The organism is Paraliobacillus sp. JSM ZJ581, from assembly GCF_044383835.1.
In the GTDB taxonomy this organism is placed as follows: Bacteria; Bacillota; Bacilli; order Bacillales; family Amphibacillaceae; genus Paraliobacillus.
In genome coordinates this window covers 57,672-115,342 of record NZ_JBISEP010000008.1, presented here as the reverse complement: position 1 = coordinate 115,342, position 57,671 = coordinate 57,672, and the positions used below count along the sequence as shown (strand labels likewise).

Sequence of the window (57,671 nt, the reverse complement as noted above, 5' to 3'; positions counted from 1 at the left end):
AGGCAAATTCTCCGGATCGTTTCATCCAATCCACTCATGTCACAGGTGAGGGTGAAATCGCCCGAAAAAGTAGTCACACAATCAATCAACGACGTTGGGAAATAGAAGGAACTTTTCGGATACTAAAGAGTGAAATGCGGACACGTCCCATTTTCCTCCAGAAAGATGAACGGATCAAAGCTCACTTCCTGGTATGTTTTCTCTCGTTATTGATCTATCGATTGCTGGAGAAGAAAATCGATGAAGCCGATACATGTTGTAAGATTATCCAAGCGTTACGGGAGATGAGGATGCTGGAATGTATGAATGAAGGTTATATTCCAACCTATACCTGCTCGGATTTGACCGACAGATTGCATGACGCTTTCGGCTTCCGAACAGATACAGAAATAGTCACGATTAAAAAGCTGAAAAAAATTTTAAAAGAGACAAAAAGATATAAATAGTACTCACTTTTGAACATGAAAAAACCAAAAGAAAGCCCATGATATAGGCATTCCTGTGGTTTTTGGTGTCAAACTTGAGCGTCCTAATAAACCGTTAGAGCAAGGCTTATCTATATAGACAAAAGGAGGAAGGAAAATGAAAGAGTATTATCTATATGAAATTGAAGCAAATGGCAACCCTATTTATGAGTCGGGAGAATGGGAAACCTTATCACAGGTAACAAAAGATAAAGCATTATCTTCAGATGAACTTCCAGTTGCTTACGGAGAGATTCGTGAAGGGGTGTATATTGAGTTGTTTTAATTTATGTCGAATTTTGTGACTTAAATAGTTCAATTATATCACATTTATAAATGGTCAAAATTGTTAACATAGTGGTGAAACCTCATATTATAGCAAATTGCTTTAATGCAATTTGCGAGAAGGGAGGACGGAGTAGAATCTAGAGATAGCTATAGTTATTCTATAACTCTAGCTATAGCCATGACCTACAACAATGGAAAAGGGCTAACAAGACTCTACTAAAGATACTCAAAATGGAGGGAATAACTACTATGTTGAAAAAAGTTATATCATTTGTCACTATTTTTGCGATAGCTATGTTACCTATGGTTGCTTCAGCTCAAACAGTTAGTAATGAAAAGAAAAGCGAAGTTTCACCTGAAGAAGTGAAAGCTATGGCCTCTGAATTAGAATACATCTTTACTAAAATTGCTGTAATAGACGAGTCGACAGGCAAATATGTTATTGATGAGAAAGAGCTAAATAATTCCTCTTTTAGTGAAAAAGAAAAGTCTGGTATTAAAAGTGCTGTTAGTTATATGAATAGCCAAAAAGGCATAACAACTTTTGATAACGCTTTCGAAAGGTGTTGGGCTGATGCAGTAGGTATTGGCGGAGATGTATTAGATGAATTTTTAGGATATGTTGAAAATAAAGATTGGATTGCTGCAGCTGGTATTCTTGCATTAGCTGGTATATCTGTTAATCCAGTTACTATATTTGTATTTTCGTTAACCTGTGGAGCTACGCCTGTAGAATAGGATTTACTAAGTTATTACTTTAAAGAACCTTTAAATGTAAAAATACATCTAAAGGTTCTTTTTTAATTTGTAGCAATAGAATTTATGTGTTGAAATTTCTACAACACAGCTTTTTGTTTGATGTTACAATAAAATCAGTTGGTTCATTGGAATATGTTATTAGGAGGCCGATATAATGGGACAAACAAAAGAAAAAAATGAAATATTGGAATGGATAAAGGCGATTATTATTGCGTTAATATTCTTTTTCATAATTAAATTTTTCTTTGTTACTCCAGTTGCTGTAAGTGGAGAGTCGATGATGCCTACTATTGAAGATGGTGAACGGTTGATTGTTAACAAAATAGGATATAAACTTGGGGATTTGGATAGATATGACGTAATTGTTTTTCAGGATAGTGATAATAAGAAGTTAATAAAACGTGTTATTGGGTTACCAAGAGAACACATAGCATATAAAGATAAACAACTATATGTAAACGGAGAACCTCAAAAGGAGCCATATTTATCTAACCTCAACAAGTATCATAATGCTGGTTTAACAGAAGACTTTACGCTTGAAGAGTATACTAATCAAGATAAAATACCAGAAGGATATGTTTTTGTCTTAGGTGATAATAGACAGAATAGTAAAGACAGTCGTATGATAGGATTAATACCAATGGATGAGATTATTGGTACTACTAACTTTGTTTGGTGGCCATGGAATGAAATCGGTGCTATAGAATAAATTTTGAAGGAGTTGTTTCTGATTAACGTTTTAGAGAATATAAATGAATTGTCTGTACTACTGTTACTATTATGCTCTTTCTTTTATTATATTCAATTGAGAAAAATTAAAAGAGAAAGGAAGCTTACTACTTTAGAGATTTCCATGTATATACTAACCCAAGTTGCGTATCTTCTATGGGCTGGTAGTTATCTTCTTATAATCTTATCAAAATAAAATCTTTATAAATACTGATTCCATCTAATATAAAGTGGGCTTTAAATTTAAATAATGAGGCTGGGACAAAACCCAGATAAATAATAAAAAATTGCACATTTCCAACGCATAGTTGGAGTGTGCAATTTTTTTATTAAATAGAAACAATTTAAGCAAGTAAAAAAGGATACCTTCTGATAAAATTAAAGTGACGAAACAATAACTATCGGAGGTATCCTTATGTTTAAAGATTATAACATGAATCAAGTCGTTTTGCCGTTAAATTTAGAAATGAAATTGCAAGAAAATGATATTGCCTATACCATCCACGCATGATGATGAAGGTTATTTTATGTGCTTATACGCAATCTGTTTTTTCTGGCAGAAAAATTGAAGCATTACTGAAAGATAGTGTACGTATGATGTGGTTAGCACAAGGTTATGAACCAAGCTATCGCACGATTAACCGTTTTCGAGTGAATCAAGAAGTAAAAGAACTGTTACGTCAATGTTTTGTGCAATTTCGATGTCAACTGGCGAAAGAAGAACTGATTGATCAAGAAGCGATTTTTATTGATGGTACTAAGATTGAGGCAAATGCCAATAAGTTTACGTTTGTTTGGCGAAAAGCGATTGAAAAATATAGTGCCAAGTTGGTGGAGAAATCGAATCAAATGTACGATGAATTATTGGTAAAATAAATTATCCCAGAAATAGAACGCGAAAGTATGGAAGAACTCTCCACCAAAGATCTCGAAAGCGTAGTAGAAGAACTAGAAAAGACGGTTGGAGCATACGATAAAAAGATCGAAGAAAGTGAAAATGTAAGTGAACGGAAACAACTTCGTTCGGAACGCAAAGCCCCAAAACAATATCGCAAGCAGTTTAAGGATTATGTAGCACGCAAACAAAAGTACGAAAAAGATATGGCTATATTCGAAGAACGCAACAGTTATTCCAAGACTGATCATGATGCCACCTTTATGCGAATGAAAGACGATTATATGAAGAATGGACAATTGAAAGCTGGTTACAATGTGCAAATTGGGACAGAAGGACAATATACACTCGCTTATGATGTATTTCCCAACCCAACCGATGTACGTACATTCACTCCTTTTCTAGATAAAATCGAAGAAAGTTTCTTTAAGCTGCCTAAATATGTCGTAGCCGACGCAGGTTATGGAAGTGAACAAAAGTACGATGATGTCCTTACGAATCGACAACGCATTCCACTAATTACATACAATATGTACCGAAAAGAGAAGACAAAGAAATATAAGCAAAATCCTTTTAACACAATGAACTGGGAGTATGATGAAGCGAGCGATTCTTTCATCTGTCCAAATGATAAAAAAGTGGTGTTCCAGTATTCATCCAATCGGACAGGTAAAGATAATTTCACCCGTCTCTTTAAAGTCTATGAATGTGAGGATTGTTCGGAATGTCCGTTACGTTCACAATGTACAAAAGCGAAGGAAGGAAATAATCGAAAAATATATTACAACGGAAAATGGGAACAACAAAAAGCATATACAAAACAACAGCTTTCAGAAAAAGAAACGGGAAAAATCTATGGTAAACGAAAAATAGATGTAGAACCAATCTTCGGATTTTTGAAGGCTAATTTGCGTTTCAAACGTATGTCTGTAAGAGGAAAGAAAAAAAGTAGAAAATGAATTAGGATTTGCATTCATGGCGGTGAACTTGAGAAAGTACAGCGCCAGACACAGAAGTGGTGCAATAGATCCTAAAAAAAAACGGTTCCAATCATTTTTCTATAATGATCGGAACCGTTTTTCGTTATTTACGACCAGTTATGTCCCAGCCTCATTATTTATGATATAGATCTAATTAAAGAGGTGGTGGAGTGAAAATCACACCACCATATTTGGTAGAGAACTAGATAAGTTTCAGTACTGCCCATTCAGGTCAGTACTGAAACTTTTTATGTGATACTTTCGTAGTAATAAAGATAGCAATTAATATAAAAAATTGTATATTAGAAAATAGAATTTATATTTGTGACGATTTTTAGAAGGAGAGTGTGTATATGTATTCAGAAACATTAAACGAAAAAATCACCACGTTTGAAACAATTTATAAACAACTTCAAGACAAATTAAAATGGAAAGTTTCAGATAAACGTACTTTAATGGTAATGGCATCAACCTATGTTTTAAATCATCAGCCTTTTCAATTAGACCAATTTTTAGACATCAGTAATTATATTAAGAGGCATGTTGGAGCTTTTTCGACCTTACAATCTTATCAGCGCTTTACAATAGCCGCAATGCTTGATGTAAGATTTCAAAATCCTAAGGAAAAATTTCATCAATTAATTGATGTATATGATCAATTAATTAAAGGAGATTTTTCTAGAGGTTCTTTTACTTATATTGCAGCAATGGCGATCATGACAAATTCATCAAAGAAATCATCTTATAACGAGCAAGTAGATAGATCGTTTATTATTTATAAAGAGATGAAAAAGAAGCATTTCTTTTTAACATCGAGTAGTGATTATCCACTTGCTGCACTTTTATCTGGAGTAAATGAAGATATAAATAACTTAATGAATCGAGTAGAGTGGCTTTATGAAAATTTGAGTAATATGGGGTTCAAGAAAGGAAATGACCTACAATTCTTAACACATATTTTGACCCTTGATTCAAGTATTAGCCCACAGACATTGGTTAGTCGATCAACTCATCTATTAGATGCGTTTAAACAGGCTGGGATAAAAATTAAGAAAATGCTCTATCCACAAGTCGGTATGTTAGCTTTACTAGAGGATACCACAGATTTAATCGATACGATTAGGTTAGTTACTGAACAGATGAATCATATAAAAAATTTTAAATGGACAAAGGATTTTAACCTCATTTTTGCAATAAATTTTGTTATCAGTGAAAAAATAGATGATAACAGATTATTAGAAGCAGGCTTGCACACAATAATGGAGGCAATGATGCAGGCACAACAAGCTGTAATGATTGCGAGTATTGTAGGAGTTTCAGCTGCTAATTCATCGGGAACAAATTAAAAAACAGACTTCTTTAAAACTAAAGTTAAACATAATGTCCATCTAATTCAGGCTTTTAAACAATTAAATCACAAAAAAATGTAAAAGCTGTTGACATAATTTCTATTCGTGCTATTATATATGAAAATTCAAAATTCTTTGTGAATAATAATACGAAGAAGAAGACAAGTTTATTGTAGCCGATTTTTAAGAGAGCTGATGGGTGGTGCAAATCAGTAAATCGTACAATGAATAGCACTTCAGAGTAGGTAGATTGAACAGTAGTAGATCTACACGTGATGCACGTTACGCATAATCCAATCAAGGCTGTTCTTTGACAGCAAAACCAGGGTGGTACCGCGGATGTTACAACTTTTCGCCCCTTACGCAAACGTAAAGGGTGGAAAGTTTTTTTTAATGTAATTTTTAAAATATAAGAAGGGAGAAGCATGTCGGAATATTTTTATAAGCTGTTCATGTAAAATAGAATAAAAGCCAATGTAACCAAACAATAAAATAAATAGGGGGAGAATAAAATGACGTATCGTGTTTTAATTAGTGATCCATTAAGTGAAGATGGTATTTTTCCATTACGAGAAGCAAAAGAAATAGAAGTAGACATGTTTACCGACTTAACTGTCGATCAATTAAAAGAAAAAATAGGTGATTATGATGCTTTACTAGTACGAAGTCAAACCAAAGTTACGCGTGATATTATTGCAAAAGCAAAAAACTTAAAGATTATTGGTCGTGCTGGTGTAGGTGTTGACAACATTGATTTAGAAGCAGCTACAGAACATGGTGTAATTGTCGTTAATGCGCCAGATGGCAATACGAATTCAGCTGCAGAACACGCAATGGCAATGCTAATGTCACTTGCTAGAAAAATTCCTCAAGCCTATCATGCATTATTACAGAAGAAGTGGGATAGAAAATCACACGTTGGTGTAGAACTGAAGGGAAAAACTTTAGGTGTAATTGGCATGGGGCGTATTGGAAGAGAAGTAGCTATGCGAGCAAAAGGACAACGCATGAAAGTGGTTGCCTACGACCCATTTTTCACGGAAGAGAAGGCCGAACAATTAGGTGTTTCGCATGGAACAGTGGATGAGGTCATTCGTGCATCAGATTTTATCACTTTACACACACCGTTATTAAAAGAGACAAAACATTTAATCGATGCAGAAGCATTTAAAAAAATGAAAGATGGTGTACAAATTATCAATTGTGCACGTGGTGGAATTATTGAAGAAGACGCGTTATATGATGCTATTGTTTCTGGGAAAGTTGCTGGAGCCGCATTAGACGTGTTTGAAGAAGAGCCGGCAATAGATCATAAATTATTGGAGTTAGCTGAAGTAATTGCTACGCCACATTTAGGTGCAAGTACGGTAGAAGCACAGGAGAATGTAGCGATTGATGTGAGCCATGACGTTGTTCGATTTTTAACAGGAGAATCTGTCAAAAATCCAGTTAACTTACCATCAGTTCCAAAGGAGTTAATGAAGAAAATTGAACCATACTTTCATTTGGCAGAAAAGCTAGGACTATTTTTAACAAATCTAACCAAAGAAGTGATTGAAGAAATTACAATTTATTATGCAGGTGAATTATATGAAATGGAAGTAGCTCCGTTAACTAGAAATACGATTAAAGGATTGCTAGAGCGCCACTTTGGTGATCATATTAATGATGTAAATGCAGCATTCTTGGCTGAACAACGTGGTATTGTGATTAATGAACAAAAAACAAGTACAGCACAAGGATTCACGAATTTAATTACTGTAGAAGTAAAAACCAAAACAAGCACGCATACCGTTGCGGGAACACTTCTAAATGGATTAGGCGCGCGCATCGTCAAAGTCGATAATTATAGTGTTGATTTAGCCCCTGAAGGTCATGTGCTGTTTATTCATCATAAAGACTTGCCAGGCGCAATCGGTAGAGTTGGTAGTGTTTTAGCTGATGAAGGCATTAACATTGCTACAATGCAAGTGGGTCGTGCAGATGTAGGTGGAGATGCAATCATGTTATTAACCGTTGATAAAACTGTTACAGAAACTGACATTGAAGGTTTAACAAAGCTAGCAGACATTTATGATGTGACAGCTATGGAGATATAAATAGGAGAAGAACTAAGAGCCCAAAGTGAATTATTTTGGGCTCTTTGATTTATTAAAACAATATATATATCTAGATAAATTACATAATTAGTGTATGCTACTGTATGTAATTTTTCCACAGGAACGGCACTTCAGAACTAAAGGATATAGGTTAGTTAGACGTTGTGGTATGACGTAATGATCTTATATTTAACACTCTCCTCCCCGTATTGAATATTCAGTTGGCGTGAGCCCACCACAGAACAAGAAAAAATTCGATAACGATATACCATATAAAAAAAATTACACTCTATGTTCAAGGAGCTTATATTACTATGGCTTATTCATTTAGTTTTAACTCCTATTTGAATAGGAAATAGTATCGTATGCCATGTTTTGATTGTTGCATCTTCAACAATCATTTTTTTGTTCGAATGCTCCTAGCTATAATAAAGTTTATTCGAAATAAAAATCACTAATCTTATTTTAAAAATAGTTGCCGTGTTATCATAGGGAGATGAAACAAATCCACTTTACAGGAGAGGTTTAGATGGTTTATAACATTAGTTTGAAAGAAAATAAACATACAGAAAAAAATTTAATTAAGAACCATTATCATAAGGTACATCAAATTCTTTATGTACTAGAAAATAAGGGTGAAATAACCTTCCAAGGGGAGAAGCACCCTTTTTCACAAGATAGCCTGGCATTTATTCCACCTTATGCGAATCACTCCATTATTTCAGATGTTAAAATGACTGTTCTTGTTCTCGAATTTGATTTGACCAATTTAGATTCAGAAATTACAAGAATTTTAATAGAAGAAAATTTTGATGAAATAAAGTTAATAGGACTAAACCCTTTTGAAGCAGGGAATATAAGACAATTGCTAAGAAGAATGCTTTACGAACAAAGTCAGTCAGACTTAATAAATAGATTGGCTGTTAAAATTTATCTTGAAGAGTTGTTGCTTATTCTGCTCAGAAGTCAAAAAGATTCAAACATTACTGATGCCAATGTACTTCGAGCTGAACGTTTAAAAAACTATCTTGATACACATTATTTTGAAATTAGGGATGCTAATGATTTTTCGAAAAAACTTGGTATAAGTACGCGGCATGTTAATACGATATTCAAAGAACAATATGATATGACACCGATGAAATATTTGACTCAGGTAAGAATGGAGATTGCAAAAAAGTTATTAATGGAAACAAATAATGATATAGCATCCATATGTTTTGAGGTAGGTTTTGAGGCAATTTCTACTTTCTATAGAAAATTTAAAGAGTATACTAATGTTTCTCCTCATAAATTTAGAACAGAGTATCAGTATGCTCAATCTAAAAAATAGATCGAAATATTACGTATATTTTTGATTTCTGAAATTGAGAAATATGTTCTTTCATTAATAAGACAGCGGTCATTATAAAGCGTATGATAGCGTTAAGAAATTAAAAAAATGTTTATGTGTTTGTTCAGAGGGAGGTGAAAGCGTGTTCAAAGTAGGGTTATGCTCTGTAACATTTAGGGATTTATCTACGCAAGAAGTAGTGGAAATTGCTAAAAGAGCAAAAATCCAAGGAATAGAATGGGGTGCCGATATCCACGTGCGACCTGGAGAACTAAAAAAAGCTGAAAGTGTTGCAACTTTAACAAAAGATGCAGGATTGGAAGTGGTTTCTTATGGTTCATATTATCGGTTAGGTGTTCAAGGGCAAGAAATCTCTTTTGAAACAATATTAGAGACTGCCGTTCAACTATCAGCCCCAGCTATTCGAGTATGGGCTGGTAAAATAGGGTCGGATCAAGCGACAGAAGACAATTGGACAGCAGTTATTGAAGATGCAAAAAGGATTGGTAATCTAGCGGCAGAACAAGGCATTCATATTAATTTGGAATATCATAATAAAACCTTGACTGACACGGTAAATAGTTCTATTCGTTTGATGAGGGAAATTAATCATGCTAATGTATCGTTATATTGGCAACCAGCCTTGTTTGAAACAGTGGAAGAACGTGTTCAAAGCATTATAGAAATTAAACCATGGCTCACGCATGTGCATGTTTTTCATTGGGAACTCAAATTTGGTGATTGGATAAAACACCCTTTTTCAAAAGGAGTTTCTGATTGGGAAAAATACTTGAGAAAACTAGAAAAAAATAATGGTAGTCGTTATTTGATGATGGAATTCGTAAAAGATGATAGCGAAGAACAGCTTATTGAAGATGTAAGGATACTTAAGTCACTAATCGATTAATTAAGGTCAATCATAATGAGAAAAATCTAACTACAAACAGTTATTGTTGTCTGCCCTTATAATATGACATTAGTTTTTGTTCAACTTAATATATTAACTGGTTAACTAGTTAGGGGGGATCTTATTTCTATTCCGAAGTATTTGCAAATTAAACAAAGTCTACTTTATAAGATTAATAATGGGAATTTTTTGCCGGGAGATAAATTTTACAGTGAATCTGAGCTAAAAAAAGAATATAACGTAAGTAGTATTACTGTAATTAAAGCCTTGCAAGAATTAACTCAAGAAGGGTATTTAGTAAGGTATCAAGGCAAAGGAACTTATGTTTCTAAAGGTAAAAAAGCCAAGGTAGTAAGGTTTTCAGATCAAGAAAATCATCAAGGTATGCAAGAATCTGTTCGAGTTATTAGTGTTGATAAAATCAGGGATCCCCGAATATCCAAAGAACTTAAAATTGATGAGCAGGAATCATTTTATTTGATTAAACGAGTACGTATGATTGAGGATATACCGTTACTTGTACAATACTCTTATGTGTTATCTGAATTTATTAAAGAAGAAGATATTACAGATCTTAATGCATTTTCTTCTATCTATGAAAAAATTAAAAATGATTTTCACATTAATCTTTTTCAATCAGATTCCAAAGAGGTGACAGAAATATGTTTTCCAACACCGTCTAAAGAAAGTACTTTGCTTGAAATAGAAGATAATGAACCAACTGCTTTCATTCGTAGACACACCTATTTACTGGGGAAAAGAGTAGTTGAATATATTGAAACTTATAAGAGATGGGAATATTTTAGCAATAAAATAGAGCCATTATAAAAGGAGATGGTACAATGAATGTTTTGCTTGTATCTCATCAAGGGGTAGCAAGTGGTATGAAAAAGGCAGTTGATATGATTACAGGAGAGCAAGATAAGCTTCACATAATAGAATTAACTAAAGCAGGGGTAGAACAATTTTCAACGGAACTTCAATCTTATTTAAAAGAATGGAGTCGATATGAGAAACCTTTACTAATCTTAGCAGATTTAAAAGGTGGTACACCATACAATCAATCCGTAGCGCTAGTTCATCAGTTGAAGTTGGAACACAGTGTATTTGTTGTAAGCGGTGTTAATCTACCAATTATTCTTGAATCTCTTTTTATAGATGACAGTAACTTTACACTATCTGACCTTGATAATTTAATAGCGTCTTCAAAAAATGCAATTTTTAAAGCAGATTTATTAGAAATGAATAACAATGATTTGGATGAATAGGAGGTAAGTCATATGGACGTAGCTTGGTGGCAGGTTTTATTAATTACACTGTATTCAGCATTTGCAATTTATGATGGAAATAATACAACAATGGGGTTTGTTAAGCCAACAATGGCCGGTTTTTTTGCTGGCTTAATTCTTGGAGATATTCAAACGGGTCTGATTGTTGGAGGAACATTGAATTTACTCGTCCTTGGTGTGGGTAACTTTGGAGGAGCATCAATTCCTGATTATATGACCGGAGCATTAATTGGAACGGCATTTGCAATTTTCTCAGGAAAAGGAGCTGAATTCGGAATATCATTAGCAGTTCCGATTGGTTTACTGATGGTGCAATTGGATGTGCTTGCTCGGTTTACAAATACGTACTTCCAAAACCGTGCAGAATTTTTTGTGAAACAAGGTAATCTAGACAAGGCAGCGAGGATGGGGTTATGGGGGCTACTTCCAACATCCCTATCCAGAATGATACCGGTATTCTTAGCACTGGTCTTTGGAGCGAATTTCATTGAATCAATAGTGGCTCACATGCCAGAGTGGCTGATGAGCGGCTTACAAGTTGCTGGTGGAATCCTTCCAGCTTTAGGAATAGCCATCTTATTAAGGTATTTACCAGTAAAAGAAAATATACCATATTTAATTATTGGATTTGTTGTAGCGGCTTACTTGAATATAACCGTTTTGGGTGCTGCCTTAATTGGACTTGCATTGGCAATCTTAGGCTATCAACATTTTTCAAAAAATGAAAATAGTACAAATGATCCTGCATTAGCGAATGGAGGGATGGAAGATGAGTAAACGAAAAATGGATCGTGAACTAAATAAAGTATTTTGGAGATGGTTCTTTTTTGGTCAAGCGAGTTGGAACTATCAGAAATTTCAAGGCCTTGGGTATTATTTTAGTGTTCTTCCTTTAATAAAAAGCTTATATAAAGATCCTGAAGAACGTAAAAAAGTTGCTATGACACATATGCAATTTTTCAATACAAACAATGCTATGGCACCACTAATACTAGGTGTAAATACAGCGCTGGAAAGAGAGAAAGGAATTAAATCAATGGAAGCTGTTGCTTCATTGAAAACTGGTATGATGGGACCGCTTGCTGGAATTGGAGATACACTTTTCTTTGTTATTCCAACTACGATTGTGGGCTCAATAGCCTCATACTTGGCGATTGAAGGTAACCCGATTGGCCTTCTTCTCTGGATTGTGTTCGGTGTTATACGTCTTGGGGCAATGCGATTTTTTGTTTGGTCAGGATATCAGGAAGGAGTTAGGCTTGTAACAGAAGTTGGTGGCAGATTAAAAAATTTAACTAAAGCTGCCAATATACTTGGGCTCACAGTTGTTGGTGCACTTGTTCCTACGGTTGTTAAAGCAACTTTTGGATACGAGTTTAAACAAGGTGAAGTTACACTATCACTACAGGAGCTTGCTGATCAAATTTTACCATCACTAGGCCCAGTACTTATTGTTGCCTTAACTTACTGGATGCTTGGAAGAAAAAAATTAAATTCAACACGTGTTGTTTTTATACTAATGGCTATTGGAGTCATTGCTTATAACTTAAAGATCTTTACAACATAAGGAGTGATAGAGATGGAAGGAATTGTGCATGTAAGAGTGGATGATCGTTTAATTCATGGTCAGGTAGCTACACGGTGGTCTACCGGACTAAAAGTGAACAGAATTATGGTAATAGATGATATTATTGCTAACAGTGACCATGAAAAAGCTGTGTTGCGAATGGCTGCACCATCTGGAGTAAATACGTCTATTTTAACATTTGAAAAAGCTACAGCAAATATAAAAGCCGGTAATTATAAAGGGCAGCGCGTATTATTAATTGTAAAAAAACCAGAAATTTTAGTGCGTTTGCAAGAAGAGGGGTTAGAGTTAACTCAAGTTAATGTTGGAAATCTATCAAATCGATTTGATTCCGTACAAATTAAAAAGTCAGTTAGCATTACTCCAAGTGAAAAAGAGGCTATTAAGACACTGATTGATTCTGGTATAAAAGTGACTGCGCAAATGGTACCAGATGAACCCGAAACTAATATTGTAGAATTTATGAAAAAAGCAAAGCTATAGCTTGAGGAGTGAATGCAATGAATTATGTCGATCAGTTTTATACAAAAATTGATAGCATCTTGAAGCAAATACACAACGAACAACAAGACAATATTAAAAAAGCTGCAGACATACTGGTAGAGACGGTGGAACGTGGCGGGATTATTCAGTCCTTTGGTTCAGGGCATTCATTTGCCGCTGCAATTGAAGTTGCAGGACGTGCAGGAGGATTTGTTAATTCTAAAGCAATTAAAGAGTTTTACGGTACTAATGGATGGTTCGAGGTTATTGAAGGAGTAGGTGATGCATTCATTCGTTTAGTGGATAAACGGAAAGAAGATTGTTTTATTTTCATCTCAAACTCTGGAAAGAATCCTTTACACATCGATATGGCTAAATATGTGAAAGAACAAGGCAATAAACTGATTGTTGTTACAAACTTAAAGGAATCAACAAATGCGAAAAGTTTACATTCAAGTGGTAAGAAATTGTATGAATTTGCGGATGTGGTATTAGATAATTATGGTGATCCAGGGGACTGTGTAATAGATATACCGGAATACGACATGAAGACAGGTGCAACATCCTCTATTTCTGCTGCCTTTTTACTAAATAGTGTAGTGTTACATGCGATTGAGAAATTGGTGTCCAAAGGTATTGAACCACCTATAATGAAAAGTGCAAACATAGAGGGTGGCAGAGAATACAACGAAGCGTTAATGAATAAATATAAAGACCGAATGCATCGGGTTTAAGTATTATAATCCTTGTAATCATAATTACTTGAATTATGGTTGTCTTAAAACTGCTAATGAAATAAAATTCGTGCGAGAGGGTTAAGAAATGATAAAAAATTATTACCAAAGAATACAAGAACAACTGAAACATGTATTTGAAATAGAAGAACAAGTAATGCAGCAAGTAAGTGAAGAGATTTTTAAGAAAATAAATAAGGGCGGTATAGTTTACTTATTTGGATCTGGTCACTCCCACATATTGACAGAAGAAGTTTTTTACCGGGCGGGTGGGCTTGCACCAGTATCACCTATATTAATAGAGCCCTTAATGCTTCATCAGGGTGGGGCTGCTTCATCTCAAAAAGAACGGAAAAATCAATATGTTCGCCCGTTTCTTGAAGAGTATTCGATTACAGAAAATGATGTGCTGCTTGTAATCTCCACTTCAGGCATTAATCCAGTTCCTGTTGATGTTGCGCTTTACGGGAAAGAATGTGGAGCAACTACTGTAGCAATCACAAGTACGGCATATGCTAAGACAGAATCTTCTAGACATGAAAAAGGGTTTTATCTAAAAGATGCGTGTCATTATGTGATTGATAATCATGTACCAGTTGGTGATACTACGTTGCATCATTCAGATTCTGGAATTAGGTTTGCTCCATCGTCTTCAGTGATTGGTATTTCAATCCTTCAATCGATATTAGCGGAAGTTGTTCATTTGCTTATTGAAACAGGAGAAACACCACCTGTTTTTCTAAGTGGAAATGTTGCTGGTTCAGATGAACACAATAAGAAGCTACTTGAAGTGTATGGGGATAAGGTACCGATGCTAATAAAAAATATGAAGAAATAGCGTTATAATTAAGAGCCTATCGAAATGATAGGTTCTTTTATAAATGATTAAAAGGTCTGTTTTGGTCATATAGCTGTTAAAATATTGTTCTAATTGTTTATAACATAGTTTAATTTGTAGATTTGTATACTAGTTTAGATGTTCTGTGTTCATTCTATTCAATCATTTTAATTCTGTAAATGAGATTTTCTTCTTGAGTCAATAAGACAAGTCTCGGAAAAGAACATATCATTAATATAGAAAAAAGCATAATGTCACTTCAGACATTAATCGCTTTATATGAATATTCGTGGAAAGAAGTGTATCCCTTTGATTGAATTCAACACATTAAAATCCTATTTTTTATTTTTCTTAAGTCTTGTTATTATGGGGCTTGGTATTAGTTTAGTAACATTAGCACACCTTGGAACAACCCCCATTACAAGTCCTCCGTATGTTTTAAGTTTGTTTCTTCCAGTGAGCTTTGGAATGCTAACGATGGTGTTAAATTTTCTTTTTGTCTTGATACAAGTAATCCTATTGAGACAAGAATTCCCGAAAATACAATATCTACAATTGTTAGTTGGTCCTATCTTAGGAATTTCTATTGATCTTTGGTCTGCTTTAGTTACTTTAGTTGCACAGTTGTCTTATTTGATTCAATTAAATATGGTCATTGTGGGAAGTGTGATAATTGCACTTAGCACGGTCTTACAATTGAAGGCACAAGTAGTAAATAATCCGGCAGAAGGTATAGTAAAAGCAATAGCTATAAAAAGTTCAAAAGAATTTGGTACAGTAAAATTTTATTTTGATATTATCTTAGTTCTTTTAGCAGCTGTTATTTCATTTATAGCTTTAGGAACAATTCAGGGTATTCGTGAGGGAACGATAATTTCTGTATTAATTATTGGTCCGCTTATTAAAATGTTTCAAAAAAGAGCAACAAACAAATGAGTCATTTATATTCAGTATTTAAAGGAGTGAACTGCATGAAAAAAGGTCTTTTTATTATGGATGAAGAATTATTTGAAAAGGTGTATACACCAAAGGTACAAAAAGAAATATCTCAACATGTCGATGTTATTGGTAAGCCATTAACAAAAAGGAATTATCATGAATATATCGATTTATTAAATGAAGTAGAAGTGATTTTTTCAGGATGGGGAGCCCCGGTTTTTGATCAAGCTTTCTTAGATGAAACACCTCATTTAGAAGCAATTTTTTATGCTGCTGGAACTATGAAAAAGTTACTAACAGAAGAAGTATGGAAAAGAGGAATAAAGGTAACGACAGCTAATAAGGCGAATTCAATTCCAGTAGCAGAATTCACATTGAGCGAGATTTTATTCTCTTTAAAAAACGGTTGGCAGTTATCTAAGCAGTTCAAAGAGGAAAAGTCATATTTAAATGGTATGCTACAACCTTTAATTGGAGCTTATCAATCTACTGTTGGTATTATTTCATTGAGTCAAATTGGTCGTAAAGTAGTTGACCTTCTTCAAAATTTTGATATAGAAGTATTAGCATATGATCCGTTTGTTGAAGAGGAAGAAGCAAGACGTTTAAATGTAACATTGTGTTCTTTAACAGACATTTTTAAAAAATCAGATGTAGTTTCTTTACATAGTCCGCTTTTACCTAGCACAAAGCATATGATTACTAGGGAACATTTTTTATTAATGAAGAAAAATGCAACTTTTATTAATACAGCTCGAGGAGCCATAGTAGAAGAAAATGAATTAATAGAGGTTTTACAAGAGCGCTCAGACATAACAGCTCTTTTAGATGTAACCAATCCAGAACCGCCCGTAAAAGATTCACCACTATATACGTTACCGAATGTGATTTTAACTCCTCATATTGCCGGAAGTTCTGGTAATGAAAGAGCAAGACTAGGGGCGTTTATGCTAGATGAAATAAAACGTTATACGAATGGCAATTCTCTACAGCATGAGATAACGGAGCAGACCTATAAAAATATGGCTTAAAGAAAGTGAATGTCTTTAAGTATAAATAAAGAGTAAATGTTGTCATTAAAAATCAGTCAATAACCTTATTTAACTATACTCTTGAAAATTTGTTCCATTGAATTTTCTTTGTGTATGATATAGAAGAGAATAAAAAATCTATTTAAAAATGATGAAAAAACATAATGATTCAAGATAGGTATAAAATGTAATAATCTAAAAGGAAAAGTTTAAAACTTGCTCATATAGTAGAATCAAACGTGTGCAAACAATGCTCCTTTTAAGGAAGTAGATAGAACAAAACAAATCTTCTTACCTTAAAGGGAGTTTTTGTAAGAGTAAAATAAATATTATTATTCTAGTCAGCTTAACCATAATGTAGTATGGACATATAGAAAGCAGCACGATATATTATTAGAAATTTGGGGTTGCAAAAAGTGAAAAATACAATTATAATATTTAATATACAGAATACAGTATATTTATCAAGAGGAAGTTGTTTATGTGGGAAAAATTCTATTCTAAAAATGGATTAGCCGCAAAAAAAATCGCTAAATTATTTTTGCAACTAGATGAAAAAGAAAAAATACCTCGTGTTTCAGATTATTGCGAAATCTTATCTATCGGAAGAGGCACTGTTCAAAATGCACTTCGTTTATTAGAAGAGATGAAGGCGATTAAATTGGAAGCTAGAGGTCATTTAGGTACATTCTTAGTCTGGAAAGATAAGGGGATGTTGCTTGAAATTTCTGGTTTTGCTCCATTAATTGGATCGTTACCGTTACCATATTCAAGAAAATATGAAGGGTTAGCTACGGGAATGGTAGATGCCTTTGAAACCTCGGGTAGTCGAGTTAATTTAATATACATGCGAGGTGGGGTGAATCGAATTGAGGCATTACGTACTAAAAGATGTGATTATGCTGTCGTTTCAAAAATGACTGCGGATGCAATGCTCGATAAATACTCCAACTTAATTATAATGGAACGACTTGGATCAAAAAGTTATGTATCAGCACATAAAATATTCTTAGCAGATGAAGAAAAAACGCAGGTTATTGATGGTATGAGAGTAGGAGTAGACAGAGAATCTCTTGATCAGATGCACTTAACATCTTTGGAATTCGCTACCAAAAATGTCACATACATTGATGTGAATTATATGCAACTTTTCGAAAAGCTTCAAGCGAACGAGATAGATGCTACGATTTGGAACGTAGATGAAAAGAAAATATCACAAACATTTAAATCTATTTCTTTTGAATCAGAAGAAGCCTTGAGGGTGTCTAAAGATACATCAGAAGCAGTCATTGTTATTGATAGTGAAAGAGAAGAAGAAATAAAAGATAAATGGGCTTCGGTCACAAAAGAACAAATTCTGATCGTTCAAAAAAGTGTAGAAAATGGAGAAATAATACCACATTATTAATTATTTCTCCTTATCAATATCCTAAATACAGTATTTTGGAGGTTAATAATGAAAAAAAAAGAAGTGAATGGAAAATTGGATATTTTGTTAGAAACTCAAACCATTACAAGTCAAGCGTATCAAGTGACAAATCAAACATTTGATTTTATGAAAAACAGTTTTCAATGTGAAACAATAAAGCATTCGGAAATGTTTTGGGTACATATGGCAATGGCTTTGACAAGGATAGAAAATGGAGAAACAGTTGAAGGTCCTTCTAACGCTATTTTACAAGAGGTGTATCAAACGCCACACCGTAAAGAGATAGAGAAGGTCATCTCATATGTAAGCGCTGCAATTAATGAAGAATTACCAAAAGAGGAGCGAGGTTTCTTTTACCTTCACCTACATGGAGTAGTTGAAAATAACAAACAGGAGGTTTCAAAATGATTAACGTTGTTATAGGTGGTCAGTTAAACAAACAACAGATAGAGAAACAAATAATGGAATTGGGAGGGAGTGACGTTAATGTCTCTGTAAAAAGTGATTTAGATGCCGTTATGGCATTGAAAAACAAACAAGCAGATTATTATGTAGGCGCATGTGAAACTGGTTCCGGTGGTGCACTTGCTATGGCATTAGCTCTAATAGGAAGCGATAGCTGTGTTTCAATAGCAACTCCTAGTACGATTATGGAAAAAGAGCAAATTGAAGAAGCAGTTAAAGATGGGAAAGTAGCTTTTGGCTTTACTGCGACCTCTTCTAAAAATGTAATAGACATGCTGATTCCTATTTTATTAAAAAAATAAACTTTGTGGAGGTGTACGTATGGAATTTACAATATTTCAATTAATTTCGATTGCTTTAGTTGGAGCTGTGGGTTCAATGTTAGTTAATCGAGGAGTTGCTGTTTTTAATGATGGTCTTCGCCCGATTATGCCGGAGTATTTAGAAGGGCGCCTAACAAGAAAAGAACTAGCTGCTACAAGCTTTGCGTTAAGCTTTGGTTTAATAGTAGGCTTTGGTATTCCGTTATCTATTGGTGCCGCAATTATAATAGGACATAGTATTTTACTAGCTTGTGATATTATCGGGATTTGGACGCCAGAAGGTAAAAAAGGAATGATTCTATCAGGTATTATTGGTGCTGTCTATAGTATAGGAGTGTGCCTGGGGTTACAATTTATTGTTGATTTATTTAATCAACTTCCGGTTAATTTCTTAGACTCATTAAGTCTGGTAGGAACGCCTATTATTATATCATTTACTGTATTCCCAGCCGTTGCAGTTGGGTATCAACATGGAATGAAGAAAGCTTTTAACACGGCTCTTATAACCTTTGTTATTTATCTGTTATTCTCCAAATTCGGATCATTTTCGATTGGTTCATATGACATAACATTAAGCCCTGAAGGTATGGCTCTATTAGCAGGGATGTTAATGATGGTTTATTATGCAGCTAAAGTAAGAGGTGGCGACGAATCCACAAATGCTGACTTAGTTAATATATTTGCCGAACGAGTTAACAAGATTAAAAGAAATCGTTGGTTACTTGCACTTATGGGTGGTCTTGTTGCTTTAGTTTCAGCTCAATTAGTACTTGCTGTTGATGCAATGCCACAAGCGCTTATTAATGAAGGAAAATATACTGAAGGAGCGATTGCAACGTTTGCGCGTGCAATTGGTTTTATTCCATTAGTATTTTCTACATCTATCGTTACGGGTGTATATGGTCTTGCCGGAACAACACTAGTTTTTGTAGTAGGGCTAATATTTAGAGATATCCCATTATTAGCATTCGTAGTAGGTGCTGCTGTTATGTATGCTGAAGTAATGTTGTTATCTGTAGTTACAAAAGGGATGGATAAACTTCCTGGTGTTAGAGAAATGGGTGAACATATTCGAACATCTTTAGCCGATGTACTTGGCATGGCAATACTTATAGGCAGTGCTATGGCATCTGAGCAAATAGCACCTGGTATTGGATTCTTTTGGATCTTAGGATTTTATCTAATTAATAGAATGGCAAAGAAACCACTTGTAGAGCTGGCTGTTGGTCCTGTAGCTGTAATAGCTTTAGGTATCTTAGCAAATATGCTTCATCTTATTGGTTTGTGGTAATTTTTTAAAACATACAAAATAACCTCTCCAATTAATATCATCTAGACCGGAGAGGTTTTCATTTTAAAGGATTATTAAAATCTGATAATTGATAAAGGAAGGCGAAAAACATGTTAATTGATGGAATGACATATATGCATGAACATACAACACTTGATCTATCTGAAGTAAAGAATACGGAAGATTGTCAGTTGGATGTGTTTTCTGAAACCGTGGAAGAGTATAAGAAATTATACAAGAAAGGTGTTAAAAACATAATAGATGTTACTAATTTTGGAATGGGCAGAAATATTCCTTTTGTTGAAAAGGTTACTAAAGCTAGTGGAATGAATATCATTTACGCTACTGGTTTTTATCAAGAGGATTTCTACCCGATTCAGGTGTTTAGAGAAACAAGAGAACAACTAGCCGAAAGAATGATAAAAGACATAACAGAAGGAATCAAAGGAACACATATTACGGCAGATATTATAGGAGAAATTGGTACTAGCTTCAATAAATGGACCGAAACGGAAAAAAAAGTATTTGAAGCTGTAGTGATTGCTCATAAAGAGACGAATAAGCCAATTACAACCCATACGTCAATTGGTACTTTAGGCCAGGAACAAGTTGATTTTTTTAAGGGGAAACAGGTTGCTCTTGATAGAGTAATCATCGGTCATGTAGATCTAACAGGAGATGCAGATTATATTTTGAAAATGTTAAGAGATGGTGTGTATGTTGCATTCGATACAGTTGGTAAGGAAAGCTATATGCCCGATCGTACGAGAGCGGAAATACTAAAGAAAATACAGGATGCAGGCTATATAGAGCGAGTCTTTCTCTCGATGGATATTACTAGAAAATCACATTTGGAATATAAAGGTGGAATAGGATATAGCTTTTTGTTAGATTCTTTTGTTCCCTTAATGCAATCATATGGTATCACAGATGAATCAATTGAAAAAATGTTAGTTAAAAATCCTATTGAATTTATGAATAGATAATCATTAGAAAAGAAGGAGAACCTTATGAGCAAAAGAGTGATTATATTAATTATAGATAGTTTAGGTGTTGGAAGTATGGATGATGTAGAAGATTACCATCCACAAGATATTGGAGCAAACACGTTTTATCATATATTAGAAGTAGCAAGTCCTAACATACCAAATTTCAAAAGATTGGGAATTAATAAAATTTTAAATTACCCTGCGATACAGACAGCAGATTATTTAGCAAGTTACGGTGTATTAAATCTAATGCATCAAGGTGCAGATAGTTTTGAAGGGCATAACGAAATTATGGGATCAAAACCTAAAAAAGCGTATTTAGCGCCATTTGTTGAAAATATGGAGACAGTGAAACACGCGCTAGAAGAAGCAGGGTATAAAATAGCTATTCCTAATAAGGAACTACCTTATCTATTAGTAAACGATTTAGTAATTGTTGCAGATAACATTGAAACCGATTATGGACAGATCTATAACGTTAGTGCTCCTTTAGATTATATTTCGTTTGAAGAAGTTTTACGTATTGGAAATTGTGTTCGTCAACATGTAAAAGTGAATCGAGTGATTGCACTAGGTGGAGAGAACATTACGCCTGAGCAATTACAGCAATCGGTTGAGAAACGTAGTGATGGACTAGTTGGAGTAAATTCACCAAAATCAAATGTATATAAACAAGGGTATCAAGTACGACATTTAGGGTATGGCATATCTCCTGATAATCAGCTACCGACAATAGCGAAGAAAGCAGAATTAGATGTTTCACTAATCGGAAAAATGCAAGATGTTATCTATTGTAAAGGTGCTAGGAAATTTCCAGGTGTAGATACGAAACAAGTGATGGAGAATATATTACAAGAAATGAATCATGTAGAAAATGGAGTAATTGCGGCAACGGTTCAAGAAACAGATTTAGCAGGGCATGCACAAGATGTAACACGTTATGCTAATCGTATAGAGTTAGTAGACGGCTTTCTTACAGAAATAGTAGATTCAATGACGAAGGAAGACTTGTTGATTGTCAGTGCAGATCATGGAAATGATCCAACAATCGGCCATAGTCAACATACGCGAGAAAAAACATTCTTGCTTGCCTACCATAAAGAATGGAAACCAGTAGCTATTGGAGAGAGGCAAACATTATCTGATATAGCTGCAACTGCAGCGGATTATTTGAAGCTGGAAGCACCAGAGAATGGCATATCTTTTTTAACTAATGTGGGTAGTGTGATTGGAGAGGGTTAAATGTTTTTAGAAATGACAAAAGAAAGAAATCATAAATTAATAGAAGTCTCTACTGATCTACATCAACAAGGAGTTATATCTCCAAATACGTATGTATTAGATCTGGATACTGTGAAAAATAATGCAATGCTTTTAGACGAAGAAGCCAAAAAACAGGATATTGAATTATTGTTCATGACAAAACAATTTGGACGTAATCCTGTTGTGGCTAATGCAATTGTCGAAGCTGGAATACAAAAGGCAGTGGCGGTTGATCCTTGGGAGGCCATTACATTAAGCAATGCCAATATCCAAATTGGTCATGTAGGTCATATTGTTCAGATACCAAAAAAAATGATACCTACTATATTAAATCTTAATCCAGATTACATCACTGTTTTTAGCTATGAGAATGCAAAAAATATCAGTGATACAGCTATTAGGTTAGGTAAAATCCAAAAAGTTTATTTGCGTATCGCAAATGATGATGATTATATATACAACGGTCAAGAGGGTGGGTTTTCTTTAAAAAGTTTAAAAGATAATGTTAAAAAAATAGAGCAACTACAAGGGATTCAAATTGCTGGTTTAACTAGTTTTCCATGTTTACTAATACAAAATAGTCAACCTATTGCGACTTCCAATGTAAAATCGATGCAAAAAGCGAAGCAATTTCTTATAAAAAGAGGGCATCATGATTTAGAAATGAATATGCCGAGTGCAACTTCTACTGCTTCTTTAGAATTATTAAAACAATTAGGTGCAACACAAGGAGAGCCTGGTCATGCTTTAACAGGCACTACACCAATTCATGCTATCAAATCATTAAAAGAAAAACCAGCCATGGTTTATGTTTCTGAGGTTTCCCATGTATATAATAATAAATCATATGTTTTTGGTGGAGGTTTTTATCCTCGTTCCCACATGAAGCATGCTTTAGTAGGTTCTAATTTTCAACAGATGAAAAAAGTCTCTGCTATAGAGAATGAGCCTTCTAGTATTGATTATTATGGGGGACTAGATACGAGTGAAGTAAATGTTGGTGATACTGCAATATTTGCCTTTCGTACACAAATGTTTGTTACAAATGCTCAAATTGCAATTATAGAAAATCTGAAAAATTCTCCAAGACTAATAGGTATTTACGATACTTTTGGAAATTTACTAACAGATAACGTAAACACATCAGTTAAAAAATAGTCAGTAAAATTACAATAGGTCCCCTTTCACATACTATTTTACTCTAACAGGAGGATAAAGATGAAAAACAATAATCTACTAACACTTAAATATGCTGATTCTGTTTTACCTGCATTAACGGTAAAACAAGCGCAACAAGTACAGTTTAAATTAGTGGAGAGTATAAGCAAACAATTTACAGGAGATACGTTTTTAACAATGGGTGATTTAGGTGTAGCATCACGTTATAAAAAGCCGACTCAGACAGCGAAAGTAGAGTGTGTATTGGCTGACTTTTTTGGTGTTGAACGTGCAATGCTTGTTCGAGGTGCTGGTACAGGAGCAATTCGAACGATTCTAAGTACATTGATCAAACCCGGAGAGGTAATGTATATTCATCAAGCTCCTGTTTATATGACTACACAGGATACAATTAGGACGCTAGGAATAAAAACAAAAGTTGTAGATTATAATGATATTTCATCATTAGCAACAATAGTAAAAGGAGATGTGAAGAGTAAAGTATTCTATATCCAACATGCTAGGCAACAACCAACGGATATGTATGATTTGAAAGAAGTGATCGAAACTGTAAAAATTAATAATCCCAATTTGACTATTGTTGTGGATGATAATTATTGTGTGATGAAAACACCTGGTATTGGAGTGGAGTATGGTGCAGATTATTCTACTTTTTCAGGATTCAAATTACTTGGGCCAGAAGGTGTTGGACTAATTGTTGGAAAAGAGCAAGCGATAAAAATTGCACAAGCAAATAATTATTCAGGCGGTGGTCAAGTACAGGGTTATGAAGCAATGGAGCTTTTACGTATGATGACATTTGTCCCCGTTTCTTCAGCTACACAGAATGAACAAGTAGAAGAAATATGTAAAAGAATAAATGCAGGGGCAATAGAAGAAATAGAGTCTGCCTATATTACAAATGCTCAATCAAAAAATGTAATTGTAGAGCTTAAACAACCAATTGCAGAAAAAGTTATTATGCTGAGTAATCGATTTGGGGCAGCTACACATCCTGTGGGGGCAGAATCAAAATATGAAATACTTCCTTTAATTTATCGTGTTTCAGGAAGTTTTATTGAATCGCAGCCACATTTGAAAGAGTATAGTTTACGGATAAATCCAATGAAGTCCGGTACAACTACTGTATTGAAAATTCTTGGTAAAGCTATTCAATATTCCTTACAATCATAAGTTAGTTTGTGATATTAAAAATCAACGGTCTTTATAAAAAGCCCAGATCAAGATAAAGCCCGTTGATTATATTAGTATCTATTCACATAGGATTCACTTCATTTTAGGCTTTCTCAACCATCAGCTTGATATACTACTATCGAATGAATTAAGTAGCTAACAGTTCCCCCTGTAACCCAAACCAAAATCCAAAACAAGCGTAATTTGACGTTTAAGATAAGTCAAATACGTCTCCAAAATTCAAAGGTAAAATATTTTTAGTTTGTCCGTAACTCCCTAATACCCCTTTTCACGAATATTTACTTGCTCAGTTTACATACTAAACCAAAAAGGAGTGAAAATTATGGCTAAGCGTACAAAGAAAAACGATCCACAACAAAAAAACAAACAAGGTTTTGATTCCAGTAAAACAGATTCTGAATTCTCCGAGGAGCTAGGGAGTGCAGCAGCAAATCGTGCTCATAAACAAAAAGCCAAAAAAATAAGAATGTCTAAAAATAAAAATAAGCCAACCAGCTAAGAGGAGTAAAACGTATATGTCTAAATCAAAAAGTCGTAGAGAACGTGAGTGGAACAATAGAAAACAATCACAAGATCCTCATGGTAAGATAAAATCATTTGAGGAATTAGCAGAAGAAACAAAAAAAGACAACAACAATTAAACCGTAAGGAAGCGGTGATACCATCGCTTCCTTACGGTTTAAAGTAAATAAGTTACATATTAAATTTTGCAATATTTTATGTGCCCACGTTAATCAGCTTCGCACGTTCTCTTCGATATACAATTCTTAAACGAATAAAGAAACCAATGGCTGCTCCTGTTAAACCTAATGTAATTCCAACCCAAAAACCAGCAGGGCCAAGCGAAGTATATGCTGCTAGTACGAAACCTGCAGGGATACCAATCAACCAATATGAAACAAAAGCAATATAGAAAGGTAGTTTTACATCTTTATAGCCTCGAAGCACACCTTGAAGACTGGCTTGAGAAGCATCAGATAGTTGATAAATAATCGCTATCGTAAATAATTGTGCTGCAATATGGACGACCGCAGGATCTGTAGTGTAGAGGTATGCAATCGGTTCTTTAAAGAAAAGTAAAGTCACTGAGCCTAGGGACAAAAAGCCAATCGCACTAAACACACCAATGTAGGCGTATTGTTTAGCAGCTTCTAATTGCTTACCGCCAATTGAAAAACCAACTACTATCGTTATTGCCATCGATATACTTAATGGAATCATAAATAATAAAGTAGTAAAACTAATAACAATTTGGTTTGCTGCAATTACACTGGTTGAAAACATGATGCCTATAAATAGTGTTACAACAGAGAATATACTTGCTTCAAAAAAGATGGATAAACCCATTGGAATCCCAATCGACATTTGTTCCTTCCACGCAAGAATAGAAGGTTTTACCCATTTAACAAAAAGCTTGTACTCTCTAACTAATGTAACTTTGAATGTCATCATTGCACCAGTAATAAAAATAATCCAGAAAGTAATTCCTGTTGCATATCCTGCACCAATGCCGCCTAACCTTGGCATACCAAAATTTCCAAAAATCAAACTGTAGTTTAACAAAATATTAAAAGGGACGGCCAAGGTAGTAATAAACATAGTTATACGTGTGTACCCTTGAGCATCAAAGAAATTTCGAGTCACATTTGATAGAAATAATGGAATAATACCAATAGAAAGCCCAATTAAGTAATGAAGAGCAATATGTTGTACTTTTGGTTCAAGATCCATAAATGTTAAAATGGGATCTAGTGCAATAGATCCTAGCAAAATAATACCTGCCCCAATACCAACGGCGAGATATAATGCTTGGTTAACCGTGTAATGAATTTTATGCCGTTCATTTGCTCCCAACATTTGCGCAATGATAGGGGTGATTGCTAACATGATTCCATTCATGCCTGTAAATATAGGAGACCAAAGACTCGAGCCAATTGCTACCCCCGCTAGATCATCCGTTCCGACTCGTCCTGCCATCATTGTGTCAACTAGGTTCATAGCAGATAAACTAATTTGTGTAATCATAATTGGCCAGACAATAGTTAAGAACAAACGAATTTTTTCTTTTAATGTATGTGCATGATACAACTAAATTCCCCCCTAATACGAAGTTGTCTTGTCTGTGTTAGAAATACCAAGCCAAAAAATTTGCCAGGCAGCGTCTGGTTTTTGGTTGGTACGCTTATTTTCACCGTATACCATTTCCATGCCAATTGCGTCTAATAAAGCGGAAAATGCCAGAGACGCTGTAGAGGGAGGTTGGTTTATTTCCCCTTGATTAGCAGCATGTTGAAAACGTTCCAAATACAATTGATCGACTTGATCAATGTATGCATATAAAGCATCAATTACTTCATCATATAAATGACTAGGCGGAAGAAAGGAATTCCGCAACCATAGATTCAACCGGTTATCATTGCTAAAGCGATACATATAGCTTTGCAACGCATCCCATAAAAAAATCTTTAGTGGTTTATCAAAATTTGTTTTTAAATAATCTTCTTCTCTTTTTAACTCAATAGTGAAAGTTTCTTTTAATACTTGTAAAAACAAATCATCTTTTCCTTTGAAATGTGCATAGATGGACTGCTTTTTTATCCCAACTTGTTTTGCGATATTTGCAAGTGATGTTCCTTCATAGCCATGAGTGGCAAATAGATTCAATGCAGCATCTTTAATTGCAATATAAGACATAAAAACTCTCCCTTACGAACGGTCGTCAACATATCATAGCAAAGTATCGAAGCGGTAGCAACAAATTTCAGATAAAAAAGTTACCCTTAATCAGGTAACTTTAAGAAATAATTGATTGACATAATGCATTACAGCTTTTCAATTAAAGGAATGAGTTCATTAAGGTGGTTAATTTCATAGGTTGGTTTAACATCAGTGAGTTTTTTATTTACTCTATTGATCCAAACATTGCGAATACCAGCGCGGTTAGATCCTAATATATCTGTCATTAAGTTGTCACCGACCATAATTGCTTCCTCTTTCTCTACTTTTGCTAATTCAATAGCATGATCGAAAATTCCAGGATCTGGTTTACCTTTGCCGAATGCACCTGAGATAATGATATGATCAAAATAGGCTCGTAGCTCAGGTGTTATAGTCAGCTTTTTTTCTTGTAAAGAAGGTGCACCATTTGTTAATAAAATCAGCTGGTAGTTTTTATGCAATTCATCTAATGTTGTGTAGGTTTCTTCATATACAAAAGGGTGCTTCACTCTTTCTTTAATAAACCGCTCTGCTAAATCATTTGCAAAGGTTTCGTCTGCTATTCCTAGCTTAGTTAAACCATGTTCCCAAGCTTTTTTTCGATAAGTAGGAATAATATCGTACATTTTCTTAAAATCGTCTGTTTCATCATCAAAAGTCCCCCATAAACCTTCAAAAGGATTGATTCCAATTAATTGTGTAAATGCATATGTCTCGTAAGATGCATATAGTTCACTTGCTGCTTCTCGGACGCTTTCTTCTAATTTAATAGGATCTAATCCATGTACTTCTTCTGCTACTGCACAAGTTTTTTGAAAAGCAGTTTCTACGCTCTTTTTATCCCATAGTAATGTATCATCCAGGTCAAATAGTATAGTTTTAATCATGTTCTAACTCCCTCTGCACCATTTTTATCATTATCATAACAGGAGTTTTACTTCTTTGCTATTTTCTTTACGCTTTCGTTTGATAAGGAATAGGCAAACCAGTTACATAGCTGACTACATTTTTTCAGCTATTCTCTAAATGAGAGATCTAGTCCCATTCTCTTCACTGGATAAGGAATACATTATGAAATGAAGCACAGCGCAATTTAAATGACAGGGAATATTAATATGTCATAAAAAATGAGGCAAAGTTACTTTTGTTCGATTACAATATAGAAAAGAAGTGCAAGGTAAGGAGTGGAAGGTATTGAAAAGCAAATGGATTGGAAAAAAGATATACATTCGTCAATTACAAAAAGAAGATGCAGCTGCATTGTTAGAAATCAATAAGGAGAACAGAGAAATATTTAATCGATATTCTCCTGTTGATCAAGAAGAGTCATTTTTTACATTAAAGAATCATGAAGAGATGATAGAAGCTAAGCAAAAAAATTGGTCAGAGGATAGAGAATATGGTTTTGGTATTTTTATAAAAGAAGCAGATAAATTAGTCGGAACGATTAACCTTTTCTTTGTTGAACGTGAAGTTGGAGATAAATGTATGATTGGATATGCACTTGATCATAGATATACTGGACACGGTTATATGACTGAGTCGGTTCAATTGGCCGTTACATTTGCTTTTGAAGAAGCAGGATTTCATCGTATTGAAGCAGGGGTAATGCCAAGAAATACAGGATCGATTCATGTTTTAGAAAATTGTAGATTTATTAGAGAAGGTACATTACGTGATGAACTTAAAATAAACGGAAAATACGAAGACCATTATATTTATTCACGATTATCAACAGATTAATCATTGGATCGTTGCATAACTAAATATTATTTGTCATCATTCCACCGTATGGTTTATACTTGAGGTTATAGATTTTAAAGCAAAAAAAGCAAATCAATTATATAAAAAGAGAAAAGCTAGTACTTAGGCACAGCACATGGTAGCTGTGCTTTTTCTAAGCTAGCAATTAGTAGAGGTGTGAAAGTGATGAATGATATACAAAAATTAAAAGAAGGATTAACGATGGGATCGCTTTTTGGCCTGTTATTACTTATAGTTGTTTTTATACCAGGAAGTGAATTAATAGCATTGTTTGTACTACCTGTACCTTTTGTTCTTTATGCTTCACGTTATGGCTACCGTTCTACACTTTTATTGGGTGGAATTGTCCTTGGCTTTTCAGTGATTTTATCCTTATTCCTGTTTATAGGAGCAATACCATTAACATTATTAGCGATAAGTGCTGGTGCGTTTATTGGGCATGCAATATTTCAAAAACGACATTCTTATGAAACATGGGCACTAGGGTCGGTAGGAGTGACAATCGGTTTACTAATCATTTTTGTAATGATTCAAGTATTTTCAGAGGTAGATTTAATTGAGCAATATCAATCAGTTATTGACGAATCAATAGAGATAACGAAATCAATGACAGAGACAACCGGATTTCAATTAGCGAAAGACGATTTAGACTTAATAAAGCAACAGATGAATCAAATGATTACCCTTTTCCCATCTATATTAGTACTCATTTCAATTGGGATAGCATTTATTATTCAGTGGACAAGCTATAAGATCATTTCTTTTCGAAACAAAAAACGCTTGTCTTTTCCAGCATTCCGAACCTTTCAATTTCCTAAAGGTGTCATTTGGATTTATTTAATAGCGATTCTCTTGGCAATGTTCCCTATAGAGGAGACAGGAAGCTTAGCGGCAGTTGTCTTAAATACAACTAATTTAATTGGGGGGTTATTTTCTTTACAAGGCATTTCTTTTATATTATTTTATTGTCATCAAAAACGGCTATCTATTGCATACCCTATATTAATTATTCTGTCATGTATTATTTTTCTTCCAATCGGTATTTATCTAACAAGAATCTTAGGTATAATTGATATAGGCTTTGGTGTAAGGGGAAGAATGAAACAAACAAAGTGAGCTCAGATCTGGGCGTAGGAGCTGAAAAAAAGATGCCAGATTTATTTAAGAAGCCAACCTTAAGTGTGCATTTATGGGTTATCTATTCTTTGTCGTTTTTATTGTTAGGATTTATTTGGTTTTTTCAATGGAAACTAGGAATTGTAATGACTGTTATATTAGTGGCTTCCTTGTATTATAGTGTTCGATCAGAAAAGCATATTTTGAGTGAAACAGAGGAATATATATCTACGTTGTCTTACCGCGTAAAAAAGGTAGGAGAAGAAGCGTTATTAGAAATGCCAATTGGTATTGTCTTGTATAGCGAAGACTATCAAATAGAATGGACAAATCCATATATGAATAAGTTTTCTGAAAATGAAACGTTTGTAGGTCAATCGCTTGAACGAGTTTCAGAAGACTTAGTACCAATGATTAAAGAGGAAAAAGAAGATATTTGGATTCATTTAGGTGAAATAGAATTTAAAGTAATGGTAAAAAGAGAAGAACGATTGCTTTACTTTTTCGATCGAACAAAACAAACTGAAATTCAAAATTTATATCATAATGAAAAAACCGTACTTGGTATTATTTTCTTAGACAATTACGAGGAAATCACGCAAGCAATGGATGATGCTTCAAGAAGTCAAATCAACTCAAATGTCACATCTACTCTTAATGAGTGGTCAAACGAATATGGGATTTATTTAAAAAGGATCTCACAAGAACGTTTTTTAGCGGTGATGAACCAAGCGATTTTACAAGAGTTAGAGCATTCTAAATTTGAAATTTTAGATAAAGTAAGAGAATTAGTATCAGATAAAAACGTACCGCTGACCTTAAGTATAGGAATTGGTTTCGGTGGTGCCTCATTACCAGACTTAGGTGAATCAGCACAATCAAGTGTTGACTTAGCATTAGGACGTGGTGGTGATCAAGTAGTAATAAAAGATGAATTAGGAAAGGTTCGTTTCTATGGTGGAAAAACAAATCCAATGGAGAAACGAACAAGAGTAAGGGCACGAGTCATTTCCCATGCGTTAAAACAGCTTGTTCAAGAAAGCGACCAAGTGTTAATTATGGGGCATAAGTCACCGGACATGGATGCTATTGGAGCAGCAATAGGTATATCGAAAATCGCACAGGCTAACGGTGTAAATGGCTTTGTTGTGGTTGATGAGGATGATATTGATATTGGTGTGCAACGGTTAATGGAAGAAATAAAAGAAGATGAAGATTTATGGTCTAATTTTGTATCTCCTGTTGAAGCGAACGATCTAATCACTAAAAATACATTGGTTGTTGTTGTAGACACACACAAACCTTCTCTCGTTGTTGAAGAAAAGCTGTTGAGCAAGACAGAGCATGTCATCGTGATTGATCATCACCGACGAGCTGAAGAATTTATTGCACGACCAACACTTGTTTATATGGAGCCGTATGCTTCTTCAACAGCAGAGCTAGTAACAGAGTTGTTAGAATATCAGCCAAGCACTTTAAAGCTGAATCGACTTGAATCAACTGCGCTGCTTGCAGGAATTATTGTAGACACAAATAGTTTTACTCTCAGAACCGGATCACGAACGTTTGATGCAGCATCTTACTTGCGCTCAAAAGGTGCAGATACGATCTTAGTGCAACGTTTTATGAAAGAAGATCTAGATAATTATATTAGAAGAAGTCATTTAATAGAAAATACAATGATTTACCGTGATAACATTGCAATTGCGCTTGGTGATAGAGGGCAAACATTTGGACCGGTCATTATTGCACAAGCAGCAGATACATTGCTGACGATGAGTGGAATAGGTGCTTCTTTTGTTATATCTGAAAGAGAAGATGGACGGATCGGAATTAGTGCACGCTCGCTTGGGGATGTTAATGTGCAATTAATTATGGAAAGCATGAATGGTGGCGGTCATTTAACAAATGCAGCTACGCAATTAGATAATGCATCCATACAAGACGCGTATGAACAATTAAAAGAAATTATTGATAATTATCTTGAAGGAGGAGAATAGATCATGAAAGTGATATTTCAGAAAGATGTAAAAGGAAAAGGGAAGAAAGGCGAAGTAAAGAATGTTTCTGATGGTTACGCAAGAAACTATCTGTTAAAAAATAATTTAGCAATTGAAGCGACACCAGGAAACATGAAAGCCTTGGAAGCAAAACAAAATAAAGAACAACAATTAGAACAAGAGGAAGTAGAAGAAGCAAAAAAACTGAAAGAAAAGCTAGCAAATATGGAAGTAGAACTAAAAGCAAAATCAGGGGAAAACGGTCGACTGTTTGGCTCCATAACAAGTAAGCAAATTGCTGAAGAGTTGAAAAAAACACATAAAATTAAAATGGATAAACGTAAAATTGAATTAGCTAGCCCAATTCGTGCACTCGGTTATACTAATGTACCTGTAAAAATTCATCCCGATGTGACAGGGACAATTAAAGTCCATGTAAAAGAGGCATAAAACTGTCAAAAACTATTTTTATTCATGTTATGATAACCAGCAGTAGCGTCTAATAGGTTGATTTTATTTATGGAAAAAGTGATCAGGAAGGGCTGCGCTACTTTCCTTACTGGTTTGTTGTATGTAAAGGGGGAATACGTGTGAGTGAGTCTTGGGAAGAACAACGGACACCGCCACATAATATGGAGGCAGAGCAAGCTGTATTAGGTGCTATATTTTTAGAACCAGAAGCGATGTCGACTGCTTCAGAATTATTAGTACCATCAGATTTTTATCGTGCAAGTCATCAACGTATTTTCCAAGTCATGATGCAGCTATCTGATAAGGGAGAACCGATTGATTTAGTCACGGTAACAACGGCTTTGTCTAATGCAAAGTTGTTAGATGATATTGGTGGTGTTTCCTTTCTTAGTGATCTAGCTAACGCTGTTCCAACAGCCGCTAACATAGGATATTATACAAAAATTGTTGAGGAGAAGGCGTTATTACGGAGATTAATTCGTACCGCTACAGATATTGTCACAGAAAGTTTTTCTAAAGAGGACGATGTAGAAGAAGTATTAAGTGAAGCGGAAAAGAATATTTTGGAAGTTTCTAACCGTAAGAATAGTAGCGCCTTTAAAAACATTAAAGATGTCCTAATCGAAGTATTTGATAATATTGAACAGCTCCATCAAAATGATGCGGAAGTAACGGGTATTCCAACTGGTTTCCGTGACTTAGATAAAATAACATCTGGTTTTCAGCGAAATGACTTAATCATTGTCGCCGCACGTCCTTCCGTTGGTAAGACTGCATTTGCATTAAACATTGCACAAAATGTAGCAATAAAAACAGATGAAAATGTTGCGATTTTTAGTTTGGAGATGGGGGCAGAACAGTTAGTTAATCGTATGCTTTGTGCAGAAGGTAATATTGATGCACAACGATTAAGAACGGGCCATTTAGAAGCGGAAGACTGGGGCAAGCTTACAATGGCAATGGGGAGTTTATCGAATGCTGGAATTTTTATTGATGATACACCAGGGATACGTGTTAATGAAATAAGGTCTAAATGTCGTCGTTTAAAACAGGAACATGGATTAGGGATGATCTTAATTGATTATTTACAATTGATTCAAGGTAGCGCTAATTCTAGAGAAAATAGACAACAAGAAGTGTCAGAGATTTCTCGCTCTCTCAAAGGGCTTGCAAGGGAATTGAACGTTCCACTAATTGCACTATCTCAGTTATCTCGTGGAGTGGAATCAAGACAAGATAAACGGCCGATGATGTCTGATTTACGTGAATCAGGTAGTATCGAGCAAGATGCCGATATTGTAGGTTTCTTATATCGTGATGATTATTATGATAAAGAATCTGAGAAGCAAAACATTATTGAGATTATTTTAGCAAAACAACGTAATGGACCAGTAGGAACAGTGGAATTAGCTTTTGTAAAAGAATACAATAAGTTTGTGGATCTAGATCATCGTTATCAAGCGGAAGATATTCCTCCAGTTGGTGCAGGAGGATAATATATCCACTTCGAGTGTTAAACTTGAGGTGGAATTTTTTTGTGTAAAAAATGTAGTTAGTATAAGAAGAAAACAAACAAAACGCCCCTAAAGTCGAACAAAAAAAATAAAAACAACAATAATGTTCGCTTATTTATTGACAACCTACCTTCCTCTTGGTACACTTATTTGGGTATTTCATCAGAAAAAAAGTATAAAATAAATGGTAGATAGTAAGTAAGATAAATGGAGGTAATAAATATGTCATCAGTAGTAGTGGTTGGAACACAATGGGGCGATGAAGGAAAAGGGAAAATTACCGACTTCTTATCGCAAAATGCAGAAGTAGTAGCACGTTATCAAGGCGGAAATAATGCTGGTCATACGATAAAATTTGACGGAGAAACGTACAAGCTACATTTAATCCCATCCGGTATCTTTTTTCAAGAAAAGACAAGTGTATTAGGTAACGGGATGGTGATTGACCCAAAAGCAATGATTGAGGAATTAAAATATCTCCATGATAAAGGTGTCAAAACAGATAAGCTTCGCGTTAGCAATCGTGCACATGTTATTTTGCCCTACCATATTAAACTAGATTTATTACAAGAAGAAGATAAAGGGATTAATAAAATTGGCACAACCAAAAAAGGAATTGGACCAGCATACATGGATAAAGCAGCGAGAACTGGTATTCGAATTGCTGATCTTTTAGATAAAGAAGTATTTCGTGAAAAATTGGAACAAAATCTAGCTGAAAAAAATCGTCTATTTACGAAAGTATATGAAACAGAAGAATTAAAAGTAGAAGATATATTAGAGGAATATTACGAATATGGGCAAGAAATAGCTAAGTATGTAACAGATACATCTGTTGTATTAAATGATGCACTTGATCAAGGTCGTCGTATTTTGTTTGAAGGTGCACAAGGTGTCATGCTTGATATTGATCAAGGAACTTATCCTTTCGTAACATCCTCTAACCCAATTGCAGGTGGTGTTACTATCGGTTCTGGAGTAGGTCCTTCAAAAATTGATCATGTTGTAGGTGTTTCTAAAGCTTATACAACACGTGTTGGTGATGGACCATTCCCTACTGAATTAAATGATGCAATTGGCGATCAAATTCGTGAAGTAGGTAAGGAGTATGGAACCACTACTGGACGCCCGCGCCGTGTTGGCTGGTTTGATAGTGTCGTCGTTCGTCATGCACGTCGTGTAAGTGGTATAACCGACCTATCCTTGAATTCAGTTGATGTATTAACAGGTATCGAGACATTAAAGATTTGTGTCGCTTATAAGTACAACGGAAAAATTATGGAAGAATTTCCTGCCAGTCTAAAAGTCCTTGCAGCTTGCGAACCAGTTTATGAAGAGTTACCAGGGTGGAATGAGGATATAACTGGAGTTACAAGTTTGAGTGAGCTGCCAGAGAATGCACGTCATTATATTGAACGCATTTCTCAACTGACACAAATACCACTATCGATCTTTTCTGTTGGTCCAGATCGAACACAAACAAACGAGGTAAGAAGCGTGTATAGTTAATTTCATATAAAAAATTTTACAAAAGACCTATGATGAAAAATAGGTCTTTTGTTATGCATCCTTTTGTCTTTTTCACTGTAACATTACAGGATATTTGTGGTAAAACATATGTTTTATCGTGATGAAAATCACAGAAAAGGGTTACAATTAGTATAATTTTGGAATTGATAATACAGTTTTATTACAGTTTGTTTAAAAGGGTTTAAAAGCATATCTACTATGTGATAGCCTGTAATAGGTTTGAAATTAATAGAACGGGAATAATAGTTCGTTGTAGGAGGACTAGGAAAATGCCTAAGTATGAAGCAGTAGTAAGTAGTAAAGAAACAAAATCGCTTAGTCTATTGAAAAAGACAGCTATTACAACAATACTCGGTGTTGGGTTAACGCTAAACGTTGTCAGTGCAGAAAAGGAACTTGATACAGTCTATCATGTCTATTTAGATGGACAACATATTGGATCAGTTGATAACAAAAACATTATTACTTCCTACATAGATGAGCGTATCGAAGAAAAGGAAAAGGCAAACGATGCTTATTCTTATGCGGTAAAACAAGAGATTTCTTATGTTTCAGAACGCACATTTAACCTTAGATCAAACAATCAAAAAGCATTAGACGCGATTGAAGATGAAATTGCCATCCACGTAAATGCTTATGAATTACAAATTGGTGGCAATACAGCAGGCTATTACAAGGATGAAGAAACAGCCAAACAAGCACTTTATGAATATAAAGCAAAATATGTTGATAAAAAGATATTAGATCAATTTAAACAAGAACAGAAAGATAAAAAAGAAGTAGAGGATAAAGAGCAATCAACTGAACAGAAACCTGTATTATCCGTAGGTGACTCTACTATATTAGACGTAACTTTATCAGAAGAAGTTTCCGTTCAAACAAAAAAAGTGGAAGAAAAAGAAGTATTAACAGTAGAGCAAGGTGTTAAGTTGCTTGAAAAAGGCACTCTGGAAGATAAAAAGCATAAAGTTGAAGAAGGCGATGTACTTGGTTCGATCGCTCGGCAATATGATATAGATACAGCAAAATTGTTAGAATTGAACTCCGATCTATCGGAAGATGTCGTTTTGCAAATTGGACAAGAACTTAACGTCACAGCGTATGCTCCTTTTGTAAATGTTATTGTGAAAAAGGAAGAAAAAGCTGAAGAGAAAATGGCTTATGAAAAAGAAGTTAAGGAGTCATCCGATATGTATAAAGGTGACTCAAAAGTAGAGCAAGAAGGACAAGACGGTAAAAAAGAAGTACATTATGCATTAGAACTAGTTAACGGTAAAGTAACCAATAAAGAAGTTGTTTCCGAAGAAATTACAAAAGAGCCAGTAAAAGAAATTGTGGTGAAAGGAACAAAAGTAATGTCTTCTAGAGGATCGGGCGATTTTGCGTGGCCAACCATTGGTGGATATGTTTCCAGTCAAATGGGATCTCGCTGGGGTTCTTTGCACAAAGGAATGGATATTGCGCGTCCAAGTAACCCTGCAATTTTAGCAGCTGATAATGGTACCGTAGTATCTGCAGGTTGGGATAACGGAGGATATGGAAATAAAATTGTTATTAACCATAACAATGGGTACAAAACAATTTATGCACACTTATCTTCAATCAGTGTTAGACCTGGACAAACAGTAACTAGAGGTTCAAAAATTGGCGTTATGGGCACTACAGGAAATTCAACAGGTGTACACTTACACATTGAAGTATATAAAAACGGTGCGCTGATCAATCCAGCTAGCGTATTTTAATTAGATAGATTACAATACAGAAGAAGACCCTTGTTGTATAGAAGCAGCAAGGGTCTTATGCATATAATAAAAAGTAGCAAAGGATATCTTATGTAAACAATTCATCTAATAAAAAAGACATTTATGCTAAAGTACGATAAAATATAAGTAATCCATGTATGTCAAAGGAGGCAATAACAAATGAGTCAAAAAATATTAGTAGTCGATGATGAAAAGCCAATTGCAGATATATTAAAATTTAATTTAGAAAAAGAAGGATATGAAGTAATTTGTGCCTATGATGGAGATGAAGCGATACGTTTAACGGATCAAGAAAAGCCAGATTTACTCCTATTAGATATTATGCTGCCAAATCGAGATGGCAATGAAGTATGCCGAGAAATTCGTAAAGAACACAATATGCCAATAATAATGCTTACAGCTAAAGATTCCGAAATTGATAAAGTACTTGGACTAGAATTAGGAGCAGATGATTATGTAACAAAACCGTTTAGTAATAGAGAAGTCATTGCTAGAGTAAAAGCTAACCTAAGAAGACAGAAACAAATACCAGCAGATCATACAAGGTCAAACAAGGATATACAGATTGGTTCATTAGTAATTCATCCGGATGCATATACGGTGACAAGAGATGGTACATATGTGGAATTAACACATAGAGAATTCGAGTTATTACATTATTTAGCACGACATATAGGTCAAGTGATGACACGTGAACATTTATTAGAAACGGTTTGGGGATATGATTACTATGGTGATGTACGAACCGTTGATGTAACGGTTAGGCGCCTGCGCGAAAAAATTGAAGATAATCCAAGTAATCCGTTATGGATCGTTACTAGAAGAGGTGTTGGCTATTATTTACGTAACCCTGAACAGGAGTAGCAAGTAAATATGAAAAAGGTTAAAATCACACAATCGATTCAATGGAAAATCATTATGATTATGATTTTATTACTTTTGCTAGCATTCCAAGTAATTGGTGCATATTTTGCTAAGGAATTGCAGGATGATTTAGAGGAAAATTTCATTAACAATATTGAAGAGCGTTTAGACGTGTTAACTTACAATATAAAAGAAGCATTACAAGAAGAGAGACCAGAAGAGGAAAATGGTAATGCTTTGCAGCAAGAAGTTCAAAACATTGTCGATTTATACGGGAGAAGTGAATCGTACTCCACACTTCAAGTAATCGATCGTCAATTTCGGATTATTGGTGCAAATACAGAACAAGAAGATATTGGCAAGATCATTACGAGTGAGAATACGGCTATTCGTAATGCAATTTTATATGAAGTTGATACAGAAACTGTCCAACGAGATGCGCATACAGGTGATCGTCAGCTAGTTCGAGTAGTACCTATTTATGAACAAGATCAGTCTTTAGGAGTTATTTATTTAAAAGCTTCCATGGAAAAAGACGTGTATGCACAGCTAGATAATATTAATAATATTTTTTTAAATGGAACATTGATTGCGATTATAATCAGTGCTGTGATAGGCGTGCTGGTTGCTAGATCGATTACAAAACCGATTACTGAAATGCGTCGACAGGCAATGATTATGGCGCAAGGTGACTTCACAAAAAAGGTAAATGTCTATGGCAATGATGAAATTGGACAACTAGCTACGACTTTTAATGATATGAGTAGTAAGATTAGGTTAGCTAACCATAAGACCGAAGAGGAGCGAAGGAAATTAAGTACCGTCCTATCGAATATGTCAGATGGAGTAATAGCTACAAACGAGTTTGGTCAAATAACACTAATGAATGAGCCAGCATCGATTCTCATTGATCGATCATTTGAAGAAGTGAAGGATGAATCAATTATTGATGTATTGCAATTAGAGGATTACACTATTGATTTATTAGCGTTTCAAGATGCTGGATCAATAACGATTGATTTTAGTGATGACGAACAAATCTTCCTAATTAAAGCAAATTTTTCAGTCGTACAAGATGAACAAGGCCAATTTACGGGTTTAATTACCGTGATAAGTGATGTAACAGAACAGGAAAAAGTGGAAAAAGAACGTCGTGAATTTGTTTCCAATGTTTCGCATGAACTGCGCACACCGTTAACTACGATGCGAAGTTATTTAGAAGCATTAACAGACGGTGCATGGGAAGATAAAACGATCGCTCCACAGTTTTTAGAAGTAACACAAAATGAAACAGAAAGAATGATTCGATTAGTTAATGATCTGCTGCAACTATCGAAAATGGATCACAAAGAACAACCAATGCATAAAGAACGAGTGAATATTGTTCCTTTTTTCCATCATTTATTGGATCGTTTTGAAATGAATAAACAAGCATCGATTTTAATCGAACGACATATTCCGAAAGATAGTTTATTTTTATGGATTGATAAGGATAAAATCATTCAAGTCATGGACAATATTATTTCTAATGCTATCAAATATTCACCTACGAATGGAACAATTATCTTTCGAGTCATGAAAGAAAGACAACGAATTAAGGTAAGTATAGCCGATCAAGGTCCCGGTATTGCGCGAGATAAGTTGGATCGTATTTTTGACCGTTTTTATCGAGCGGATAGAGCAAGGTCTAGACAACTTGGGGGTACAGGATTAGGACTTGCGATTGCGAAAGAAATTATTATTACTCACCATGGACAAATATGGGCTGACAGTGTCGAGGGTAAAGGGACAACGATTGTATTTACATTACCGCTTATTAATCGAAAGCGGGGTGGGAAAGCATGAAATCAAACTCATGGACGACAATCATTTTAATCCTCTTAGTTGCACTAAGTTTATTATTGACTATAGCTATTTGGAATTATCAACCAAGTAATGATGATTTGACAAATAATGAGGATTTGATTGAGGCGCAATTAGCAGGAGAATCCCAAACAAAAAAAGAAACCATTCAGCCTTCACAAATTATTTATCATGTAGAAGGCCAACCAGTAGGATTTGAGAAAAAAGAAGATGAATCTGCGTTATACGAGGAAATACAAACATGGCCTATTTTTGATTTTGCTAAGACAGAAATAGATTACCAAGCTATAAATAAGGAGCAAAATCTAACAGAGATTATTTTTCCAACAGCATTACCGAATGAAATAGTGCGCGATTTATTTATTGTTGATGAAGAAGTTATTCCAGAGGGTAGTTTTGATCGAATGTACATTAGACTGTCAGACAAGCAAGGTGAGACACAGTTAATATTCTTAAATGTAAATACAGACACTGCGATTCGAGCTAGTGTGCAAAACTATAGTCAAGTAGTGAGATATCTGAATAACTATCGAGATAATAACACGACATCCAATCATATTGTATTTAAAAATAGTGAGGATGTAAATATATATTTACCACAAAAAGTAAATGTCTCATCCTATTTATCTTCCTATAAAGAAATAGAAGTAAATCCGTTTATTAACTTATTATTCAAGACGCCATCTTCTGTAAAGAGCTCCTTTTTAAAAGGAGGCGCAATTATTTATACAGATGGAACAAGAGAATTAACTCGGGATACTAACCATATTAGCTTTACTGATCCAACAAATGCAACGACAGTAGAAAATCAAACAATTGATGATTATCAATTATTAGACCAAGTGCATAATAACTTTATGAACACGCACTTAGGCTTTACTGCCACAGCTCCATTTCGTTTTATCTTAACTGGTTTGGCTTCAACAGCCAATACGAATGTCGTGGATTACAGTTTAAGTTTTAATGGACGCCCAGTTTATCAAATTGATTCACTCACTAAAATATCAGTGCAATGGCATGATCAAAAAGTCCACAAATATATACACCCTAATATTCAATTATTAGATATTCGTGGGCCTGGTCAACAATCCAATGTGCTGAATCCATCTTCCGTAGTGTCTATTCTACAAGGTGAAAGTTATGCAAATCGCTCGGTGCATGATGTAACGATCGGTTATAAGTTGGAGCAACAAAGTGGAAGACAGTTGTATAAATTAACACCAACATGGTATGTAAAAGGAATTGATGACTGGGAAGAATTAGATGTTCCGAAACAAAGGATAGGGGGAGAACATAATGCAGTGGAACCAAACTAAATTATTGTTTATTATTTGCTTCCTCGTCCTTGATATATTTCTTATCCAACAATTACTAACGAAAGAAGAATATAAATATAGTGAAGAATCCTCAACAGAACAGGAAATTTCTTCGAATATTAAAGGTTTAGAGGAAAATGTTTCTGAAAAGTCTTTTAAAGCACCATTGATTTATGCAATGAATAAATCGTATTCTGAAGCTGATATTGATAAGCTGGAACAACTAGATAATCAACAACAATTAATCGTTAATGATTATCTACTAATTGGTCGTTTTAAAGAGCCAGTACCAATCAATGTAGAAGAAGAATCCTATCAAGATAAATTGGATAATTTGATACTAAACAACACGGAATATACTTTTTGGGGAAAAGATTCAGATAAAAATATTTTAGTTTTTTTCCAACGAATAGAATTACCTGTTTTTTATAATAAAAATGCCCTGTTATTCATTCAAGTAAATGATGATGGGGAGATGGTTCAATATGTTCAAACGATGATGGAGAAGGAAGAAAGTGAATCACAAGAACCAGAGAAATTAAATTCACAAATGAATGCTATTTCAACGTTATTTTTAAAAGAAAATTTATTGAAGACTGGCGATACAGTAACGGAGGTTAATTTAGGTTATCATAATTTAATTTCACTTCCTAATGGGGAGCAAGTATTAAACCCAACTTGGAACGTGCAAGTAAATGAAACAGATGATTACTTTGTAAATGCCATTGAAGGACATAATTATCCAAGTAATACAGACTTCATTGATACAACCTATAATGAATTTATCAAAGAAATAGATGCAACAGACGCAAGTACCTTTTTATATCTTCAAACCAAAGATGAAAAGGAAGAAGAGGCATTGTACAAATCAATAAAAAAAAGCTTATTAAACATCGTCAATACAACAATTGGAGTGGGGAATGAATGACGTTACGTTTTTCAGTATTAGCATCGGGAAGTACGGGAAATGCATTCTATATTGGCACAGATAAAGAAAATATTCTAGTTGATGCGGGATTGAGTGGCAAACAAATAGAGCGTTTACTAACAGAAGCGGAAATTGATCCAGGAACACTTTCTAAAATACTCGTCACACATGAGCATAGTGACCATATTAAAGGACTAGGCATTGTGGCAAGAAAGTACAATCTGCCTATTTATGCGAATGAAAAAACGTGGAAAGCAATGGAAGGTTCCATAGGTAAGTTAACATTAGACCAAAAGTTCACATTTAACATGGAAGAAACCAAAGTTTTTAGTGATATCGATGTGACATCATTTGGGGTATCTCATGATGCTGCTGAACCAATGTTTTACACGTTTCATCATAACGGAAAAAAAGTAGCTATTGTCACTGACCTAGGTTATGTGTCAGAAAGAATAAAAAAGACGGTAGAAGATGCTGATGCGCTAATTTTTGAGGCGAATCATGATGTATCGATGCTACAAATGGGGCGTTATCCGTGGAATGTAAAGCGTCGTATTCTTGGTGACACCGGACATGTTTCTAATGAAGATGCTGCATTAGCATTATCAGATATTATCGGTGATCATACGAAAAGAATTTATTTAGCTCACTTAAGTAAAGATAATAATATGAAAGAATTAGCGCGTATGTCTGTGGAAAACCATTTAATGGAGCAGGGATTTCCGATAGGTGATCGAATTGAAATCCATGATACCGATCCAAATGCTCCAACACCTGTATACGAAGTCGTTTAAAATTTCCTCGATGAGGCACACTATCAATATATGAGATAGTATAGAGAGGAAGCGTTATCCGTGAGATATGATGATCAGTATCAGCAAAACAATACCGATCAAAAGAAATACAAAAGTAAATCTTGGATTGTGCCAAGTATATTAGGTATGGTGATAGGTGTTATATTATTTGCGGCAGTTTTACCAAGTTTAATTCGGTATGATATTTTACCTTATCAGATTATGCTACCAGAATCGGCCCACCAACAAGATCATACAACGTCAGATGATAATGTCTCTTCCATAGTAAAGCCTATGAGCGTAGATATTTCTACTCAGATTACAGAAATCGTTAAAAAAGTAGCACCGACCGTTGTAGGGATTGAAAATATTCAATCTGCATCGATTTTTACAGAAGAAGCAGGAAAAGAGTCAGGGACGGGTTCAGGTGTGATCTATAAGCTTCAAGGGGATAAAGCATTTGTAGTAACTAACTATCATGTCGTAGATGGTGCTGATCAAATTGAAGTTATTTTGTCCGATGATTCTCGTTTACCTGCGAAATTACGAGGTAGTGATCTATTTATGGATTTGGCAGTTCTTGAAATGGATAGAGATGCAATCGAACATGTAGCAGCATTAGGTGACTCCGATCATGTGAAAGTTGGCGAACCAGCTATTGCTATCGGTAATCCACTTGGACTGGATTTATCTGGTTCGGTAACGCAAGGAATTATTAGTGGAAAGCGGCGAGCAATTCCACAAGATTTTAATGGAGATGGGCGAGCCGATTGGCAAGCAGAAGTAATTCAAACCGATGCTGCGATTAATCCAGGTAATAGTGGTGGCGCACTAATTAATATGGACGGACAGCTAATTGGAATTAACTCGATGAAAATAGCGCAATCATCTGTGGAAGGGATTGGATTCTCTATCCCGATAAACGACGCTATCCCTGTAATAGAAGAATTAGAAAAGAATGGCCAAATGTCACGTGCTTTTTTAGGAGTTGAAGCCTATTCACTAGAGGATGTCGCACAAGTAGAATGGACAAGAAGTTTAAGCTTACCTACTGATGTTACTAGTGGAATCTATTTACAAAGTGTTGAACCTAGATCACCAGCATCAGAAGCCGGTTTGGCAACCTATGATGTCATCATCGCATTAGATGGAGAGCCGATTAAGAATATTATTGACTTGCGAAAACATCTGTATCAGAAAAAAAAGCCAGGAGATCAAATGGTTGTTACGTTTTATCGTGATGGTAATAAACAGAAAGTAACGGTAACATTAACAGCACAAGAACAATAAAGTAACGAGCGGTTAGGTTGGCTACCGCTCGTTTTTAATGCTAAGCCAAGAATGAAAAAAGTTGTTCACAGGTCGTTAGCTGCTAAAAACAAATGAAAATAAGGGATTTTACTAAGAATAGTGGATAAGTCATCTGAGTTATTCACAGGTTGTGCATAACCCTGAGGATAACTCTCTATATTTAGTAGCGAACAATTATTCTTATACAAAATATACAATAGACAAAATCGAATGATACCAAAAATCGTGAAAAACCTGTGCATAACCTGTTGATAATGTATTTAAAACATAAATTGTGAATAAACATGTGGACAGTTTTTTAGTTTAGAGAGTGAGTATTTAATCGTGCATAAATATTTTGCTATGATAAAATATATAAGAAAGACAAAATAGTAAAGGAGATATACTGATATATGTATCAAGAGCCATTATTTTTACAACCTGTTTTTAAAGAACGCATTTGGGGCGGTCAGAAGCTAAGCACAGCGTTTAACTATGAAATTCCATATAAACATACGGGAGAAGCGTGGGTAATATCTGCGCATCCAAATGGCCCAAGTCAAATCAAAAATGGTGAACTAGCTGGTAAAACGTTATTAGATGCGTGGGAACACCAAGGACAACTTTTTAATAAACCAGCAAATAACAATGAAGCTTATCCATTATTAATAAAAATATTAGATGCTGCTACTGATTTGTCTGTCCAAGTACATCCTGATGATACATATGCCCGTGAGGTAGAAAAACAACCTTATGGTAAAACAGAATGCTGGTACGTGCTATCAGCGGATGAAGATGCAGAGATTATTTGTGGACATCATGCACAAACAAGAGATGAACTGAAAAAGATGGTCGCAGATGGAAATTGGGAGGATCTTTTGCGTCGAGTTCCAGTCAAAGCTGGTGATTTTATATATGTCCCTAGTGGCACGATTCATGCGATTGGAAAAGGTTTAGTTATTCTAGAGACACAACAAAGTTCAGATATTACGTATCGTGTATATGATTACGATCGAACAGATGCAGAAGGAAATACACGGGAATTACATCTCGATGCTGCAGTCGAAGTAACAACTGTCCCACATAAAACACCAGCTTATGATCAGAATGTAGAAGAGATAGAAGGACTAACTACAAAGCGTTTAGTAACAGAAAAATATTTTACTGTTTATCATTGGAATCTAGATGGTGAAGTGAACCAAACACGCACAGTAGATTTCTTACAAGTCAGTTTAGTTGAAGGACAAGCAACCCTGACTATTGATGGTAAAACATATGATATTAAAAAAGGAGATCATTTTATCATTCCTGCAACGATTAATGATTTTCACTTAAGCGGAAAAGCAGAATTTCTTGTTTCTTATCCCACAGCATAGCATCAGCTTAAAAACTACGTCTAGACGTAGTTTTTTTGGTTGGGAAATAAAATTCGGTGTAACATGATGAATCAACAGAAATTAGCGAAGTGAAAAATCTAAGAAAAGATAATTATGTGATAGAAAAAGACAGGATCGAATAATTGACATAAAGCAGAATTTAAATGTTCTTCGGTTGATACAATATTTAAAATTAGAGTGCTTAGCATGATTGTATGCATTTTTAGCCAACAACACTTTTTAGCAACTATCAAATGTATTAAATGAAACAAGAACCTTCTTTATTTCACTAAAATAAAGAAGGTTACGTGATGGAGCATTAATAGCCAACTTCAACGGCGGCATTAACAATATACATCAGGTCATTTTTATCATCTTGCTCTTTTAGGATAATTCCACTTGTTGTTGCCATCCCACCATCCACGAGTTCTACAGTTACTGTGCCATATGGAATTTCTTTACGGATTGCGTCGATATCAACAAGTTCTTTATCAGCTGGAACAGCTAACTTTACATTCACCTTCATATTGTCTAACGACTTGCCAGGCAAATAGTCTTTTAATCCAGGCATTGAATTATAATGAATCGCATTTTCTACTGCTCGGACGGCTGCTTTTGTTATATTTTGCCCGTGTGTATCAATACCAACGCCAGTTTCTATAAAAATAATATGATTCATTCTAGTCCTCCTTTATTTATAACTATATTTACAATCTAGTATACTACCTTTAAGAAAGGATTTGAAATTTCCCGACATATTGCGTGTTTATTTCCCGGGAAATGACATGTTAGTAATGATTATGCATAGGTACATAACAATGATTTAACACAGCAACAGTGGCATAGATGCAGCGATTTACTGCATTTTTATCAATAGTGATCTACTTCTCGTCTAAATTCTTTTTAAATACGTAGCTAACTGAATCATATCCCATCTTCTTTTCATAAAAACGATGTGCATCGGTTCGTTGTAACCCAGATGACAAGGCTATTGCTTGATAATTGTGTTCCTTGGCCCAATCCTCTACATAACGTAACAATTGATTACCATACCCTTTAGAGCGCTCGTCCACCGTCGTAACTAAATCACAAACCCAAACAAATCGACCATAATAGAGTGTAATCATTGGCTGAAAACCAATAACGGCAGCAACTTTTCCTTTATCATAAAGTGCGAACAGTTTATATTGGTTTTTCACTTGCGATTCCTGTACTAACGCTAAATAGGTGTGCTCATCCAAATGCCTGCGAAGTTCATTCATAATTGGAAAAGCTTCACGAAGTTCTTCTTCTGTTTCCAATACTCCTATCGTTATTTGTTCGATAATAATCACCTTTCCGTTGTTTTGTTAATTCTTATGTTACCATATATTGTTTGCTATACATACGGAAAAAACGCACACAACATAGTGACTCTATATTGTGTGCGTTCTAATTTATAGTTGTTATATTTACTGCATAATCAAGTAATGTAGGCAAAGAGCATTTTGCAAGGATAACGGTGAACATTATAAGTATGGATGCTGTAACCATTTATCCCTTAGAAAACAAGTGCATCAAAAAATGTAATCACAATGCAATTGATTCGCTTTATTATTATTTCATTGTGTTTAAATTACCGTTTTGTCTACTTGCCGATCTGGACGGTAACTTAAAGCAGTTTTAAGTGCCCGAACGTAGGGAAAATCATCTTAAAGGGTAACGTAAACTGCTTTTAAGTGCCCATTCACAGGAAAAATCACCTCAATCGGTAACCTAAACCGATCTTAATTACCCTCTAACAGCTATAATTGCCCTCAGCGGTAACTTAGCCTCCAATAAACCATTCCAAAAACCATGACATATCTTTTGGAATGGTTTAGTTAACTCTTCTTACCCCACTGTTTGACGCAGGTGCATTATTTTCCTGCAAGCGTTAGTCCAAATTGTGCTAATAACGCACTGCCGGCATACGTACCGACAAAGACGAATACGGCAACAATCGCAACTTTCCAAGAGGTTTTTCGTAAATCAACTAACCGGTCTGCAACAGAAATACCAGCAAACGTTAAGATTGGCGTTGTAATCGAAAGGAAATCTACTGCTTGAATCGCTGTAACAAAAAAGTCAAACAGCAAACACATAATCAATGATGTAATCGATACCCAACCAAGAATAGGGAAATTTCGAATAAAGCTAATCTTTGATTTACTTAATAAACCAGAAATACCGATACCAATCATTGAGAATAACCATAGGCTAGCAAGACCAGCAATAGTCATACCAGTAATTGGTGTGCTATCTGGATATTTTAATACTTTAAGTTCTTGTGTAAATAGAATTAATCCGACACTAAGTAGAAGTACAAGTGCATATTTAACGTATTGGTTTAAGCCTTTCTCCATTATCGATCACCTCTTACCAAAAGTTTGTACATGAATTGTTGTAACGGCACCGCTAAGAAGATCATCGTGAAGGTGCCCAAAAAGCTCGTTAATAGTTGACTAGCAGCTGCATAGGATAAAATCGTACTTTCCATTTCAGGTAATCGAGCAACTAATGTAGAAGCAGCTCCAGTCATCATACTACTTGATCCGACACCAGCTGCCATCGCTAGTGCTTCTGGACGTAGCCCCATATCGAGTAAAATTGGTGCAAATACACTGAAAAATAACGCACCAAATAATGTTCCGATAATGTATAAGGACAATACACCGCGCCCCTCTTTTGACTCCAATGTATATTTTTCAGAAATATAAGCCAATTCACCTTCGCGCCCAATACCAAGTGTCGCACCAATCGCTTCACGACGTAACCCAATCCAAATCGCAATTGGTAAACCAATCAAGACAGTACCTAAGTTCCCAAGTTCTTGAATGATAAATACCCAACCCACTTGTAAAATTTCTTTAATCTGAGGTGCAACATCAGCACCGTATCTCGCCATAAGTGGAAGCATGATGAAAATAAGATATTTACTAGCAAAGCTAACATTCTCTTTGCTGTAGATTTTTTTCATTAATCCAACGCGAAACACCTTCATAGCTAAAAACATCGTAATTAAAATGGCAAAAACTAGTGGTAGCAAAGTGATGGAAACTGAACCGATAGAAATTGTTTGAAACCCAATCCACTCAGCAACCGAAATGACAAATACTGCAAAGACTAATAATAAAATAAAATTTTTCTTCATTTTCTTAACCTCCTAATTCTCATGTTGGTCTGTAATAGAAGTAATTAGATCTACGTAATCTTGATAGGTTCTACGGTATAATTTTTCTTTGTCGATCTCTCCATTCATTTCGTTAAAAACTTCTGCTAAAAATGCAGGAAATTGGTTGTAAATAAAAGTTGGATCTACATCAATAAAATCATCACCATGAATCGTGCCAGTAAAACCGCTATAACCAATTTGGATACACGGAATCATATAAGATAAATCCCCGATATCTCCAGCTGCACTGATAGCATTGTTGTTCATCATCTCATCAATCGTGTTGTTTTTATCAAAAGCAGCTGCCACGAATGTAGATAAATAATGATCCTGTTTAAAAGGTAAGTATCCCATTTGTGTATTGATGTCAACCTCACCCATTAATGCATGAGCAGAACCAGTCGCAGCGGCATCCAAACGTTTTGCTACTTCTTTCATATAATTAACAGACTGTGTACGAAGATCCGTCCCAACGGTAATATGATTCGGAATCACATTCGTAGACATATCTGAATCCATCACAATCGGATTAATCCGTACTTGCTCTTTTTCATCAAGCTGTTGACGAGAAAGTCCTACTGCTGTATTAAACAAAGTAGAAATATTGTACGCATTCACTGAAGAAAAAGGATCAAATCCGGCATGTGTTGCTTTGCCTTTAAAGTGATATTTTTTATATAAAAATCCAGCCAAATCACAATTGATCTCAATCGTTCGTTTGTCGAATTCTCCACCAATCGCATGGACACAAATCGCCAAGTCAATATCATCGAATACACCTAAACGCATTGCTTCAGGCTTACCGCCGTAATGTTCAATTGTTCCTGCTTCACGAAGCTGTTCTCTATACGGTAAATCTAAATATTCTTCTGCTGGTACAAAGATAAAGGAAAGATTGTAATCAAAATGCTCATATTCCTTACTTTCAAACAGCTGTTGATATAATGCGAGTGCAATGGCAACTTGTGTGTAGTGCCCACAGTTATGTGCTGCGCCATTCTCAGGATCTGCACGGAAATGAGACGGTGCATATACCGCATCAAGCTCTGCGATGAACGCAATATGTAGGGGTTTCTCTTCGCTACCTAAAGTCGTTCGGAACCCAGTCGTACTGAAATCAGTTAGTTCAATGTTAGGATTTACTTGTTTTAAATAATTGATAATCGTTTCTTTCGTTTTTGTTTCTTTATAACCTAATTCAGGGTTGGCATAGATCTTGTCAGCTATTTGCTTAATTGCATCATATTGCTTTGTGGAATCCATTAGCGTCACCTCGTTGTATGTAAAATATATTTTTTAGACTAATAGTATTATTTATATCATTTTTCGACAAAGTTCGTCAACCTATTTTCGAACTTTATGTTTGGAAAATAGACATAATGTTCGTGTTTTGTAAAATTTAATACTTATTTAGTTGAAGAAACAGGTATAACATACGGAAAAAGGGACTTTTAGGAAAGTTATTCAATTGTAGTAAGAGTAGAAAAGCCCATAATTAGGGTGTGCAAAAGTATGCTATCCTAAAGTTATTATGTTTTAATTCATTTTAAAGTATGAGTGAATATGAAAAAATGTTTAGCATATAGAAAGATAATTGTTAATCATAAATAAATTAATAAGTGAGGGGAAAGAGATGAAACGTTTAGCAGTTTATTGTGGGTCTAGTGAAGGTAACGATCCGATCTATATGAAGGAAGCGCGCAAATTAGGCAACTGTCTAGCCGATGCAAACATTGAGCTCGTATATGGAGGTGCCAATGTTGGTCTAATGGGTGCTGTAGCAGATGGTGTGTTAGAAAAGGGAGGAAAAGTGATTGGGGTGCTCCCGGAAAAGCTGCAAAGCGTGGAAATTGCCCATGAAAAGCTGACAGAATTACATATCGTTAAAACCATGCATGAACGAAAAGCAATGATGGCTGACTTTGTAGATGGTTTTATTGCATTACCCGGAGGAACAGGCACGTTAGATGAATGGTTTGAAGTATTCACCTGGGCGCAAATTGGTTATCATCAGAAGCCTTGCGCTCTGCTTAACATTAATCAATATTACCAACCGATCATGACATTGTTTGATCATATGACTGAACAAGGCTTTGTGAAAGAAGGTTATAAAGAGCTGGTTGTGGTAGAGGCTGACTCTGAGGCATTGATCGAACGATTGAAGAATTATCAGCCAAAAGCTATTGATAAGTGGTCGTAACGATAGAGTGATGTTTCTTACCTATCGATTACAAAGGGAAAAGTAATAATTAAAGAGGAATTTCGAAGCAATCATCGGAGGACAAGCCAATGAACATTACAATATTAAGTGTCGGGAAATTGAAAGAAAAATACTTAAAACAAGGCATTGAGGAATATGTCAAACGACTTCGAAGTTATGCAACGGTTCAATTAGTCGAAGTAGCAGATGAAAAAGCACCAGAAAATTTAAGTGAAGCACAAATGACAGAAGTAAAGGATAAAGAAGGAGAACGAATCCTTGCCAAAATCAATGCCGATAGCCATGTCGTAACCTTAGAGATTCAAGGTAAACAACTAACATCAGAAGGATTGGCACAGCATCTAGACCAATTAGCTACACACGGAAAAAGCAAGGTGACATTTGTGATTGGTGGATCACTTGGACTGAGTGAAGCGGTACGGAAACGCAGCGACTTTGCCTTATCTTTTTCTAAGATGACCTTGCCACATCAGTTAATGCGATTGGTGTTGGTGGAACAGGTGTATCGAAGTTTTCGGATTAATCGGGGTGAACCGTACCATAAGTAAATGAGATTTTTTATTAAGATAAGGCACTTTTTAAGTGCCTTTGTTTTTTACTTACTTTCATACAAAAGGATTAGCTTATTCTCCCGAGCTTCTTTTGATAAAGGAGCTGCTTGACCAGTTGCTGATTTTTGAGCTTTCCAATCGGTATGGTCAATCCAACCGAATCGTATTTTTTTAATTTTTGGTTTGTAATCGGGCTTACTATTATTAAACTTTTCAAAATTAACGGTGATATAGTAACCTGATTTAGACTTTCCAGAGTTATTTTTACTGTTTTCTTGTCCATAACTTCTATTTCCAAAAACATTATACGCATTAGAGGACGTTTTAATTTCAACAGAATAGTCAGTGTCTGGAATATATACTACATCCTTATCCTCTTTAATTATTTCTTTTCTCCACTTTTCAGGATACTTTCTACTAAGCAAAGCAGGTATTAACTCATGAAGGTAATTCCCCATAATCTGAGGACTTGGAAATACATCTTTTCCAATTTCCAGTTCCCCTCCGATTTTAGTATCTAGGATTCTCTCCCAGGCTTCTAAAACAACACTAGTAATTACATCAAAATCTAGCGGATGCTCATTGACAATTTCTTTAGTTATATCAACCCATGCTTCTATAGGTTGCTCTTCATAAGGTGACTTCATAATAAAATAGTTCCTTTCCATTGTTTTATAGTCAATTGTAACATGGAAATAACTATGTTGTTTAAAGTTCAAAAAAAAAACCACCCATTTATAGAGTGATTTTAAAAATTATTTCGCATTTAAAAGTGATTGTAAAAATACCTTTCCTTGAGTGTTAGACCACCAGCCAGTTCTTTTTTCTACAATATTATAGTCATTAAAAACTTCATCAAGTTGTTTCAGTATAGATTTTATTTGAATAATAATATTGTCCAATGTATCCCAACTAGAAAAATGATATGAGAAACAACTTACGAAGAATTGTGATATGAAAATATTTTCAATATCCCTTATAGTTATTTCTGCATTAATATTATTAAGCCTTTCAACAAAGTTGTTAGTAATTTTTAAAGCATTAGCTTCAATTGTAGAAAATGAGAAGTCACTTTCAGGAATATTATGTTTTTTTCTACAAACTAAAAAGATATCAAATGCAATAGAATTTTTTGCTGATGTATGAGCCCCAGTTCTTGTCTCAGAGTGGATTGGATAGGCTGCTACCAATTCAAAATTTGATTGGATTAGGGACTTAATTACTGAAATCCATCCATTAAGACTGTTGTCATGGAAGGTAAACATTAAGTATCCCTCATCCTTAAGTGTTCTATTGCCTTCTTGGAAGATTTCCGTTAATCCGTCCGCATAGTCGTCATAAGTTTTCTTTTGAACATTATTAACTATGACTTCCTCTGTTTTTGGTGAAGTAGGAGTAATAAATCCATTATCCTTTCCAAAGTCTGTAGAACTAATCCACACATGAAAAAAGTCTATTAATTCAGAGTACATTACATTACTACCATATGGAGGGTCTGTAAGAATAACATCAACGGAATTAGAAGGAATATGCTCTAGATTTCTGGAATCTACATTTGTAATTAATGGATTTCCTTTATCAAGCTTTTTATAATTAGTTACTGGAATTGCATTGACCTTATCTTTTGAAAAAATCTTTCCAGATTTCCCATTAGAAACGGAAATATCATATATGTTGTTATTAAAAGCTTTACCTTTTATTATTTTATTTACTCCTTTTATGAAAGTTCCAGTGCCTAATTTAGTTCCCCAAATATTATTTTCAACAGGCATACTAATTGGAACATATGCATGATTGAAAAATATGTTAGATATCTTAGAGGCATTATGTTGATATCTACAAAATGTATTATTCATCTCTAGTTGAGCTGAGAAAGCTACCATAAGCCAAAACTTTGATTCCTCATCTTCCAGAGAGTCAATCTCTTTTAAAAGTAACCCCAAACATAATAATTGCTTATCAGTAAATAAATCCCTAAATTTCCCATAACCATGATTTATCATTTGGTTAGTGTTGTAACCAGCAGGTATTTCCTGTTCAGGAAGAATTAAATCCTTCTCTAGTTCTTGGAAATCCCTCAATGCAGATTCATGTATACTTAAGTCCTTTTCGGTAACTTCTTTATAGTCATGGCTTTTACAGTGAGTGCAATAATATTCTTGTGCAATAAGTTTGGTTTTCTTTGGATAACCAGTTGAGCTGTCTAAATCTCTTAACATAAAGCTTTCCCCAGTCTCAGGACATGTATATTCTCCTCTTTTTACAAAACCGTCATTAGGAGAATCAATTTTATAATTACAGTTAGGGCAATCTGCCTGTCCATTTTGAAAATCATTCTTAAAGAGCGAGTTACATTTAGGACAACACAAAGTATAAGTTCCCTTTTTAGATACAATTATAAAACTTGAATAAAGGTCATGAATTCTGCCTGAAGTGGGTGATAGAGCCTGTTTTACGTGGAAGTTATACATAACATCCGCTTCTTTATCACATTGTGGACAGTCTGTTTTAAAGTAGGATTTTATTTTTTTCCCTACTCTTTTATCCAATATGTCAAGTTGCCTTTTCAGCCTTTTTTCATCTAAAGGACGCACCTCAGCTTCTGTTACTAACCTAGAAAGAGGTTGTAAATCATTACCAATCACATTAGCACCAATCCTAAGAGATTCAAAAATAGTTGTTCCCCCACCCATAAAAGGGTCTAAAATTGTAAGGCTATCTTCTTTAGAAAGCTGATTTGAATCATAGAACTTACTCCAAATATCAGTTTCTCCTTCAAATAGAAGACTTAGAAGTGCCAATCTAAAATTACAAGTTGTTCTTCTAGCGAAGTATTTATGAATAAAAAATATAGGTTTTTTCCTACTTGCCTCCTTACGAGAAACTTCATATATCTCATCAAAAGGAAAGTCTTCAAGAATTGATGGATTTTGTAAGGAAAAACTTGAAAGTTTATTATCACTTTGAATTTCATCAAGGTCGGTAAACGACAATTGTTCCATTTATGAAACCTCCTTGTTTAGGTACCAATTTAATATTATATCATTTTTACAGACAAAATTAATGAGAAATTATTATCATTAGACAAAGCTCCCCCCCTTATTAACTATTAGGAAAATAATATATATTTAATAAGGGTGTATATTTTTGGAACTGCAGGGAACGCTTGTTCTTATTATACCATAAACTTCTATAAAAGAATATTTTATTTTGCCTTTTCTATTACCCCATTATCCGTAACTAGAAAATTTATAAATATATATTATTTACTTGATTTAAATCATAACTGGTAAAAACGGAGGTCAAAAATGAGTGAAAAACTAAATGAGCTTAAAAGCTTTAAAATTCCTGCAAAACGAGTAAATATCGTCTCTTTATAGCTAGTGAAGGAATCAAGTCTTCTGTACAAGGAACGTTCAGTAAGGTCACCTGAAGATGGTTACCGATTAATGAAATTGCTCCTTGCTGATAAAGACCGTGAGCATTTCATTGTAGCCTCACTTGATACGAAGAACCAACCAGTATCGATTAATGTATGCCACATTGGAAGCCTAAACGCCAGTATAGTACATCCTAGGGAGGTGATGAAATTAGCATGAATATGGAAGATACACAAGAATACAAATATCAAACTCTTGTAGACATATTAGCAGAAATGGTCAAAAGCTATTTGACTAATCAATCAACGCAAAATGAGGGGGAGAAAAAGGGTGAATCAACTAATTAATCCACTAGACCAGCTTGAGCTAAATAACCAAAATGGAACATAGAAACGTGTCGCTCTGTATGCTCGTGTATCTACTGTAGAACAAGCTGAAGAAGGTTACAGTATTGACGAGCAGATAAATGTTTTAAGAGAATGGTGTGAGCGAGAAGGATATACAATCTATAACGAATATATTGATAGAGGAATAAGAGGTAAGAATATTAAGGGCAGACCAGCCATTCAGCAACTACTGTATGACGCTAATCAGAAGTGCTTTGATATTGTGTTAGTGTGGAAAATGAATCGACTCTCAAGAAAAAGTGTTGACCTTCTCACTATTGTCGATAATTGCAAGGGCTAAGGAAGGTTCTTGGAATGGTGGACAAGTCCTTGGATATGACGTAGTAAGTTTCCCTAGTGATAATCGAAAAAGAAAAATATCTAAACTCATAATCAATGAAGAAGAAGCAATTGTAGTGCGAAAGATATTTGAATTGTATGTCCAGGGAAACGGATATAAGTCCATTGCAAACCGTCTAAATAAAGAGGGTTATAAAACTAAGAAAAATAAAGCATTTTCTATAAACGGTATTAAAACCATTCTATGTAATCCTTTATATGCTGGATTTATCAGGTACAACGTCAGACGGGACTGGAGTGAAAAGAGAAGAAATAATATAAATCCGAATCCAGTCATTGTAAAAGGTCAACATGAACCAATTATATCGGATAATATTTGGGAACAGACTAAAAGTATTATGAAAAGCCGTACTGGTAAACCAAATAGAATTCATAGCGGTGAATTTCCACTGACAGGTATCTTAAAATGTCCAGTATGTGGCTCGGGCATGGTATTGGGGAGAACGACCAATCGAAACAAAGATGGAAGGAAGCGTGTACTCGAATACTATGTTTGTGGGGCATGGAAAAATAAAGGAGCAGCAGTGTGTCGATCAAATGGTGTAAGAACAGAGTATGCTGATGAATATGTTCTTCAAAGGTTAGCAAATTTAGCCAGTAATGATGTGCTGATTGAACAAATTGTAGAGAGAATTAATCAAAAGAATGAGGATGGCATATTACCGCGACAGAAAGAATATGAAATGCTGAAAAAATCACTTTCTGCTATCCAATCTAAAAAAGATAAATACTTAAGGTTATATGTAGATGAAGTGATTAGTAAAGGTGACCTTACTAGTCAATTAACTAATCTTGATAACGAAAGGGAACGTCTGGAAGAACGGCTATCTCCTATTGAAGAACAAATAGGACATGGCGGTATTCCAAATGTTAATCATGAAGTAGTTAAAGAAATCATGCAGAACTTTATGACTGTATATAGGAATGCTTTAACACCAGAACAACGTAAAAAGTTGTTGCATCTCCTGATTCACAAAATTACTATTTCAGAAGATAGAAAGATTGATAGCATACAAATACAACTAAATAAAGAAGTAGCATAACACTTCACAATTAACGGATGAATTTGCTCCTCCTTTTTCTATTTTAATTGACCTATAAAAAGGAGCGTAAAATTTATGAGTGTTATTAATGTATTTAGAAACTATATGGCCAAACATCATCCACACTTAGCGCATAATGATTGGAAAGTCGATGTAAGACTAGTATCAGTGCAGGATATTCCAAATGAACACCTTAAGGCTATCATCCCGAAAGAAATTACTGAACCTATAACATGTTGGTTATTTTATTATGATAGTGGTCTAAATAACATCGTGTGTTTGTTACAGGACAAAAGGGGTGTAAAGGATTTTGGAATTGGTCTTTTAAAGAATGGTGAGTTAGTAAACCCTATAAGCTTTATTTGAGTATGTTACAAGAATACTAAATAGTA

At 34.8% G+C, this 57,671-nt stretch carries 57 protein-coding genes, 3 pseudogenes and 1 other annotated feature (1 of these 61 only partly in view); of the genes and pseudogenes, 50 read left to right on the top strand and 10 right to left on the bottom strand.

Features of this window, described 5'->3' with window-relative positions:
• The 29 genes and pseudogenes from ACH6CY_RS15690 to ACH6CY_RS06990 all read left to right on the top strand — a co-directional run.
• Positions 1-446: pseudogene (locus ACH6CY_RS15690) on the top strand (IS1634 family transposase) (its annotated part extends 591 nt beyond the left edge of the window); the annotation flags it as partial.
• Positions 447-582: 136 nt separating this feature from the next.
• Entirely contained in the window at positions 583-750 is a 168-nt protein-coding gene (locus tag ACH6CY_RS07125; protein ID WP_374066638.1) for a hypothetical protein, read from the top strand.
• A gap of 233 nt (positions 751-983) precedes the next feature.
• Positions 984-1,490 carry a hypothetical protein gene (locus ACH6CY_RS07120; RefSeq protein WP_374066636.1) on the top strand — a complete coding sequence of 169 codons (507 nt, stop codon included), beginning with the start codon at positions 984-986 and terminating at the stop codon, positions 1,488-1,490.
• Between the two features lie 175 nt (positions 1,491-1,665).
• Positions 1,666-2,220, top strand: a complete 555-nt coding sequence (gene lepB, locus ACH6CY_RS07115) for a signal peptidase I (RefSeq protein WP_374066634.1) — start codon at positions 1,666-1,668, stop codon at positions 2,218-2,220.
• A complete protein-coding gene (locus ACH6CY_RS07110) occupies positions 2,221-2,436 on the top strand; it encodes a hypothetical protein (RefSeq protein WP_374066648.1) in 216 nt (71 codons plus the stop codon). It abuts the gene before it with no gap.
• Positions 2,437-2,655: 219 nt separating this feature from the next.
• Positions 2,656-4,263, top strand: a pseudogene (locus tag ACH6CY_RS07105) (IS1182 family transposase).
• A 205-nt stretch (positions 4,264-4,468) separates the two neighbouring features.
• Positions 4,469-5,461, top strand: a complete 993-nt coding sequence (locus ACH6CY_RS07100; RefSeq protein ID WP_374066633.1) for a DUF4003 family protein — start codon at positions 4,469-4,471, stop codon at positions 5,459-5,461.
• Positions 5,462-5,607: 146 nt separating this feature from the next.
• Positions 5,608-5,827: a binding site (T-box leader), on the top strand.
• A gap of 149 nt (positions 5,828-5,976) precedes the next feature.
• The gene (serA, locus tag ACH6CY_RS07095) at positions 5,977-7,563 is read left to right on the top strand and encodes a phosphoglycerate dehydrogenase (RefSeq protein WP_374066632.1); all 1,587 of its coding nucleotides are present in this window, start codon (positions 5,977-5,979) and stop codon (positions 7,561-7,563) included.
• A 529-nt stretch (positions 7,564-8,092) separates the two neighbouring features.
• Complete coding sequence (locus ACH6CY_RS07090; RefSeq protein WP_374066631.1) at positions 8,093-8,896, top strand: AraC family transcriptional regulator; 804 nt, start codon at positions 8,093-8,095, stop codon at positions 8,894-8,896.
• Positions 8,897-9,038: 142 nt separating this feature from the next.
• Positions 9,039-9,803 carry a sugar phosphate isomerase/epimerase family protein gene (locus ACH6CY_RS07085; RefSeq protein ID WP_374066630.1) on the top strand — a complete coding sequence of 255 codons (765 nt, stop codon included), beginning with the start codon at positions 9,039-9,041 and terminating at the stop codon, positions 9,801-9,803.
• A gap of 141 nt (positions 9,804-9,944) precedes the next feature.
• On the top strand, positions 9,945-10,631 hold the full coding sequence (locus ACH6CY_RS07080) for a GntR family transcriptional regulator (RefSeq protein ID WP_374066629.1): 687 nt from the start codon (positions 9,945-9,947) through the stop codon (positions 10,629-10,631).
• A gap of 14 nt (positions 10,632-10,645) precedes the next feature.
• Positions 10,646-11,071: a PTS sugar transporter subunit IIA gene (locus ACH6CY_RS07075; RefSeq protein WP_374066628.1), complete on the top strand. Its 426-nt coding sequence runs from the start codon at positions 10,646-10,648 to the stop codon at positions 11,069-11,071.
• Between the two features lie 12 nt (positions 11,072-11,083).
• Positions 11,084-11,869 carry a PTS mannose/fructose/sorbose/N-acetylgalactosamine transporter subunit IIC gene (locus ACH6CY_RS07070; RefSeq protein ID WP_374066627.1) on the top strand — a complete coding sequence of 262 codons (786 nt, stop codon included), beginning with the start codon at positions 11,084-11,086 and terminating at the stop codon, positions 11,867-11,869.
• Positions 11,862-12,659 carry a PTS system mannose/fructose/sorbose family transporter subunit IID gene (locus ACH6CY_RS07065; RefSeq protein ID WP_374066626.1) on the top strand — a complete coding sequence of 266 codons (798 nt, stop codon included), beginning with the start codon at positions 11,862-11,864 and terminating at the stop codon, positions 12,657-12,659. Before ACH6CY_RS07070 ends, ACH6CY_RS07065 begins: the two co-directional genes overlap by 8 nt.
• 6 nt (positions 12,660-12,665) lie before the next feature.
• Complete coding sequence (locus ACH6CY_RS07060) at positions 12,666-13,163, top strand: PTS sugar transporter subunit IIB (RefSeq protein WP_374066647.1); 498 nt, start codon at positions 12,666-12,668, stop codon at positions 13,161-13,163.
• 17 nt (positions 13,164-13,180) lie between these two features.
• On the top strand, positions 13,181-13,897 hold the full coding sequence (locus ACH6CY_RS07055; RefSeq protein WP_374066625.1) for an SIS domain-containing protein: 717 nt from the start codon (positions 13,181-13,183) through the stop codon (positions 13,895-13,897).
• Between the two features lie 88 nt (positions 13,898-13,985).
• On the top strand, positions 13,986-14,735 hold the full coding sequence (locus tag ACH6CY_RS07050) for an SIS domain-containing protein (protein WP_374066624.1): 750 nt from the start codon (positions 13,986-13,988) through the stop codon (positions 14,733-14,735).
• A 309-nt stretch (positions 14,736-15,044) separates the two neighbouring features.
• On the top strand, positions 15,045-15,671 hold the full coding sequence (locus ACH6CY_RS07045) for a YczE/YyaS/YitT family protein (protein ID WP_374066623.1): 627 nt from the start codon (positions 15,045-15,047) through the stop codon (positions 15,669-15,671).
• A gap of 35 nt (positions 15,672-15,706) precedes the next feature.
• Positions 15,707-16,705 (top strand): hydroxyacid dehydrogenase, encoded by a 999-nt coding sequence (locus ACH6CY_RS07040; protein ID WP_374066622.1) that lies wholly within the window; start codon positions 15,707-15,709, stop codon positions 16,703-16,705.
• A 481-nt stretch (positions 16,706-17,186) separates the two neighbouring features.
• Entirely contained in the window at positions 17,187-18,113 is a 927-nt protein-coding gene (gene yhfZ, locus ACH6CY_RS07035; RefSeq protein ID WP_374066621.1) for a GntR family transcriptional regulator YhfZ, read from the top strand.
• A 48-nt stretch (positions 18,114-18,161) separates the two neighbouring features.
• Complete coding sequence (locus ACH6CY_RS07030) at positions 18,162-18,542, top strand: PRD domain-containing protein (protein WP_374066620.1); 381 nt, start codon at positions 18,162-18,164, stop codon at positions 18,540-18,542.
• Positions 18,539-18,901 (top strand): DUF2620 domain-containing protein, encoded by a 363-nt coding sequence (locus ACH6CY_RS07025; RefSeq protein ID WP_374066618.1) that lies wholly within the window; start codon positions 18,539-18,541, stop codon positions 18,899-18,901. The genes ACH6CY_RS07030 and ACH6CY_RS07025 overlap by 4 nt, the downstream gene beginning before the upstream one ends.
• Before the next feature lie 19 nt (positions 18,902-18,920).
• Entirely contained in the window at positions 18,921-20,213 is a 1,293-nt protein-coding gene (locus tag ACH6CY_RS07020) for a YhfT family protein (RefSeq protein ID WP_374066617.1), read from the top strand.
• A gap of 110 nt (positions 20,214-20,323) precedes the next feature.
• Positions 20,324-21,199: a phosphotriesterase family protein gene (locus tag ACH6CY_RS07015; protein ID WP_374066616.1), complete on the top strand. Its 876-nt coding sequence runs from the start codon at positions 20,324-20,326 to the stop codon at positions 21,197-21,199.
• 24 nt (positions 21,200-21,223) lie between these two features.
• Entirely contained in the window at positions 21,224-22,444 is a 1,221-nt protein-coding gene (locus tag ACH6CY_RS07010; protein ID WP_374066614.1) for a phosphopentomutase, read from the top strand.
• Entirely contained in the window at positions 22,445-23,623 is a 1,179-nt protein-coding gene (locus ACH6CY_RS07005) for a YhfX family PLP-dependent enzyme (RefSeq protein WP_374066612.1), read from the top strand.
• A gap of 60 nt (positions 23,624-23,683) precedes the next feature.
• Positions 23,684-24,817 carry an aminotransferase class V-fold PLP-dependent enzyme gene (locus tag ACH6CY_RS07000; RefSeq protein WP_374066610.1) on the top strand — a complete coding sequence of 378 codons (1,134 nt, stop codon included), beginning with the start codon at positions 23,684-23,686 and terminating at the stop codon, positions 24,815-24,817.
• Positions 24,818-25,160: 343 nt separating this feature from the next.
• Complete coding sequence (locus tag ACH6CY_RS06995; RefSeq protein ID WP_374066609.1) at positions 25,161-25,337, top strand: hypothetical protein; 177 nt, start codon at positions 25,161-25,163, stop codon at positions 25,335-25,337.
• Positions 25,338-25,353: 16 nt separating this feature from the next.
• On the top strand, positions 25,354-25,479 hold the full coding sequence (locus tag ACH6CY_RS06990; RefSeq protein ID WP_374066608.1) for a DUF6254 family protein: 126 nt from the start codon (positions 25,354-25,356) through the stop codon (positions 25,477-25,479).
• Between the two features lie 76 nt (positions 25,480-25,555).
• On the opposite strand, the gene ACH6CY_RS06985 is transcribed toward ACH6CY_RS06990, so the two are convergent.
• The 3 genes from ACH6CY_RS06985 to ACH6CY_RS06975 form a co-directional block, all read right to left on the bottom strand.
• Positions 25,556-26,926: an MATE family efflux transporter gene (locus tag ACH6CY_RS06985; protein ID WP_374066606.1), complete on the bottom strand. Its 1,371-nt coding sequence runs from the start codon at positions 26,924-26,926 to the stop codon at positions 25,556-25,558.
• Between the two features lie 12 nt (positions 26,927-26,938).
• Positions 26,939-27,532: a TetR/AcrR family transcriptional regulator gene (locus ACH6CY_RS06980; protein ID WP_374066605.1), complete on the bottom strand. Its 594-nt coding sequence runs from the start codon at positions 27,530-27,532 to the stop codon at positions 26,939-26,941.
• A 128-nt stretch (positions 27,533-27,660) separates the two neighbouring features.
• Positions 27,661-28,443 (bottom strand): HAD family hydrolase, encoded by a 783-nt coding sequence (locus tag ACH6CY_RS06975; protein WP_374066604.1) that lies wholly within the window; start codon positions 28,441-28,443, stop codon positions 27,661-27,663.
• A gap of 307 nt (positions 28,444-28,750) precedes the next feature.
• On the opposite strand from ACH6CY_RS06975, the gene ACH6CY_RS06970 reads away from it, so the two are divergent.
• From ACH6CY_RS06970 to manA, 14 genes are all read left to right on the top strand, one after another.
• Positions 28,751-29,299: a GNAT family N-acetyltransferase gene (locus ACH6CY_RS06970; protein ID WP_374066603.1), complete on the top strand. Its 549-nt coding sequence runs from the start codon at positions 28,751-28,753 to the stop codon at positions 29,297-29,299.
• Between the two features lie 186 nt (positions 29,300-29,485).
• Positions 29,486-30,436: a YybS family protein gene (locus ACH6CY_RS06965; protein WP_374066602.1), complete on the top strand. Its 951-nt coding sequence runs from the start codon at positions 29,486-29,488 to the stop codon at positions 30,434-30,436.
• A 32-nt stretch (positions 30,437-30,468) separates the two neighbouring features.
• Positions 30,469-32,436, top strand: a complete 1,968-nt coding sequence (locus ACH6CY_RS06960) for a DHH family phosphoesterase (RefSeq protein WP_374066601.1) — start codon at positions 30,469-30,471, stop codon at positions 32,434-32,436.
• A gap of 3 nt (positions 32,437-32,439) precedes the next feature.
• Entirely contained in the window at positions 32,440-32,886 is a 447-nt protein-coding gene (gene rplI / locus ACH6CY_RS06955) for a 50S ribosomal protein L9 (RefSeq protein ID WP_374066600.1), read from the top strand.
• A 140-nt stretch (positions 32,887-33,026) separates the two neighbouring features.
• Complete coding sequence (gene dnaB / locus ACH6CY_RS06950) at positions 33,027-34,403, top strand: replicative DNA helicase (RefSeq protein WP_374066599.1); 1,377 nt, start codon at positions 33,027-33,029, stop codon at positions 34,401-34,403.
• 240 nt (positions 34,404-34,643) lie between these two features.
• Positions 34,644-35,930, top strand: a complete 1,287-nt coding sequence (locus ACH6CY_RS06945) for an adenylosuccinate synthase (protein WP_374066597.1) — start codon at positions 34,644-34,646, stop codon at positions 35,928-35,930.
• Between the two features lie 290 nt (positions 35,931-36,220).
• A complete protein-coding gene (locus ACH6CY_RS06940; protein WP_374066595.1) occupies positions 36,221-37,693 on the top strand; it encodes a peptidoglycan DD-metalloendopeptidase family protein in 1,473 nt (490 codons plus the stop codon).
• A 180-nt stretch (positions 37,694-37,873) separates the two neighbouring features.
• The gene (gene yycF / locus ACH6CY_RS06935; RefSeq protein WP_374066594.1) at positions 37,874-38,578 is read left to right on the top strand and encodes a response regulator YycF; all 705 of its coding nucleotides are present in this window, start codon (positions 37,874-37,876) and stop codon (positions 38,576-38,578) included.
• Positions 38,579-38,587: 9 nt separating this feature from the next.
• Complete coding sequence (gene walK, locus ACH6CY_RS06930) at positions 38,588-40,423, top strand: cell wall metabolism sensor histidine kinase WalK (protein ID WP_374066593.1); 1,836 nt, start codon at positions 38,588-38,590, stop codon at positions 40,421-40,423.
• Entirely contained in the window at positions 40,420-41,757 is a 1,338-nt protein-coding gene (locus tag ACH6CY_RS06925) for a YycH family regulatory protein (protein WP_374066592.1), read from the top strand. The genes walK and ACH6CY_RS06925 overlap by 4 nt, the downstream gene beginning before the upstream one ends.
• Complete coding sequence (locus ACH6CY_RS06920; protein WP_374066590.1) at positions 41,738-42,685, top strand: two-component system regulatory protein YycI; 948 nt, start codon at positions 41,738-41,740, stop codon at positions 42,683-42,685. The genes ACH6CY_RS06925 and ACH6CY_RS06920 overlap by 20 nt, the downstream gene beginning before the upstream one ends.
• A complete protein-coding gene (locus tag ACH6CY_RS06915; RefSeq protein WP_374066589.1) occupies positions 42,682-43,479 on the top strand; it encodes an MBL fold metallo-hydrolase in 798 nt (265 codons plus the stop codon). The genes ACH6CY_RS06920 and ACH6CY_RS06915 overlap by 4 nt, the downstream gene beginning before the upstream one ends.
• 60 nt (positions 43,480-43,539) lie before the next feature.
• Positions 43,540-44,769: a S1C family serine protease gene (locus tag ACH6CY_RS06910; protein ID WP_374066587.1), complete on the top strand. Its 1,230-nt coding sequence runs from the start codon at positions 43,540-43,542 to the stop codon at positions 44,767-44,769.
• A gap of 413 nt (positions 44,770-45,182) precedes the next feature.
• Positions 45,183-46,145, top strand: coding sequence for a mannose-6-phosphate isomerase, class I (gene manA, locus ACH6CY_RS06905; protein ID WP_374066586.1), 963 nt, complete (start codon positions 45,183-45,185; stop codon positions 46,143-46,145).
• 319 nt (positions 46,146-46,464) lie between these two features.
• On the opposite strand, the gene ACH6CY_RS06900 is transcribed toward manA, so the two are convergent.
• The 5 genes from ACH6CY_RS06900 to ACH6CY_RS06880 all read right to left on the bottom strand — a co-directional run bounded on the left by ACH6CY_RS06900 (position 46,465) and on the right by ACH6CY_RS06880 (position 50,601).
• Positions 46,465-46,824 (bottom strand): Lin0512 family protein, encoded by a 360-nt coding sequence (locus tag ACH6CY_RS06900; protein WP_374066584.1) that lies wholly within the window; start codon positions 46,822-46,824, stop codon positions 46,465-46,467.
• Between the two features lie 202 nt (positions 46,825-47,026).
• Positions 47,027-47,407 carry a GNAT family N-acetyltransferase gene (locus ACH6CY_RS06895; RefSeq protein ID WP_374066646.1) on the bottom strand — a complete coding sequence of 127 codons (381 nt, stop codon included), beginning with the start codon at positions 47,405-47,407 and terminating at the stop codon, positions 47,027-47,029.
• Between the two features lie 636 nt (positions 47,408-48,043).
• On the bottom strand, positions 48,044-48,529 hold the full coding sequence (locus ACH6CY_RS06890) for a hypothetical protein (protein WP_374066582.1): 486 nt from the start codon (positions 48,527-48,529) through the stop codon (positions 48,044-48,046).
• Positions 48,529-49,317, bottom strand: coding sequence for a DUF3100 domain-containing protein (locus ACH6CY_RS06885; protein WP_374066581.1), 789 nt, complete (start codon positions 49,315-49,317; stop codon positions 48,529-48,531). The genes ACH6CY_RS06890 and ACH6CY_RS06885 overlap by 1 nt, the downstream gene beginning before the upstream one ends.
• A gap of 12 nt (positions 49,318-49,329) precedes the next feature.
• A complete protein-coding gene (locus ACH6CY_RS06880; RefSeq protein WP_374066579.1) occupies positions 49,330-50,601 on the bottom strand; it encodes a M20/M25/M40 family metallo-hydrolase in 1,272 nt (423 codons plus the stop codon).
• A gap of 370 nt (positions 50,602-50,971) precedes the next feature.
• On the opposite strand from ACH6CY_RS06880, the gene ACH6CY_RS06875 reads away from it, so the two are divergent.
• Both ACH6CY_RS06875 and rlmH read left to right on the top strand, forming a co-directional pair.
• Positions 50,972-51,538 (top strand): LOG family protein, encoded by a 567-nt coding sequence (locus ACH6CY_RS06875; protein WP_374066645.1) that lies wholly within the window; start codon positions 50,972-50,974, stop codon positions 51,536-51,538.
• Between the two features lie 89 nt (positions 51,539-51,627).
• Positions 51,628-52,107: a 23S rRNA (pseudouridine(1915)-N(3))-methyltransferase RlmH gene (gene rlmH, locus ACH6CY_RS06870; RefSeq protein WP_374066577.1), complete on the top strand. Its 480-nt coding sequence runs from the start codon at positions 51,628-51,630 to the stop codon at positions 52,105-52,107.
• A 47-nt stretch (positions 52,108-52,154) separates the two neighbouring features.
• Here rlmH and ACH6CY_RS06865 read toward each other — a convergent pair whose 3' ends face one another.
• Together ACH6CY_RS06865 and ACH6CY_RS06860 are read right to left on the bottom strand one after the other, a co-directional pair.
• Positions 52,155-52,829 carry a ScaI family restriction endonuclease gene (locus ACH6CY_RS06865; protein WP_374066576.1) on the bottom strand — a complete coding sequence of 225 codons (675 nt, stop codon included), beginning with the start codon at positions 52,827-52,829 and terminating at the stop codon, positions 52,155-52,157.
• Positions 52,830-52,865: 36 nt separating this feature from the next.
• The gene (locus tag ACH6CY_RS06860; protein ID WP_374066575.1) at positions 52,866-55,112 is read right to left on the bottom strand and encodes a hypothetical protein; all 2,247 of its coding nucleotides are present in this window, start codon (positions 55,110-55,112) and stop codon (positions 52,866-52,868) included.
• A gap of 381 nt (positions 55,113-55,493) precedes the next feature.
• Here ACH6CY_RS06860 and ACH6CY_RS06855 point away from each other — a divergent pair.
• The 5 genes and pseudogenes from ACH6CY_RS06855 to ACH6CY_RS06835 form a co-directional block, all read left to right on the top strand.
• A pseudogene (locus ACH6CY_RS06855) lies at positions 55,494-55,706 on the top strand (JAB domain-containing protein); the annotation flags it as partial.
• A complete protein-coding gene (locus ACH6CY_RS06850; protein WP_374066574.1) occupies positions 55,706-55,837 on the top strand; it encodes a hypothetical protein in 132 nt (43 codons plus the stop codon). The pseudogene ACH6CY_RS06855 and the gene ACH6CY_RS06850, both read left to right, overlap by 1 nt.
• 55 nt (positions 55,838-55,892) lie before the next feature.
• Positions 55,893-56,177 (top strand): recombinase family protein, encoded by a 285-nt coding sequence (locus ACH6CY_RS06845; protein ID WP_374066644.1) that lies wholly within the window; start codon positions 55,893-55,895, stop codon positions 56,175-56,177.
• Positions 56,155-57,279, top strand: coding sequence for a recombinase family protein (locus ACH6CY_RS06840; RefSeq protein WP_374066573.1), 1,125 nt, complete (start codon positions 56,155-56,157; stop codon positions 57,277-57,279). The genes ACH6CY_RS06845 and ACH6CY_RS06840 overlap by 23 nt, the downstream gene beginning before the upstream one ends.
• A gap of 75 nt (positions 57,280-57,354) precedes the next feature.
• On the top strand, positions 57,355-57,645 hold the full coding sequence (locus ACH6CY_RS06835) for a hypothetical protein (protein ID WP_374066572.1): 291 nt from the start codon (positions 57,355-57,357) through the stop codon (positions 57,643-57,645).
• Positions 57,646-57,671 lie beyond the last annotated feature (26 nt).

Bases quoted from the DNA above. Each gene is read 5' to 3' on its own strand.
- ACH6CY_RS07015 (WP_374066616.1), top strand. From the start codon at position 20,324: ATGTTAATTGATGGAATGACATATATGCATGAACATACAACACTTGAT.
- ACH6CY_RS06850 (WP_374066574.1), top strand. From the start codon at position 55,706: ATGAATATGGAAGATACACAAGAATACAAATATCAAACTCTTGTAGAC.
- lepB (WP_374066634.1), top strand. From the start codon at position 1,666: ATGGGACAAACAAAAGAAAAAAATGAAATATTGGAATGGATAAAGGCG.
- rplI (WP_374066600.1), top strand. From the start codon at position 32,440: ATGAAAGTGATATTTCAGAAAGATGTAAAAGGAAAAGGGAAGAAAGGC.
- yhfZ (WP_374066621.1), top strand. From the start codon at position 17,187: ATGTGGGAAAAATTCTATTCTAAAAATGGATTAGCCGCAAAAAAAATC.
- ACH6CY_RS06995 (WP_374066609.1), top strand. From the start codon at position 25,161: ATGGCTAAGCGTACAAAGAAAAACGATCCACAACAAAAAAACAAACAA.
- ACH6CY_RS07010 (WP_374066614.1), top strand. From the start codon at position 21,224: ATGAGCAAAAGAGTGATTATATTAATTATAGATAGTTTAGGTGTTGGA.
- ACH6CY_RS06940 (WP_374066595.1), top strand. From the start codon at position 36,221: ATGCCTAAGTATGAAGCAGTAGTAAGTAGTAAAGAAACAAAATCGCTT.
- ACH6CY_RS07000 (WP_374066610.1), top strand. From the start codon at position 23,684: ATGAAAAACAATAATCTACTAACACTTAAATATGCTGATTCTGTTTTA.
- ACH6CY_RS06880 (WP_374066579.1), bottom strand. From the start codon at position 50,601: ATGGATTCCACAAAGCAATATGATGCAATTAAGCAAATAGCTGACAAG.
- ACH6CY_RS07065 (WP_374066626.1), top strand. From the start codon at position 11,862: ATGAGTAAACGAAAAATGGATCGTGAACTAAATAAAGTATTTTGGAGA.
- ACH6CY_RS06885 (WP_374066581.1), bottom strand. From the start codon at position 49,317: ATGAAGAAAAATTTTATTTTATTATTAGTCTTTGCAGTATTTGTCATT.
- ACH6CY_RS06965 (WP_374066602.1), top strand. From the start codon at position 29,486: ATGAATGATATACAAAAATTAAAAGAAGGATTAACGATGGGATCGCTT.
- ACH6CY_RS06900 (WP_374066584.1), bottom strand. From the start codon at position 46,824: ATGAATCATATTATTTTTATAGAAACTGGCGTTGGTATTGATACACAC.
- ACH6CY_RS07020 (WP_374066617.1), top strand. From the start codon at position 18,921: ATGGAATTTACAATATTTCAATTAATTTCGATTGCTTTAGTTGGAGCT.
- ACH6CY_RS07055 (WP_374066625.1), top strand. From the start codon at position 13,181: ATGAATTATGTCGATCAGTTTTATACAAAAATTGATAGCATCTTGAAG.
- serA (WP_374066632.1), top strand. From the start codon at position 5,977: ATGACGTATCGTGTTTTAATTAGTGATCCATTAAGTGAAGATGGTATT.
- ACH6CY_RS07040 (WP_374066622.1), top strand. From the start codon at position 15,707: ATGAAAAAAGGTCTTTTTATTATGGATGAAGAATTATTTGAAAAGGTG.
- ACH6CY_RS07125 (WP_374066638.1), top strand. From the start codon at position 583: ATGAAAGAGTATTATCTATATGAAATTGAAGCAAATGGCAACCCTATT.
- yycF (WP_374066594.1), top strand. From the start codon at position 37,874: ATGAGTCAAAAAATATTAGTAGTCGATGATGAAAAGCCAATTGCAGAT.
- ACH6CY_RS06860 (WP_374066575.1), bottom strand. From the start codon at position 55,112: ATGGAACAATTGTCGTTTACCGACCTTGATGAAATTCAAAGTGATAAT.
- ACH6CY_RS07025 (WP_374066618.1), top strand. From the start codon at position 18,539: ATGATTAACGTTGTTATAGGTGGTCAGTTAAACAAACAACAGATAGAG.
- ACH6CY_RS07005 (WP_374066612.1), top strand. From the start codon at position 22,445: ATGTTTTTAGAAATGACAAAAGAAAGAAATCATAAATTAATAGAAGTC.
- ACH6CY_RS06925 (WP_374066592.1), top strand. From the start codon at position 40,420: ATGAAATCAAACTCATGGACGACAATCATTTTAATCCTCTTAGTTGCA.
- ACH6CY_RS07075 (WP_374066628.1), top strand. From the start codon at position 10,646: ATGAATGTTTTGCTTGTATCTCATCAAGGGGTAGCAAGTGGTATGAAA.
- ACH6CY_RS06875 (WP_374066645.1), top strand. From the start codon at position 50,972: ATGAAACGTTTAGCAGTTTATTGTGGGTCTAGTGAAGGTAACGATCCG.
- rlmH (WP_374066577.1), top strand. From the start codon at position 51,628: ATGAACATTACAATATTAAGTGTCGGGAAATTGAAAGAAAAATACTTA.
- ACH6CY_RS07050 (WP_374066624.1), top strand. From the start codon at position 13,986: ATGATAAAAAATTATTACCAAAGAATACAAGAACAACTGAAACATGTA.
- ACH6CY_RS06945 (WP_374066597.1), top strand. From the start codon at position 34,644: ATGTCATCAGTAGTAGTGGTTGGAACACAATGGGGCGATGAAGGAAAA.
- ACH6CY_RS06915 (WP_374066589.1), top strand. From the start codon at position 42,682: ATGACGTTACGTTTTTCAGTATTAGCATCGGGAAGTACGGGAAATGCA.
- ACH6CY_RS06975 (WP_374066604.1), bottom strand. From the start codon at position 28,443: ATGATTAAAACTATACTATTTGACCTGGATGATACATTACTATGGGAT.
- ACH6CY_RS07070 (WP_374066627.1), top strand. From the start codon at position 11,084: ATGGACGTAGCTTGGTGGCAGGTTTTATTAATTACACTGTATTCAGCA.
- ACH6CY_RS06960 (WP_374066601.1), top strand. From the start codon at position 30,469: ATGCCAGATTTATTTAAGAAGCCAACCTTAAGTGTGCATTTATGGGTT.
- ACH6CY_RS07030 (WP_374066620.1), top strand. From the start codon at position 18,162: ATGAAAAAAAAAGAAGTGAATGGAAAATTGGATATTTTGTTAGAAACT.
- ACH6CY_RS06990 (WP_374066608.1), top strand. From the start codon at position 25,354: ATGTCTAAATCAAAAAGTCGTAGAGAACGTGAGTGGAACAATAGAAAA.
- walK (WP_374066593.1), top strand. From the start codon at position 38,588: ATGAAAAAGGTTAAAATCACACAATCGATTCAATGGAAAATCATTATG.
- manA (WP_374066586.1), top strand. From the start codon at position 45,183: ATGTATCAAGAGCCATTATTTTTACAACCTGTTTTTAAAGAACGCATT.
- ACH6CY_RS06980 (WP_374066605.1), bottom strand. From the start codon at position 27,532: ATGTCTTATATTGCAATTAAAGATGCTGCATTGAATCTATTTGCCACT.
- ACH6CY_RS06920 (WP_374066590.1), top strand. From the start codon at position 41,738: ATGCAGTGGAACCAAACTAAATTATTGTTTATTATTTGCTTCCTCGTC.
- ACH6CY_RS07100 (WP_374066633.1), top strand. From the start codon at position 4,469: ATGTATTCAGAAACATTAAACGAAAAAATCACCACGTTTGAAACAATT.
- ACH6CY_RS07120 (WP_374066636.1), top strand. From the start codon at position 984: ATGGAGGGAATAACTACTATGTTGAAAAAAGTTATATCATTTGTCACT.
- ACH6CY_RS06835 (WP_374066572.1), top strand. From the start codon at position 57,355: ATGAGTGTTATTAATGTATTTAGAAACTATATGGCCAAACATCATCCA.
- ACH6CY_RS06890 (WP_374066582.1), bottom strand. From the start codon at position 48,529: ATGGAGAAAGGCTTAAACCAATACGTTAAATATGCACTTGTACTTCTA.
- ACH6CY_RS06895 (WP_374066646.1), bottom strand. From the start codon at position 47,407: ATGAATGAACTTCGCAGGCATTTGGATGAGCACACCTATTTAGCGTTA.
- ACH6CY_RS07090 (WP_374066631.1), top strand. From the start codon at position 8,093: ATGGTTTATAACATTAGTTTGAAAGAAAATAAACATACAGAAAAAAAT.